Consider the following 57,671-nt stretch of genomic DNA (forward strand, 5'->3'; position numbering starts at 1 on the left):
ATAAAGCCTGACACGCTCTATGTATATGAGCCCAACTTTTGAGTGGGCAGGGAGAAGGTGCCCGAAGGGGCGGATGAGGGGTTCCCCGCCATCGGCGCCGGCCCAGTTGCAGCATCGCAGACCCCTCACCCGGCGCTCCGGAGGGGCGGCGAGGTGAGGCACGGTGCCTGTGGAGAGCACGGACGCCTCCACAGCGTCCCCTCGCCCCTCCGGGGAGAGGGCCAGGGTGAGGGGGCTGCTTTGCCCCCGTTTTCGCGATTGCCTGCTCACGTATAGCGTATGCGCGGGTCCAGCCACGCCAGCAGCAGGTCCGACAGCAGCGTGCCGATCACCGTCAGCGCGCTCAGCATCATGATGAAGCTGCCGGCCAGGTACATGTCCTGGCTGATCAGCGCCTGCAGCAGCAGCGGGCCGGTCATCGGCAGGTTGAGCACCACGGCGGTGATCGTTGCGCCCGAGACCAGCGTCGGCAGCACCCAGCCGACGGTCGAGATGAACGGGTTGAGGGCGATCCGCACCGGATACTTCATGAGGAGCTTGCGCTCCGAGAGCCCATAGGCCCGCGCCGTCGTCACGTAGGGCTTGCCGAGCTCGTCGAGGAGGTTGGCGCGCAGGATGCGGATCAGCGCCGCCGTGCCGCTGGTGCCGAGCACGATCGTCGGGATGATGAGGTGCTGGGCGAGGTCGACGAACTTGCCCCAGCTCCAGGGCGCATTCTCGTATTCGGGCGAGAACAGCCCGCCGATGCCGGTGTTGAAGTACTTGAACGAGATGTACATCAAGACCAGCGCGAAGAGGAAATTGGGGATGGCGAGGCCCAGGACGCCGATGAAGGTGGCGATGTAGTCGCCCACGGTGTTCTTGCGCACGGCCGTGTAGATGCCGATGGGCAGTGAGATCGCCCAGATGAAGAGCAGGGTGATGAGGGCGAGCAGGAACGTCAGGCCCAGCCGGTTCCACAGAAGGTCCGCCACCGGCCGGCGCCATTCGAGCGAAAAGCCGAAATCGCCCGCGAAGATGATGTTGGAGATCCACTTCCAATACTGGACATAGACGGGATCGTCGAGCCCGTAGCGGGCCCGCAGCGCCGCCATCGCCTCCGGCTCCACCGTCACGCCCTGCAGGTTGAGCTGGGCGACCATGGCGGTGACGAAGTCGCCCGGCGGCAGCTGAATGATGACGAAGGTCATCACCGAGATCGCCACGAGCGTGACAAGCATGTAGAGAAAGCGGCGGGCGATGAAGGCGGCCATTTGACGAGCTCCTGGAGTGATGCCTCCCCCGGCTTCAGACCGGGAGAGGCAGGCGCGTCGGGAGGGAGTTATTCGGAAGCGTAGTAGAACTGCTCGGGATTGGCGGAGCCCGGATGCGTGTACTGGGTGCTCGCGAGCAGCACCGGCGGCACGTTGCGCATCAGCTTGTTGATGATGCCGTAGTCCGTCGTCGGCTGCATGACGCCGATCGTATAGAGCTGCTCCTTGGCCACCCGCATGATCTCGCGCATGATCTCGAGACGGCGCGCCACGTCGACGGTCTCGAAGATCTCGTCGTAGAGCGCCAGCTGGTCCTTGACGAACTGCGGCGGTTCCTCCGGATTGGGCTGGCCGGCGTACCATTGGCCCCAGGTGGTGGCGTAGAACGCATCCTGGCTCGAGGGGACGTAGTACTTGGGATCGAAGATCGTGTCGGCGCCGCCCGAGGCCGACCAGACGGCGGCGTCGTGGTCGTTGGCCCGCACGCGCTGGTTGAGCGCCGTCGTATCCGACGTGTTGATCAGCAGGTCGATGCCGATCTCGCGCCAATAGCCCTTGATCAGTTCGGCGCTGTCGATCCAGGGCTGGCGGAGCACCGAAATGTCGATGGTGAACTGGATCGGATTGCCGTCCGGCCCGAGGCGGATGCCGTTGCCGTCGCGCTCGGCAAAGCCCGCTTCATCGAGCATCTGGTTGGCCAGTTCCGGATCGTACTGCGTAAACTGGGTCGCCATCTCCTCGTCGAACAGCGGCGATTCCGGGCGTTCCACCGTCTGGTAGGGCAGGCCCTGGCCGAGCCAGACGAGCTCCACAACCTCTTCGCGGTTGATGGCGGTCGACAGCGCCTGGCGGAAGGCGAGGTTGTTGAAGATCTCACGCTTGGCCGGATCCTTGTGGGTCAGGTTGAGCGAGATGATCATCAGGTTGGCGCGGTTGGGCAGCACCTCGTAGAACTCGTATCCGCCGCGTTCCTGGTTGTCGAAGAAGGTGCCGCGGTTCTCGGGCGTGGTGACGAACCCGATATAGCTGTCCACCATGTCGAAATCGCCGTTGGCCGCCTTCAGCAGCGTCACCTGGTTGTCCGAGATGATGTCGACGGTCACCGTGTCCATGTAGGGCAGCTGGTTACCTTCCGTGTCGACCTTGAAGTAGTAGGGGTTGCGCTGGGCGATGACCTGGGTGCCCGCGCCCTGGCCGATGCCGACCTCGACGATCCATGGGTTGAGGCGCGGCACGTCCGGGTTGCGCCAGGCGTCGGCCATGCTGTGGAAGTGCGTGACCCAGTTCTGCGAGCCGGCCGCCTGGGCGTCGGCCTCGGCGTTCTCGTTGTATTTGGGGTGGAACTGCTCGAGGTAATGGCGCGGATAGGCCGTCGGCACGTTGGGCTCGGCGGCGAGCGCCGGGGTCGCGAACTGCTGGAGCAGCATGCCGTTGGGCTCGGGGAAGCTGAACCGCACCGTCAGGTCGTCGATCTTCTCGACCGTCAGGCCGCCGGCGCGCGTCGACCAGCGCGGCTGGGCGGGGAAGAGCTCGGTGTTGCTGAACACGTCCTCGTACCAGAAGACGATGTCGTCGGCGGTGAACGGGGCGCCGTCGGACCACTTCATGCCTTCGCGCAGCTTGAAGACGTAGGCGCGGCCCTCGTCCTCGACCTCGATGCTCTCGGCCACGTTCGGCTTGACGTCCGGCACGACGTCCTGCTGCTCCTGGCCGGGCAGCCAGGTGTCCCAGCGGGTCAGGTTCTCGTAGCCGATGGTGCGCACCAGCGTCGAGATATCGCTGGCCGAGGCCATGGTCAGCCGCCAGGTGCCGCCATACTGGCCGACGCTTTCGAAGGGCGTGACGACCATGGGGCTGGCCGGCAGGCGCTCCTCGACCGCCGGCAGGTCGCCGGCGCCGACCCGCTCGGCCAGCACCGGGGCTTCGTTATAGTCCTGCGCGGCGGCGAAGCCGGCGGAAAGCGCGAGAGCGGCCAGTCCGACGCCGGCTCTCCCTAAGGCATGAAGCAGTCTCATTGGTCTCCTCCAATCATGGGCATGCGGTTGATGGGGCGGAGTTGCTCTCCGCTCGTCTCGGGGAGCGGCGCTAGCCGTTCCCCTGGAACGCGATGGCCTCGAACGCCTCGAGCGGGGGCAGCGCGTACCAGAGGTAGCCGTCCGCGTCGGGCTCGGTGGTTTCGGGCGAAATCTCATGGCCGGCGACCAGCGCCGTACCGTTGCCGGCAACGCCCTTGACGCCGAGCTTGAGGCCATGCACGGCCGGCGCGTCCTCGTAGAGGTTGTTGCGCTGCCCGCCATAGTTGACGACGTGCACCAGCACTTTGCCGGTCGCCTCCTGGCGCTGCACCGTCAGCTCCAGCGACCCCTTGCCCTCGATTTTCACCGGAGCGGCGGGGATGTGGCGGGTGACGAGGTCGGTGAGGAAGGTGCGCGTATGGGGCAGGCTGTCGCGATGGTAGAGCGCGTCGGCATGCCAGGGCACGTAGACGGCCTTGCCCTTGCCGTGGCCGCCGATGATGGCGCCCGGCATCTCGCTCTCGAAATCGGGGAAACACAGTTCGGGCGGTCCGAACCGCTGCGGGGGCAGGAGCTTCAAGAGCTTCTGCGCTCCCTCCTTCACCTGCGCTACATAATAGGTGTGGTCGAGCATCAGGAGCCTGACGTCATCGCCGATGGGCAGTTCCCCCGGCCGCACGCGGAAATAGGCGCCCTTCATGTGCCGGCGGGCCATCGGCTTGCCCGCGATTGGCAGGCTCTCGAGCGCCGGCTTGTCGCGCGGCACGCCCTTCTCGTCATAGAGCCCGGTCTCGCCGGTCGCGAGCAGCACGCCGCCGGCCTCGACCCATGCGTCGATCGCTCGGGCCTCGGCATCGGAAAGGCAGGTGACGTTGGGCATCACCAGCGCGTCGTATTGGCCGAGGATTTCGGCGCCGTCCTTGCCGGCGACCACCTCGTCGACGACGAGGTCGAACGGCAGCCGCGCCTCGGCGAGCGCGCGGTAGGCGCCGCGATAGGCGGCCTGCGCATGCTGGCCGCTCGCGGCGCGCTTGGAGTAGCCGCCGGCCCCGTGCCCCGGCACCACCGCGTGCGAGTGGTAGAGCGCGATCTTCGAGGCAGGCTTCAAGCCGGTGTAGTGCCGCTCGTTGGCCTTGTGCCAGTGGAAGAGTTTCGACGTATCGGCGAAGGCGGACTTGTCATCCTGGTCCATGACGCCCAAGAGATAGAAGTCGAGCGTTGCCCCGCTCGCCAGCTGCTGGGCGGCGCGCACCAGCTGGTAGGCGCCGGTTTCCGAGACGAACCGCCAGGCGTAGTCGATGAAGTTGGCCGAGGTCGAGGAGACCGTCTTGCCGCGCCCGTAGGCCTGGCCCCAGCGGGCCTGCTCGCCGGCCTGGTAGGGCCATTCGGGCTGCGGCCGGTCGACGGCGCGCTGCGTCTCCATGCGGATCAGGTCGCTCTCGCCGCGGTGCCCGGTCATGGCGACCCTGGGGTTCACCTGCTTGATGTGCCGGTAGACCTTGGCGCGCAGCTCCAGCGACGTGCGGTCCTTGAACTCCAGGTAATCGGCATAGGCGGGGTCGGAGAAATCCTCCTTTTGCGGCAAGGCCTTGCCGAACATGTCGCGGAACCGCCGCTGGCAGTTCTCGCACACGCATATGCCGAAATAGTCGCCCGAATAGGTGAAGTTGGTGTAGCCGAACATGTTGAAGAACACGCCGTCCACGTCGTAGCGCCCGAGCGATTCCGAGATGATGTCGAGCGCATAGTCCTGGTACCAGCCGCCGTTGACGCAGGCCTGGTAGGTGCCGTTGTATTCGAGCGCGTCGCCCCTGGCGTTGTGGACGAACCAGTCCGGCTGCGCCTCGTAGGCGATGCGAGTGGCCTTCGACATATCGTAGCGCCCGACCAGCGCCAGCCCTTCGGCATGCGCGGCCTCCACCGCATCGCCGAGCGCATCGCCCTTCATCATCGGGTTGACCGCCTGCAGCGGCAGCTTGGTCGGATAGAAGGCAAAAATGCCCCCGATATTGTAGAGCAGCACGTCGGCGCCGAAGTCCTTGACCTCTTTGGCGAGCTTCCTCTGGTCGTAGAGCGCGTCGGGCTGGCGCAGGTTCGTCTGCACCATGCGGTAGGGGCGCTGCCACCAGGCGGGCGCGGCCTCTGTTTGCGGTATGGCGCTGGCGTCTTCATGCAGCATCGGCGTTCACTCCCTTGAGGTCGAGGCTTTCGGCGTAGTGGCAGGCGACCGTGCGCCCATCGACGGCACGCAGTTGCGGGTCCTCGGCGCGGCAGCGGTCGGTGGCGAAGGGGCAGCGCGGATGGAAGGCGCAGCCGGTCGGGCGGTTGGCGGGGTCGGCGACTTCGCCGGTCAAGCGCAGGCGCCGGCGTTCGCGCGCGCCGCGCGGATCGGGCCGCGGTACGGCGGCCAAGAGCGCAGCCGTATAGGGGTGGCGCGGTCGGGCGAACAGCTCTTCGCTCTCGCTCAACTCCACGATCCGTCCGGCATACATCACCGCTACCCGGTCCGAGATGTATTCGACGACGGAAAGGTCATGCGAGATGAAGACATAGGTGAGGTCGAACTCCTCCTGCAGGTCCTGCATGAGGTTGAGGGTCTGGGCCTGGATGGAGACGTCAAGCGCCGACACGCACTCGTCGGCGACGACAAGCCGGGGATGGACGGCCAGCGCGCGGGCGATGCCGATGCGCTGCCGCTCGCCGCCCGAGAAGGCGTAGGGGTAGCGCGCCATGTATTCGGGGCGCAGGCCCACCTTGCGCAGGATCTCGCCGACCCGGGTTTCCACCTCGCGCTCGTCGGTGACGCCGAAGTTGCGCAGAGACTCCCCGACAATGTCGATCACCCGCCGGCGCGGGTTGAGCGAGGCGAACGGGTCCTGGAAGATCATGCGGATGTCGGAGCGATAGGGCCGCAGCTCCGTTTCGGTGAGGTGCGCGATGTCTGCCGGCGCCTTGCCCTTGCCGGCATAGAGGATACTGCCTTGCGTCGGCTCCAATACCCGCACCAATGCCTGGCCGAGCGTGGTCTTGCCGCAGCCGCTTTCCCCGACGACGGAGAGCGTCTCGCCGGCCCGGATGTCGAGGCTGATGCCGTCGACGGCGCGCACATGGCCGACGGTGCGTTTCAGCACGCCCCGCTTGATGGGAAAGTGCACCTTGAGGTCGCGCGCCTGCATCAGCGGCGTTTCAACGGGCATGGTCATACCGTCGCCTCCTCGCGCCTGGTGACGATGGCGGGATCGCGCATGTGGCAGGAAACGAAGTGGCCGGTCTCGAACTCGAGCGTCCGCGGGTCGGTCGCGTCGCAGAGCCCCGGCCGCGCCTCGGGACAGCGTGTGTTGAACGGGCAGCCCTTGGGGCGGTTGAGGGGGTGGGGCACCATGCCCTTGATCGAGTGCAGGCGTTGGCCGCGCTCGCGCCGCGCCCCGAGCTTGGGGATCGAGGCGAGGAGGGCGAGGGTATAAGGGTGCTGCGGGTTGTAGAACACCGCGTCGGCGCTGCCGCGCTCGACCACGCGGCCGAGATAGACGACGGCTACCTCGTGGGCGATCTCGGCGACGACCCCGAGGTCATGGGTGATGAAGATCATGCCCATGCGGGTCTCGGCCTGGAGCTCGGCCATCAGGTCGAGGATGTTGGCCTGGGTGGTCACGTCGAGCGCGGTCGTCGGCTCGTCGGCGATCAGCAGCGCCGGCTGGCAGGCGAGCGCCATGGCGATCATCACCCGCTGGCGCATGCCGCCCGAGAGCTCGAACGGGTAGGTCGAAAGCCGCTGGCGCGGGTTGGGGATGCCGACGCGTCCCAGTGCGTGCGCCGCGCGTTCCTCCGCCTCGTGGCGGCTCATGCGGTGGTGCAGCAGGATCTTTTCCATCAGCTGGTCGCCGACCGTGTGCACCGGCGAGAGCGAGTTCATCGGCTCCTGGAAGATCATGGCGATGTCGCGCCCGCGCACGGCGCGGATCGGCTTGCCGGCCGGGTCGAGCCCCGCGAGGTCGACGGGGTCGCGGCCATCGCGGGCAAAGATCATCTGCCCGTCGCTCACCCGGCCGGGCGGCGGCACGATCTGCAGGATCGAGCGGGCGATCATCGATTTGCCCGAGCCGCTTTCCCCGACGATGCAGAGCGTCTTGCCGGCGTGGGCGTCGAGATCGACGCCGTCGACGGCGCGGATCAGGCCCTCGCGCAGCGCGAAGTGGGTCTTGAGGCCGCGGATGGAAAGGAGCGGCTGGCTTTGAGGCTGGCTGTTGGTTTGACTATGCATGGCGCGATCAGGTGTACGGGTCGGCCGCGTCGCGCAGGCCGTCGCCGAGGAAGTTGAGGGCGAGAACGGTGATGATGACGAGGACGCCGGGCGCCAGCAGCCACGGCGCTTCGGCGAGCGAGCGGATGTTCTGGGCTTCCTGCAGCAGCACGCCCCAGCTCACCACCGGCGGGCGCAGCCCGATGCCAAGGAAGGAGAGCGAGGTCTCGGCAATGATCATGGCCGGGATCGCCAGCGTCACCGAGGCGATGATGTGGGAGACGAACCCGGGCACCAGGTGCCGGCCGATGATGGTCATCTGGCTGGTGCCGTCGAGGCGGGCGGCGATGACGAAGGGCTCGTTGCGCCACGACATAAACCGCCCGCGCACCTCGCGGGCGAGCGAGGTCCAGCCGATCAAGGATATGATCATGGTGATGATGAAATAGACCAGCACCGGCGACCAGGTGACGGGGATGGCGGCGGCCAGCCCCATCCACAGGGGGATGGTCGGCACCGACATGATGAACTCGATGACGCGCTGGATGAAGTTGTCGATCCAGCCGCCGAAATAGCCCGAGATGCCGCCGAGGATGACGCCCAGCACCAGGCTCACCGCGACCCCGACGAGCCCGATCGACGTCGAGACGCGGGTGCCGTGGACGAGGCGGCTGAGAACGTCGCGGCCCAGCCGGTCGGAGCCGAGCAGGTAGAAGGGCTGCGACGGGTCGAGCGGCCCGATGAGGTGGATGTCGGACGGGATCAGGCCCCAGAGCCGGTAGGGCGCGCCCTTGACGAAGAGGCCGACCGGCACGACGACGTTCTCGTCGAGCGTGAATACGCGCCGCAACGTGTTGGGGTCGCGCTGCGAGGAGAAGCCGTTGACGTGCATGCCGAATTCGGTGCTGCCGTCCTCGCCGGTGCGCCAGAACTTCAGCTGCTGCGGGGCGAGCATGGTGTAGCTGGAATCGTAGAAGTCGGGGCTGCGCGGAGCGACGAACTCGGCGAAGATGCCGACGAGATAGATGAGGATGATCACGACGCCGCTGGCCAGCGCCAGCGCGTGTTCGGTGAACTTGCGCCAGACGAGCTCGCGCTGGCTCGCCAGGCCCACATTGGCCAGCGACTCCTCGGGAATCGCGCTGTCGGTGGCGGTCGCGTCTGAAACCGTCATCGGGCTGGCTCCCGGGTCCATGCGGACATGGGGTCGCGCCAAGTGTGCAGTCGCACTTGCCCATCCTCCCTGCTAGCTTGTCAGCGTGTTTGTTTTGCTTGTTTAGGCTAACAAGGCACGATTTAGCCGAGGGGTCAATATGCGAAATTGCGCTTGTATGGCAGAATTGCTGACGCGCTTACTGCCTGTCGAGCGCGCATTCGCTTGATAATATTGGAAGAATTCGCCGGGCACCATGCCGGAATTGACATTTTCGTTGCCTAACAGGAATGTTGGACGGTGCTCCGGCGATTGACAACTCAATGAGTCTGCACCTAACAAGTAGACAAACAAAAGCAAACGCATTCGGGAGGAAGTGCCGGCTGGCCTGACATCATGGCGCGCGTGACCATCCAGAACATCGCTGACCGGCTCGGCATCTCGAAGTTTGCCGTCTCGCGCGCGCTGACCGGCAAGTCCGGAGTGAGCGAGGCCACGCGCCAGCTCGTCCTCGCCACCGCCACCGAGCTCGGCTACGACATGAAGCGGCGCGGGCCCGAGCCCGGCAAGGCGATCGAGGTGATCTTCAAGGATCGCACGGTGGCCAGCCGCGAGCTGTGGATCGACGTCCAGCACGGGGTCGACAGCGAGGCGGTTCGTCTCGGCTACTCCATGGCCGTGCGCTGGACGGACGATCCGGGAATCCTGCGGCGCCTCGAGGCCTCGACGGCGGGCTTCGTCTTCATCGGGCCGCAGTCCCCGGCGATGTTCGAGGCGATCAAGGCCTGTCCCGTGCCCTCGGTCGTCGTCAACCACCTCGTGCCGCCCCTGGTCAAGGTCGACCAGATCGCGGCGACCGACATCGAGGCCGGCGTCTATGTCGCCCGTTTCCTTGCCGCGCTCGGCCATCGCCGCCTCGTCTACGCCCATGGCCGGCTCGGCTATCCGGGCCGCTATGCGCGCCTCAAGGGCTTTGCCGAAGCCATCTCGGCCATCGAGGGCGTGGAGCTGCGCGAGATCGCCTTCGAGGATGACCAGGCGGCGAACGGATTCCGCGACGCGCTGATGGCCATGGTCGATAGCGGCTTCGAGCCCACCGCCTTCTTCTGCGGCAGCGATGGCGTTGCCGTCACCGTCATGTCCGAACTGATGCGCATGGGGCTGCGCGTGCCCGAAGACGTTTCCGTCGTCGGCCACGCCGACTACGGCATCGCGACGCAGATCTCGCCCCAGCTCACCACCGTCCACATGCCCCATCGGCAGATGGGCATTGCTGCGGTACGCTTGCTCCTGGCGCGCGCCGGGCTCTTCGGCTTCCTCGAAGGCCTGCCCACCCAGCGCGTCAACCTGGTGCCGCACCTCGTCGAACGGCAATCGAGCGGGCCGGCCACCAGCGAATCCTGGCGCGGACGCCTGCGCGCCCCGGCCCTGCAGAGACAGGAGTAGGAGGAGACGCATGCCCAATCATCAGCCGATCGTAGCCCTCAGCCCCGAGGTCGATCCCGCCTGGCTCGACGAATTCGGCAAGGCGGCCCCGCAGGCGCAGATCGCGCTCGCCAAGACTGCGGCTGAATTCGAGGCGCTCCTCGCCGATGCCGAGGTCGCCGCCGGTTCGGTCTCGCGCGCGGCTCTCGCCAAGGCGCAGAACCTCCTCTGGGTCCACAGTTGGGCCGCCGGTCCCGACACCCAGCTCTACGAGGAGTTCGTCGCCCATCCGGCCATGCTCACCTCCTCGGCCGGCAACGGCGCCATCCCGCTCGCCGAGCACGCGATGCTGCTGATGCTCATGCTCAACCGCAATGCGCTGCGCTGGCTCGCGGCGCAACGCGAGCGCAAGTGGGACCGCTTCACCCATGGCGAGCTCAACGGGCTGACCGTCGGCATCATCGGCGCCGGCCATTCCGGCTCCGATCTCGCCTTGAAGGCCAAGGCCTTTCACATGCGCGTCCTCGGCCTCAGGCGCAGCGACAAGCCCGCCCCCAACTTCGACCGCTTCTACTCCCGCGACGAGCTGCATACGTTCCTGGCGCAAAGCGACTTCGTCGTCGTCACCGCCCCGCTGACCCCCGAGACCGCAGGCATGCTCGACGAAGCGGCCTTGCGCGCCATGAAGCCTACCGCGCACTTCGTCTGCTTCTCGCGCGGCGGCATCGCCGACGACGAGGCGCTGCTGAAGGCTCTCCGGGAGGGCTGGATCGCCGGCGCCGGGCTCGACGCGCACGGGGTCGAGCCGCTGCCGGCCGAGAGCCCGTTCTGGGATCTGCCCAACGTCATCGTCACGCCGCACAACGGCGCGACGACGGCCAAGACCCGCGAACGCGGCTACCGGATTTTCGCCGACAATCTCGCCCGCTACGTCGCCGACGAGCCGCTCGTCAATCTCGTCGACAAGATCGCCGGTTACTGAGCGATTCGAATCAAATGTTGTAAACTTTCGGGAGGATTCTAATGCTCGGTTTCATCGGTCTTGGCGTCATGGGCCGCCCCATGGCCGGCCACCTCATCGCCGCCGGCAACACGGTGCACCTCCACCGGGTCAAGCCCGTCAGCCAGCCCCTCGTCGACCAGGGCGGCATCGCCTGCAACAGTGCCAAAGAGGTCGCCGAGAAGTCCGACATCGTCATCCTGATGCTGCCCGATACCCCCGATGTCGAGGCGGTTCTCTTCGGTGAGAACGGCGTTGCCGACGGACTTTCCACCGGCAAGCTCGTCATCGACATGAGCTCGATTTCTCCCGTCGCCACAAAGACTTATGCCGCCCGCCTCGCCGAGAAAGGCATCGGTTACCTCGACGCCCCGGTCTCGGGCGGCGAGGTCGGCGCCAAGAACGCGGCCCTCACCATCATGGTCGGCGGCAGCGAGGCCGACTTCGCCCGCGGCAAGCCGCTCTTCGAGCTCATGGGCAAGAACATCACCCATGTCGGCGCCGTCGGCGACGGGCAGACGGCAAAGGTCGCCAACCAGATCATCGTCGGCTTGACCATCGAGGCGGTCGGCGAGGCCCTGCTCTTCGCCAAGACCGCCGGCGCCGACCCCGCCAAGGTCCGCCAGGCGCTGATGGGCGGCTTTGCCTCCTCGCGCATCCTCGAGCTTCACGGGGAGCGCATGATCGAGCGCACCTTCGATCCGGGCTTCAGGATTCGCTTGCATCGCAAGGACTTGGCGCTCGCCATCGACTCCGCCAAGGCTCTCGACCTGGCGCTCCCCAACACCGCCATGACGCAGCAGCTGATGAACGCAGCGCTTGCCATCGGCCTCGCGGACAAGGATCATTCGGCCCTCATCGAAGCGCTCGAGCATCTCTCGGGCAAGAAACCGGGCTAGCGCCCTACGGCGCGGCCCCAACAAGGTGTTGAATGGGCCGCGTCACGGTTCAGTACATTGCCGACCAGCTCGGCATCTCCAAATTTGCCGTTTCCCGCGCCCTCACCGGCAGTTCCGGCGTCAGCGAAGAGACCCGTGCGGCGGTCGTCGCGGAGGCAACGCGCCTCGGCTACGTGCCGCGCACCCGGCGCAAAACCTCGGCGCGAATCGAGATCATCTACCACGATCCGGACGTCGCGCACCGCGAGCTCTGGGTCGAGGTGCAGGCCGGCGCGCAGATGGAAGGCGCCCGCCTCGGCGTCGAGACGGTCGTGCGCTGGACGGACGATGCCACCGCGCTCAGCCAATTGGCGGGGCAGGTGCATGGCTTCATCCTCATCGGCCCGCACGACGATTCGATGCTGGCGGCTATGGGTGGCTTTGGCGTCCCATGCGTGCGCATCGGCGGCGCGTTGCCGCCGCTCGAACCCATCGATCATGTCGGCGGCACGGACGAGGAAGGGGCGGTTGCCGTCGCAACGCACCTGCTTGGCCTCGGCCATCGCAAGTTCGTCTACGTGCATGGCCAGCTCGGATATCCGCGCCGCGTCAATCGGCTCGAGCATTTCCGCGAGGCGGTGCTGGCCGAAGAAGGCACGGAGCTGCGCGAGATCAGCTTTCCCGCCGATAACGCGCCGGGTGACTTCCGCGCGGCGCTCGGGCGGATGGAAGCGACGGGCTTTCGCCCCACCGCCTATTTCTGCGGCAATGACTGGGTAGCGGTGACGGTGCTGACCGAATTGCTGCGCCTGGGCGTGCGGGTGCCGGAGGATGCATCCGTTGTCGGTTTTGCCGACTACGCCATCGCCGCCCAGACCTCGCCGGCCCTTACGACCGTGCGCGTCCCCTTCCGCCAGTTCGGCATTGCCGCCATCCGCCTGCTGCTCTCGCGCCTCGGCCATTTCGGCGAGGTCAATGACCTACCACCCCAGCGGATCAGTCTCGTCGGCGACCTCATCGTGCGCCAGTCGAGCGGTCCGGCAGCGGATCCCGGTCCCGCATGAAGGCGGTGGTCGCGGTTACTCCGGCAACCGCGCCAGCACCTCCAGGAAAGCAGGCGAGCCCTGCAGCGGCTCGAACGCCCAGTGGCTTTCGAGCCAGTCGCGGCGACCGGACCAGCCGTTGCGCACCAGCGCGTGCAGATCGTCGAGGGCAGCGTTGGTCTGTCCCGCCTGGCAGAATGCCGCGGCGGCATGAAAGCGAAGCCAGTTGAAATCTGCCGCGCCATCACGGAACCGTCCGGCCAGATGCAGCAGTTCGGCTTCGTGGAGGTCTCCGGCGTTCTCGGCCGGCAAGCTCGCGCTTCGGGCCGTGTATTCGGCCACGAGATCGAAGCCGAGGCGTCGGGCCAGGGCCCGCGAGGCGCGGTTCGAGGCGTGGCAGTGCCAGCCGACGGCATACCCTGCGGCTGCTGCGAGCGAGGTCATGGTGGCCGCGGCGGCGTGCGCCAAGCCCCGGCGGCGGAAACCCGGGATGGTGCCGACGCCGATCTCCATGTACCCGGGAACGCTGCAGTCCGGCCTGCACCAGGAAACGAGCGCACCGTCGATCTCGATCTCCACGCCGTCAAGGTCGGCGGCTCTCAGCCTTGCTCCCATCGGCAGCGCCGGGGTTTGAGGCTGTGGTGCGGAAGCGTCCAGCCGATAGGCCAGGCGCGCGTGTTGCACGAAGTGGGGGTGGGGCAGCGCATCCTCACGCATGCCCGTCGCGCTCGGCTCGTAAACATATGCCCAATCCGCGATATGGCGCCGCGCGAGGCTGGGGTCGGCGTCCGGACTCAAGCCGAGATAGATGCCTTCCGGGCCGGAGAGGACCGCGACGGCGGGCTCGCTCAGGCTATCGACCAGCACCTCGCCGTCTGCCGTTCCTGCGAGCACGGCGAGGATGCTTCCATGGAAACGGCTATCCTCGAAAAGCGGCCTGGCGAGGTGAAGTCGGTCGCTGGGGAGCTGGTGCATCGGCATCCTGTCCGGGCATTGCTGGGCAAGCGGACCGGGAGCCTAGGTCCCGGTATCGGCCCGATCAATCCCGATGACGCTTTCATGATGCGGTCGTGACGGTCCGTCGCTGGTTGACACCCGAAGGGATTCCTAATCTCTAGTCGGCGTCGGAGCCTTGCTTCGCCGTGACCCGCAGTTCAACCTCATCTCCGGCTATGGCACCCATCGTAAGCGTCGAAAATGTCCGCGCCAGCTATGGGGGTACCGTGGCGCTCGACGGGGTGAGCCTCGAGATCGCCGAAGGCAGCAGCTTCGCTTTGCTCGGTCCGAACGGGGCGGGAAAGACGACCCTCGTCAATATCCTGTGCACGTTGCGCCGCCCCCAGGGGGGACGCGCGCTCGTTGCCGGGAACGACGTCGTGCGGGCCGCACGACGGGCGCGCCGCTCGATCGGCGTCGTCTTCCAGAATTCGAGCCTTGATGACCGGCTGACCGCGCGCGAGAACCTCGATTTCCATGGGCTCGTGCACGGCATGCCAGCGCGGCAGCGTCGCCTCCATATCCAGCGCGTGCTCGAGCTCGTCGCGCTTACCGATTGGGAGGACGAGATCGTCCGCACGTTCTCGGGCGGCATGCGCCGGCGCCTGGAGATCGCCCGGGCGCTCATGCACGAACCGAAGATCCTCTTCCTCGACGAGCCGACGGTCGGCCTCGATGCGCAGACGCGCCAGCAGATCTGGGAGCATCTCGACAGGTTGCGCACCGAGCGCAGGATCACGGTCCTGACCACAACCCACTATATCGAGGAAGTCGAAGGGGCCGATCTCGTCTGCATCATCGACCATGGGAAGATCATCGCCCAGGGCTCGCCCGAGGCGCTGAAAGAGGCGCATGGCCGCCGCTGGCTGCAGGCCGATGTCAGCGACACGGCGACGCGCCAGGCGATCCTCGCCCACTATCCGCACGCCCAGCCGCTCGGCCCCAGAAGCATCGTCGCACCGGTCGGCTCGCTGGAGGCGGAGCACCTCCAAAGAGGACCGTTTGCCGACAAGGTCACGGAAATCCGCTACCGCGAACCGACGCTCGAAAGCGTGTTCCTGTCGCTGACCGGCCGGGACCTGCGCGACAGGACCGACGGGGAGAAAGAAGCGCAACTGGCGGAAGGCAGACGGGGAGGCCACAGATGAGCGAAGTGCTTGCCCTGGCCAGGGGTGTCTACGGGGTATGGCTGCGCGAGATCACCCGCGCCACGCGCGACCGCGGGCAGATGATCGGCGGCGTCAGCCGGCCGCTGATCTGGCTGCTGATCCTCGGGGTCGGGCTCAACCCATACTTTCGCGGCGAGGTCTATGGGCAGGTGAACTATGTGGTGCCCTACACCTACCTGCAGTTCCTCTTTCCCGCCGTCATCGTCCTCAACATCATGTACACCTCGATCCAGTTCGCGGTGTCGATGATCTGGGACAGGGAGTTCGGGTTCCTGCGCGAGGTGCTGGTTTCGCCGATGCCGCGCCCGCTGATCCTGCTCGGCAAGGTTCTCGGAGGCGCGACGGTCGCTACCGTCCACGGATCATTGGTGCTGCTGCTGGCGCGGTTCGCCGACGTCACGCTCAGCCTCTGGCAGATGGCGACGGCGCTCGGCTTCATGTTCCTGCTCTCGTTCGGGCTGACGTCCTTCGGCATCATCCTCGCGGCGCGCGTGAAGAGCTTCGAAGGGTTCGGCGTCTTTTCCAATACGTTGATCCTGCCGCTCTATTTCGCCTCGTCCTCGATCTTTCCGCTCGATCCGTCGCTGACCCAGACCCAGGCGGCCACAAGCTATCCCGAGTGGCTGGTCTTTCTCACCCGCGCCAACCCCATCACCTATGCGGTCGATGCCCTGCGCGGCATCCTCATCGGGTTCAACCAGTTCGCTCCGATGATGGGGCCGGTCGTCGTGGGGGGCATGGCGGTCGTCTTCTTCGTCGTGGCTCTCATCGATTTCAGCCGCTCATGAGCGGCAAGGCGCGTCATCGATGGCTGCGATCGGCGGCCAATATCGCGCTGATCGGCGGGCTGCTCTTCGCGCTCAGCTTCCTGCCGCCGGACAATTCGCTCGCCGACGTGCAGCGCACGGGGGTGCTCAAGCTTTGCGTACCGGAGAGCTATCCGCCCCTCGTCGCAACGGATCCGCAGATGCCCGGCTTCGACGTGGAGCTGGCACGCATGATCGCCGAGGAGATCGGCGTCCGGCTGGCGGTCAACGTGATGTCGTCGATCGGCAGGGATTTCAATCCGCGCAACTGGCGCCTGACGCGCGGCCAGTGCAACGTCATCGCGGGAGGCGTCGCCGATACCGTCCAGACGCGCGGCTTCCTGCAGACCTTGCCGACCCTTGCCGAAACAGGATGGGTAGCGGTGTCGGCCGATGGGGCGCTGCCGGTCCGAGGGAGCGCCTGGGCCGTCTGGCCCGGCACGTCCGGCCTCGATCGTCTGGCGCTATCCGGGTGGCTGCGTGAAACCGGGGTCACGGCGCGCCTCGCACGCTCGCCTGCCGAGCTGCAGGAGCTTCTCGAAAGTGGGCAGGTTCAGGGCGCGATCATGGAGAGATTTGCCAGCACGGCAATCGACTTTGAGGATAATAGCTATCGGATTTTCTGGTTGCCGCCGGACAGATTCGCACGGTTCCGCATGGCCTTCGGGCTCTGGAAAGGCGATCAGACGCTCTACCGCGCCGTTCGTGCCGCGCTCGATAAACTTGAGCGCTCAGATGCAGTTTATTTTATCGGTTCACGCTATGGACTTGAGCAGCAGATCGGCAGTACGTCAGAGTAACGCGCGGCGATGAATCGCACCTGCGATTGGCGCACCAACCCTGGTCGTGGAGTTGATGCAGGCGCCGCGTGCGGCTGACAATCAACTGGGAGGGTCTTGTGCCTTTGAGATTGCAGAGGCTTGTTGTTGCCTCAACCCTGGGCCTTGTCGCGGGCCTGATTGCGGCGGGAAGCGCGACAGCAGCCAGCTTTACTGCCGAACAGGCTGCCGCCGGCCAAACCGCATACAACACCAACTGCGCCCGCTGCCATGGCTTCCAGCTGGAGGGTCCCGATGCCCCCGGTCTGGCGGGTTCCGACGTCATGCAGAACTGGGATACGGCCGGTGGGCTCTACGACTTCATTTCCGTAGCCATGCCGCCCGAAAATCCGGGCGGGCTCGGAGAAGAGGCTTACGTCAACATCGTCGCCTACATCATGAGCTTCAACGGCGCCCAGCCGGGTGACGAGCCGATGGTGGCGGGCGATGGTCTCTATGACATTTCGCTGGCGGCAGAGACCGCTGCCGGCGCGGCCGCGGCCGCGCCCGCCGCAGATGCTCCGGCGAGCGCCGAGGCGGCAAGTCCGTCGGTGCCGCAGGCCTTTACCTGGGGCAAGCAGCTGCCCGGTGGTCCAGCGCCGGCCACGACTGCCACGCAGCCGGCAGCGCCGGCCGTGCCACAAGCCTTTACCTGGGGCAAGCAGTTGCCGCAGGTCAATGCGCCGAGCGCGCAGTAAGAACCAGACGCCGACAAGCGCCGTTCATTTGGAGGTAATTCCGTGAAAACCTTAGTAAAATCGCTGTTGGTGGCGACTGCCGCGATCGCGGTCATTTCAGCACCTGCCCTTGCCCAGGACACGCGCGAATATTCGCCCGTCACCGACGAGATGCTCCTCGATCCGCCGGCGGAGGACTGGCTGACGTTCCGTGGCGCCTACAACAACCAGGGCTACAGCAAGCTCGACCTGATCAACAAGGATACGGTTAGCGATCTGCAGCTGGCCTGGGCCTGGCCGATGGCCGAAGCCGGCATCCAGGAAACGGCTCCCCTCATCCATGACGGGATCCTGTTCCTGCAGACCAACAACAACATCGTCGAGGCGCTCGACGCCAAGACCGGCGACCGCATCTGGACCTACCGGCACGCCCTGCCGGAACTGCCGGCGAGCTGGAGCTACCAGCTCAACCAGGCCCGCCGCCAGAAGAACTCCATCGCCCTTTACCAGGACAAGGTGGTCCTCACCACCGCCGACGCCAAGATCGTCGTCCTCAACGCCCTCGACGGCAAGGTCGTCTGGGAAAAGCAGGTTCTCGACTACAACGTGGGCTACAGCTACACGGTCGGCCCGATCGTCGTCGACAACAAGATCATCAGCGCCATCTCCGGTTGCTCGATCGCGGGCACGGCGGGCGGCTGCTATATCCTCGCGCACGACTTCGAGACGGGCGAGGAGCTTTGGCGCTTCAACACGATCGACGATCCCAACAACCCCGAGCAGCAGGCCAGCTGGGGTGAGGTCCCGCCGGAGAACCGCTGGGGCGGCACGCCCTGGACGACCGGCTCCTACGATCCGGAAACCCGCACCACTTTCTGGGGCATCGGCATGCCCGGCCCCTATTCCGAGCTCATCCGCGGCTCGGGCGACGGCTCGGTGCTCTACACCAACTCGACCCTCGCCCTCGACATCGATACCGGCGAGCTCAAGTGGTACTACCAGCACCTGCCGCGCGATAACTGGGACCTCGACAGCCCGTTCGAGCGCATCCTCGTCGACCAGGAAGTCGATGGCGAGGTCAGGAAGATGGTCGTGACCGTTCCGGGCAAGAACGGCATTGCCTTCGGTCTCGACCGCGAGACCGGCGAGTACCTCTGGCACAAGGAAACCGTCCACCAGAACGTCGTTACCGGCATCGATCCGGATGGCACCGTGCACATCAACGAGGACCTGATCTCGCAGGCCGTCGGTGAATCGCACCTGGCGTGCGCCTCCGTCTCGGGCGGCAAGCTCTGGCAGGCCGGCGCCTACAGCCCGCTGACGCAGGCTTACTATGTGCCCCTGACGGAAGCCTGCAACACGGTCGCTCCGACGCAGACCGAGTTCACCGCCGGCAACGCGGTGGGCGCTGTGCAGTTCGGTCCGCGCGTGCTGCCCGAGGGCGTCACCGACGCCGGCCTTGTCGAGGCCATCTCGGTCAGCCCCACGGCCGGCGAGACCCTTTGGGACTATCGCTCGCGTCCGGCTCCGACCAGCTCGCTGCTGGCCACCGCCGGCGGTCTCGTCATCGGTGGCGACGCCGCCCGCGACGTCAAGGCCTGGGACCAGGAGACCGGCGAGGTGCTCTGGACTCAGCGTCTCAACGCGCCGATCGGCGGGTATCCGGCTACCTACGAGCTCGATGGCGAGCAGTATCTGGTGATCCCCACCGGCTACAGCAACTCGGCCAGCTCGATCTCCTCGGCCTTCCCGGAGATCCCGCTGCCCACCGGCTCGGGCAACTCGATCTTCGTGTTCAAGCTGCCCAAATCCGAGTAATCCTCAAGAAACGAGGAAGGGGCCGCAAGGCCCCTTTCGATTTTTCAGGTAGACCGATGCGACAGTTCCTTTCCGCGTTCCTCCTCGTCATTGCCGGCATGCTGCCGGCGCAGGCGCAGACTTCGAGCATCCCTCCCGAGGAGTTCGACAGCACCAGCCGCCTTGCCGGCGACAGCATCAATGTCTGCTTCGACCGGACAAGCCTCGGGCGGACGTTCGACGAGGATGTCGCGCGCGCCATCGGCGACGCGCTGTTCCTGCGGGTTGAGGTGATCGAGGGATTCGGCGGATTTCCGCTCAACGGCGATGCGTTGCTCGACGAGGTGACGCTCGCCATGAACAACACGTGCGACGTGTTCATGGGAGTTTCGGTTTCCCCCAACTCACCGGTGTCGGACGCGTTCTCGATCACGCGGCCCTATGCCACCGTGCCGTTCGTGCTGGTCGTCGCCGACCCCGACTGGCAGAGCCTCAACGACATCCCGAAGTCGCGCAAGCTCGGCACCGCCATCGCCAGCATGGGCGAGATGGCCTACATCACCTGGGCCCAGCAGCAGCCCGAGAACCAGAGGTGGGTGCGCCTGCCTTACGCCGATTTCGATCTGATGACGACCCGCGTCCTCGACGGGTCGATCGCCGGCATGATCCTCTGGCAGCCGGCGCTCGCCCGCATCCTCGCCACCCGGCCGGATGCGCAGGCGCTGCACGTCATCGACACGGCCCCGGTGCCGCCTTCGGAAACGCGCGTCGGAGCGCTGGTTTCCTCGCGCAACAGTTTCCTGCGCAGCCAGATCGACGAGGCGATCGACGCGCTCGTCGCCGACGGAACCATCGCGGGGCTTCTCGAAAAGCACGGCTATACGGGCCGCGCGGGCGAATAGCTCCGGCAGCCTCAGGCCAGGGCGGAGAAGTAGGGCATCAGCAACCGCGCGGGGCTGCTGATCAGGCCCGCGACGATGACCGCGGCGAGGAGCCCGAGGGCCAGAGGCTCCAGGAGCGCTATCCGCTTTTCCTTGTCCGGCCGCAACGCCGTCCATATCGCGCCCGCGGCGAGGCCGGGGAGCGGGAGCAGGTTGAGCAGACACGTGCCGAGGGCGAGCTGCTGGTACTGCAGGAGGGTATAGACCACCGCGTATCCGGTCGTGCGCGGCAGCAGGGAAACGGCGAGAGAGCGCAGCGGATCGACGAGCGGAACCGTCAACGCCAGGAGAAGCAGCGCGACAATGGGCACGAGCGCGGTACCCGCCGGGCCGAAGCGGTTGGCGCTCGGGTCGAACCGCATCTGCCTGATCCAGCCCATGCCGAACACGGCGGCAACAAGCGCGCCGCCGACCGCCAGGTGCGCAAACGGGTTGAGCGTGAGTCTGCCGTCGAATTGCGGCCTGCGGTCGCCGAGGATGCGGGCGAGCAGAGCCGTCAGCAATCCGAGCAGGGCGCAAAGCACGAGCATCGCGACCAGTCTCGAAACCAGTGCGCCGACCGTCAGGTCCCTCAGAAGGCTCATTTGCGCTACCTTGTCATCGGACCGCATGGACAGTGGACGTCCCACCGGCTATCCGGGGTATCGCGGACGGCATCGGTGACGTGCGACCTATTCCTGTCATGTGCGTTTTCCTATCATGCGTCGCGTTCGCGAGCTTAAATCAGGAGCTGATGAATGAAATTTTTCTCTTTGGTCGCGGCTGTGGGCCTGGCGACGATGTGCGCGAACGTTGCGTTCGCAGCGGACCATGAGGTCCGGATGGTCAACAAGGACAGCGAAGGGCGCACCATGCAGTTCGAGCCCGCCTTCCTCAAGATCGCTCCTGGCGACACCGTGACGTTCGTCACCACCAATCCGGGGCACAATTCCGAATCCGTCGAAGGCGCCATTCCCGAGGGTGCCGAAGGCTGGAAGGGCCGGATCAACGAAGAGATCTCGGTCACCTTCGATGCCGAGGGGCTCTATGCCTACAAGTGCCTGCCGCACTTCGGCATGGGCATGGTCGGCTTGATCCAGGTCGGGGACGACACCTCCAACCTCGAGGCCGTGCAGGGTGCCCGCTATCCGGGCAAGGCGGCTGCCCGCATGGAAGAATTGCTGGGGCAAGTGACCGCTGGCGCGAACTGAGCTGGCCGCGACCTGCCATTTGACGATGTCCTTCGGGCCGCTCACGCGGTTGGCCGGCCCGAAGGATTGTGGAAATCGGAGCTGGGGTCGTTGAGCACGAGCTCGCGAATGGCCGACCAGAGGCGCGTGCGCAACTCCGTGAAGCGGGGCGTTGCGCGCACGTCGTACTGCCAGCGCGGGTGAGGCAGGCCAACCTCGATTTCCTCGATCACCCGGCCCGGACGCGGGCTCATCAGCACGATGCGATCCGAAAGCAGGATGGCCTCGTCGACGCTGTGCGTGACGAAAAGGACCGTCTGCCGGCGCTGCTCCCAGAGCTTCATCAATTCGGTCTGCATCAGCTCGCGCGTCTGCGCGTCGAGGCTGGCGAACGGCTCGTCCATCAGCAGGATTTCCGGATCCGTGGCTAAGGCGCGCGCCAGCGCCACGCGCTGCTTCATGCCGCCCGAGAGGGTGCCCGGATAAGCCTTGGCGAAGCGCGAGAGCCCGACCGTCGCCAGATAGCGCGACACGCGCTCGGCGCGCTCCGCTTTGTCCAGCCTCAGGCTCGTCAGCGCGAAGTCCACATTGGCTTCGACCGTTGCCCATGGAATGAGCCGAAACCCCTGGAAGACGAAGCCCACCTGCGGACCGGGCCGCGGCGGCGCGCCCGAGACCCGAACCTCGCCGGCATCCGCCGCGAGCAACCCGTCGACCAGCCGCAGGATCGTCGTCTTGCCGCAGCCGGAAGGACCGACGACCGAAACGAACGATCCTTCCGGCACGCGAAGGTCGAGATTGGCCAGCGCCGCGACAGGGGAGGCGTTCCCGTGGCTGCCGAACGCCTTGGAAACGCCGCGCATTTCGATCCTGGTCGAGCCCCCGGGGGCGCCGCTCCTCACGTTCATGGCGTATCGGCTGCAGGGTCGATGCCCAGTTCCTCCAGGGCTGCCTCGACAACCGTCAGGTCGGCCCATTGCGAAAGCTCCACCGCCGGAAGATCCTTGAAGTCCTCGGTCTCGTAGAGCCACTCTTGAGAGAAGGTGAGCTCGTCGGCGTTCATGCCGCCGTTGACGCTCCAGCTGCCGGCAAACGATGCGGCGATCGAATCGAGCGTTGCCGGTTCGATCGCGGGCTGGAACGGAGCGATGGCCTCGACCCACTGGGATGGATCGGCTGCGAAGTCGCGCGAGATCCGGATCAGGGCGCGGGCCACGGCCAGAACCTCGTTGCGCCGCTCGTCGAGAACCGCCTGCGGCACGATGTTGATCTTGTTCACGACGGGCGCGGCCGCGTAGTAGGCGGCCTGGTCGACGAGCACGTGCAGGCCCGTCTTGTCGGGCATCGCCTCCCAGACGCCTATGGACATCGTCGTAGCATCGACGCGCCCGGCGGCCAGTGCCTGCCCGCGAACGTCGGGCTGCCCGAGCGTGAGGAACTCGACGGCGTCGAGGTCGGTGCCGGCGGCGCGCAGCACGCTGCTCGAAAGCGAATGGTCGAGGCTGCCCGGCCGCCCGATGCCGAAGCTCGCGCCGGCGAGGTCCTCGGGGGTGGCGATGGCATCCTTGGCCGCGATGAGGAAGGGCAGGGACTTGTTGGGAGAGGTCACGGCCTTGAGGTCGGTGGTGCCCCTTGCAACGAGCTGGAGCAGGGCGTCGAGGCCGACATTGGCCATTTCACCTTCGCCGGCGCGGATGGCGGCGATGGCCGACGGCGTCTGCTGCACGCGCACGAGTTCGACATCGACGCCTTCGCGCTCGAAGTAGCCGAGCTCGACCGCCAGGTCCATGACCGAGTTCGGCACCAGCGGGGGTTCCAGATGGGTAACGATCAGCCGGAACGGCTGCGCCTCTGCCGCCGCCGTCAGGGCCACGAGCATGGCGCCCGCCGCCACGACATTACGCAATCTGGTCAAAACACGCATAGAAGTCTCTCCTGTCCCTGCCGGGACTCTTTCACAATGCTATCGCCTTAGCCGGGGCGAGAGCGGTCAATCAATGGCTTTCCAGCGGGCGAGCCGTCCTTCCACCTGGCGCAGGCATTCCGAGACGATCACCCCGATGATCGCGAGCACGATCACGATCACGAAGTACTCGGCCATCCGGAAGGTATTGCCATAAATCGCTAGCAGTCCGCCAAGCCCGCGCACCGCCGTATAGAGCTCGGCGACGATCGTATTGATGAGGCCGATGGTCGCCCCGATGCGCAACCCCGCGATGATGAAGGGAACGGAGCCGGGCAGCAGGATGCGGCGGAAAATCTGGAACTGGCTGGCGCGCACCGACCGGGCCATCTCGATCAGTTCCTGATCCACGGCCAGAACGCCCGCATAAGTGTTGACGATGATGGGCATGACGGCGCCGAGGAAGACGATGAAGATCTTGGCCTCGAAACCCAGCCCCAGGAACACGATGATCAGCGGTATGAATGCGACCCTCGGCGTCGCGGCCAGCGCGTAGACGTAGACCTCGAGCGTCTTGCCCACGGGCAGGAACATGCCCATGACGAGACCCAGGGGGACCGCGACAAGGGCGGCCAGTCCATAGCCGCCGACAAAGGTGATGAGGCTGTCGCCCAGAGCCACCGCGAGGCGCCCGTCGGCAATGAGCTGTCCGGCCGCCTGCAACGTCGCAACCGGCGTGGGTATGAGATTGGCGCCCACGTTGAGGGACACGATCCACCAGAGGCCGATCAGCGCGAAGAGGAAGAGCGTGCGGTAGATCGCGATCATGGTGTGTTTTCCGTCGAGGTCCGGGCGGATCGGGCCAGGTTCGTGTAGATCAACCCGCAAGCCCAGTCACCGATATAGCCCTTCTATGCGATTCTGCGGGATTGCGCGGACGCTCGTGCCTAGCGGCGATAGCGCACCGCATCGACGAACAGCTGGAATGCGGCGGAATGCTGCCGGCTGGGGTAGTAGAGGTGATAACCCTCGAAGGTCGGCATCCATTCCTTGAGGACCTGGACGAGTGCGCCGGATTTGAGGTGCTCCGTCGCCATTTCCTCGGGTATGCAGGCGAGGCCATGGCCCGAAAGAGCCGCGGCCAGCATCGCGGTGCTGCCGTTGAAGGCGAGCTGGCCTTCGACGCGCACGTTGAGACGCCGTCCGGCCTTCTCGAACTCCCAGGCATAGAAGCCGCCATAGGTGGCGAGCCGCAGGTTGATGCAGTTGTGCCCGGTGAGGTCGTCGGGCGTTTTCGGGCGCTTGCGCGTGGCGAAGTAGCCTGGCGCCGCGACTATGGCCATGCGCCAGTCGGGCCCGATGCGGGTCGCGATCATGTCCTTGGCGATCTGCTCGCCGAGCCGCACGCCGGCGTCGAAACCGCGCTCCACGATATCGATGAGCCCGTTCTCGACATCGACCTCCACCTTGATGTCGGGATACCGGGCGACGAACGGGTCGATCTTGGGCCAGAGGACCGTGCGCAGGGAATGTTCTCCAGCGCTGATGCGAATGTAGCCGGCCGGCCTGTCGCGGAACTCGCTGAGCGCCTCGAGCTCGGCCTCTATCTCGTCGATGCGCGGACCTATGCGGCTCATGAGCCGCAACCCGGCTTCGGTCGGCGCGACGCTGCGCGTCGTGCGTTCGAGCAGCCGCACGCCGAGGCGCTCCTCCATGGCGCGGATCTTGTGGCTCAGCGCGGACTGGGACATGCCCACCAGGGCCGCTGCACGGGTGAAGCTGAGCTCACGCGCGACCGCGAGAAAGGCCTGCAAATCCCCGGTTTCGGCCCGATATCTCATGAACGCTCCTCATAAGCCCTAGCGAATAGTAGCCGGTAGCCGCATAGTTGGTGAAGCGGTATGTTGGTCTCTTCCGAAAGCTCGACATGACTGCGTCCTCCTTGGCGAACACCATCCATCACGGCCCCTGGCTGACGGCGCTCCTCAGCCTGCTGCTGGGTTTTGCCTCGATTTCGACCGATCTCTACCTGCCGGCCCTGCCGACCATGAGCGTCGCCCTCGGCGCCGATCGAGGCACCCTCGAACTGACGGTATCGAGCTACCTCCTTGGGTTCAGCCTGGGCCAGTTGTTCTGGGGACCGGTCAGTGATCGCTACGGACGCAAGTTGCCGCTGCTCTGCGGCCTTGCCATCTTCATTGCCGGCGCGGCCGGGTGCGCTCTTTCCACCGGCGCATGGCGACTGGTCGGGTGGCGTGTCGTGCAGGCACTCGGCGCGAGCGCCGCCTTCGTCATCGGCCGCGCCATGGTGCGGGACCTGTTCGACCGCAACGATGCGGCCCGGATGCTCTCGACCCTGATGATGATCATGGGGATCGCGCCCCTGCTCGGCCCCACGATCGGAGCGCAGATACTCGCGATCTCATCCTGGCAGTACATCTCCTGGTCGCTGGTCGGCATGAGGGCGGTGACGTTCGCCGCCGTCTGTCGGCTCGCGGAGCCCCTGCCTCCGGCACGGCGCGAACATGGGGCCTTGCTCGGCAAGTTCGCCACCTATCTGGAGCATCTGCGCAATCCGGCCCTGATGCTCTATGCGGGTATCCTCGGGTTTTCAGCGGCTGGCCTCTTCGCCTATGTCGCCGGCTCAGCGTTCGTATTCATCCAGTTCTACGGCCTGTCTGCCGAGGTCTATGGCCTCGTGTTTGCGTCCAGCATCGTCGGCATTATGCTGGCCAATGCCGTCAACAGACGCCTGTTGCCGCGCTATGGCAGCGACCGCCTCATGCTGGCCGGTGCGATCTGCGGCGGCGTTGCCGCCTTCTTCGTTGCGCTCCTTGCCTGGACGGGCTGGGGCGGGATGGCGGCGTTCCTCGTCGCGCTCTGGTTCTTCGTTGCCATGGGCGGGATGATCGGCGCCAACGCCGTCGCCGGCGGCCTGACGAGCGTCGTCAAGGGAACGGGCTCCGCCTCTGCCCTGCTGGGCTGTGCTCAGTATGGCGGCGGCATGATCGGCGCCGGCCTCGTCAGTGCCCTGTCGCAGGGCACGCCAGCGCCGCTGGGTCTCGTCGTGCTCATGTCGTCCCTGGCGGCCGGCGCATGCGCCATCGCAATCGCCCGCAGGCTGCTGGCCGAAGGGGCGACGGCGCCGACCTGAAACTCGTCCGCCTGCGGCGCTTGCGACGCGGGGCTCGAGCCGGTGCGTCACTCGCCGCCTGCCACGTTCCGCTCCCAGTACCAGGCGACGTACATCGCCTTGCGGTCGTGGTTTCGATCCTTGAGAAAAGTCCGAATGGACCGGACGTCTTCTTTCTCGCAGGCCACCCAGACGAAGGCGTCCTTGTCCAGCAAGGCTATGGCCTTCTTCATCTCCTGCGCGAGCACGCCGGTGGCTCCGGGTGCATAGGACTTGCGGTGCAGCCAATGGACCTCGAGCGATCCGGCGGTCGGAAGCGGCTGCTCCTCGGCCGCGTCGAGCACCTCGATGACCGCCTTGAGGCGCGTGCCGGCCGGTACTTCCGCGGCGATGCGGGCTATGGCCGGCAGCGCGCTCTCGTCCCCGCCGAGAAAAATCGAGCGGGCCGCCGGCAGCCTGCCGCTGCCGGGGCCCAGCAGTGCCGACCGGGTTCCGGGTTCCGCATCGCGGGCGAAATCGGCGCCCGGCGTGCCGATGCCAGGTTCGGGATGCTGGAAGAAATCGATCCAGAGTTCGCCGCGCTCCACGTCGACCGCGCGAATGGTGTAGACGCGCACGAGCAACGCGTCCTCGCCCTGCGGCCAGTTGATCCGGCCATCCTCGCGATAGGCCGGCCAGACCGGCTCTCTTCCTCTCGGCGGAACGAGAAGGCGCACATGCATGTCGGCGCCGATGAACGGCGTGACGTCGGCGCAGGCGAACCTCACCCGCCGCATATGCGGGGTCACGTCCTCGGCCGATACGACCGTCACGTGATGCAGGTTCGGCAGCGGCCTCGCCATGGGGGAGTCGAACCAGTTCAGTTCCAGGCGATCGTTGCCGGCGAAATAGAAGAGGTGTTCGGCAAGGACCGTGCGGGCCATCTGAAGCGCCTCATCGGACGGTCCGACGAGGTCGAGCAGGAGTTTGCCATCGTCGGCGCGAATGCTGGCAATGCCGATTGGACTTTTGAGGAGCGCCGTGTTTCCGCTGCGCACGACTTCGGCGTGCTCCACGAAGTGTTCGCAGATCTCGTCGAGCATCGTTTCCGCATCGGCCGGTAGCGCGATGCCCGAGAGCCTGAATTCCCGATCGGCAATCATGGGCAGGTCTCCTCTACGGCGGATTTATCGACGTTCGCGTCCAGAATCCGGTGCCTGCCGAGAGGGATCATGATCGGCCGGCCCGAGGTCGGATCGGTGATGACCCGGCTCTCCACGCCGAAGACCTGCCGGATGGTGTCGCTGGTCAGCACGTCCTGAGGTCTGCCGGCGGCATGAACCCGGCCATCGGCGACGGCCACGAGATGATCGGCGTAGCGCGCCGCCAGATTGAGATCGTGCAGCACCATGACGATGGTGGTTCGGCGGGAGTGGTTGAGATCCACCAGCAGGTCGAGCACCTCGACCTGGTGGCGCACGTCGAGAAATGTGGTGGGCTCGTCGAGCAGCAGTATCCCGGTCTGCTGCGCCAGCGCCATGGCGATCCATACCCGCTGGCGCTGGCCGCCAGAAAGCTCGTCGATCGGCCGTTCGGCAAGTTCGGTGATCCGCGTGGCGGCGAGCGCGCCTTCCACGGCTTCGTCATCCTTTCGCGTCCAGCGCGAAAACAGGTTCTGGTGCGGATGCCTGCCGCGGCTTACGAGATCGGCGACGGTCATGCCTTCCGGCGCGATCGGCGACTGGGGCAGCAACCCGAGGACCTGCGCCAGTTGCCGGGGCGGCGTGCGGTGGATCGACTTGCCGTCGAGAAGCACCTGTCCGCGTTGCGGCGCCAGCAGCCTGGACATGGCCCGCAGGAGCGTCGACTTCCCGCAGGCGTTGGCGCCGACGATGACGGTGATCCTGCCGGGTGGAATGACGAGGTCGAGGTCGCGCAGCACATCGGCCTCGTCGTAGCGGGCCCACAGCTTTTCGACGGCGAGGGATCGTGCGCTCATAGCGAGCCTCCCGAGCGGTTGACGCGAACGAGGAGATAGATGAGGAAAGGCGCACCCAGTGCACCGGTCACCACGCCCACGGGATAGCGGATGGGCAGGAGGAACTGACCGACATAGTCGCCTGCCAATACGAGCAGGGCGCCGACGAGCGCCGAAGGGATGAGCAACGATCCGCGGGTGCCGGCGATCCGCGCGGCGATCGGCCCTGACAGGAATGCGACGAAGGCGATCGGTCCGGTGACCGCGGTCGCGGTGGCGATCAGGCCGACTGCCGAAACGATGATGACGAGGCGGGTCAGCGAAACGCGCACGCCGAGGGCGGCGGCCGTATCGTCTCCCAGCCGCAGCGCCATCAGGTTGCGTGCGCACCCGAGCAGCAATCCGCCGAAGACCAGCAACGCGGCCAGAAGCGGCATCGCCTGATCGAGCCGCGCGCCGTTGACGCTGCCGGTCAGCCACCGCAGCACCTCCTGGAGCGTCCATTCCGGAGCCTGGGTGAGGATGTAGGCCACGAGGCTTTCCAGCATGGCCGAAACGCCGATGCCGACGAGGATGAGCCGCGTTCCCGCGACGCCGTTGCGGAACGAGAGGCCATAGACCGACAAGGCGACCGCGAGCCCCGCGAGGACCGCGACCACGGAAACGGCGGGGCCCTTCATCGAAAGCACCACGATGGCAAAGACGGCGGCCGCGCTCGCGCCCGAGCTCACCCCGACGATATCCGGGCTGGCGAGCGGATTGCGCAGCATGGTCTGGAAGGCGACGCCCGCCATGCCGAAGCTCAGCCCCGCCAGAACCGAGAGCACCGCCCGCGGCAGGCGCAACTGACCCACGGTAAAGCCGGCTCCCTGCACCTCCTCGCCCAGAAGAACGCGGAGGACCTCGCCCGGTGGCGTATAGGATTGCCCGAGCGAGAGCGTCAGCGCGAACACGCCCGCCAGCAGCGCCGCGAGGACCGCGACGAGCGCGCCGCGCCGCAGTGTCAGGCGGCGGCGATCTTCAGCAAGGGAAAAGCGATCAAGGGGCAACGTCGTCACAGTTGGCGGATCCGTTGCTGGCGAACGATCCAGATGAAGAACGGGGCGCCGACGAACGCGGTGACGATGCCGACGTCGAGTTCTGCGGGCCGCGCGATGATGCGCCCGAGGATATCGGCGAGCAGCAGCAGGCACGCGCCACCCAGGGCCGAGATCGGCAACAGCCAGCGGTGATCGAGACCTACCAGCAGGCGGCAGAGGTGCGGCACGATCAGGCCGACGAAACCGATCGGACCACACGCCGCCGTGGCCGCGCCGCAGAGGAGTATGGTGCCGAGGGCGGCGAATGCGCGGGCGACCGGGACGCGCTCGCCGAGCCCGGCAGCCATATCGTCCCCCAGGGCCAGCGAGTTGAGCTGCCTGGCCGACAGCAGGCTGATGGCAAGACCGACCGCCATGAACGGCAGGACCGGCAGGATCCGGTCGTAGGAAGCCCCGCCGACGCCGCCGATCTGCCATGAGCGAATGCCACCGGCGATATCGTTTCGCGGCAGCACCACGGCGATGATCAGCGAGGCGAGGGCGATGGATGTCGCGGTGCCTGCGAGCGCAAGCTTGAGCGGCGTCGCCCCGTCCCGTCCCACCGAGCCCAGCGCATAGACGAGGACTGCCGAGCACCCCGCACCGGCGACGGCCGACCAGACATAGGCTTCGGTCGAAACGATATTGAACCAGGCGACGCCAACGACGACGGCCAACGCCGCGCCCGTGTTGACGCCGAGGATTCCCGGGTCGGCGAGCGGATTGCGCGTCACGCCCTGCATCACCGCTCCGGCGAGGCCCAGCGCGCTCCCTGCGATGACCGCCAGCAGCGTTCTCGGTACTCTCAGCGCTACGGCCGCCTCACCGATGGTGTCGTTATGCCCGGCAAGGCCGGCGACGATCTCACTCCAGGAGACGTCGCGGGACCCGATCGTGACCGAGAGCGCGCAGAGCCCCGCCAAGGCGGCGAGGAGCGAGAAGAGTGCCAGGCTTCTGATCGGCAGGGGAGCGCGAACGCTCATTCGGATTTCCGGGCCGCTTCGGCGAGCATGGCGGTGTACTCGTCGAGGACATAGGGGATCGCCAGCGGCGTGGGGTTGGCGGCGGTGCCGACCGGATTGCGGCCCAGAAGGACAAACGATCCGTTGGCCACCGCCGGCACCTTCGACAGGAGCACGTTGGCGAGGATCGACGTCAGCAAATGCTGGTCGCCATAGGTGACGACGATGTCCACGTCTTCGAAGACATCGACGCGCTCCGTGCTGACGGAGCCGGAGAACTTGCCGGGCTCGGTCGCCGCGACGACGCTGGCCGGGGACGCGAGGCCGAGATCCTCGAAGAACTTAACGCGGGTGTCGTTGGTGGTGTAGAAGTTGACCGTGCCCAGATCCATGGGGTTGAGGTGCGTGACGAACATGGCCGATTTGCCCTGCAACTCGGGGTATCGGGCCACCGCGCCGGCGATCTGCGCCTCGATATCGGCGATCAGCGCCTGGCCTTCGCCCGCCATGCCGAGGCCCGCACTGTTGAGCCGGATCATCTGGCGCCAGTCCGTCGACCAGGGATGGTCGGGATAGGCCACGACCGGAGCGATCTGGCTGAGCGTCTCGTATTCGGCCTGGCTGAGCCCGGAATAGGCTGCAAGGATCACGTCCGGCCGGGTTGCGGCGACCGCTTCGAAGTCGATGCCGTCGCCCTCGTCGAAGAGCGCCGGCGCGTCGGCTCCCAGCTCGGCCAGTTTCTCGACGACCCATGGGAGCAGGCCGTCCCCGTCGTCGTCGCCGAAATTGGCCCGGGCGAAGCCGACCGGCACGACGCCGAGCGCGAGCGGCACTTCATGATTGGCCCAGGCGACGGTCGCGACGCGTTCCGGTTTCTGCGCGATGACGGTGGTGCCGAAGGCGTGCTCGATGGTGAGGGGGTAGGGCGTTTCCTGCGCGCCAGCACCGTTGAACACACCAAGAAACGCGCAGGCCGCAATGAGCGCGACCGCGGAACGAGCGAACCGCAGCATGGGTCAGACCTCCTGACGACGAAAAGTCGACTCTGCGTCTCAGCTTTGTTTGTCCGCGTCAACAGCCGCAAACGCGCCCGAAGCGTCAAACCCTGAAATTTCCATGGATTCCTACAAAGCCGGTGGAATCTACAATACTGGAGTGAATGGCTCAAGTTAATGAGCCGTCAGAGGCCGGCAGGCGGTAAGGTCGTTGCCGGACCACGGATCAGTTTTGGATATGGATATGGATAGGAAGACAAACGGAAGAGGGCGCAGCCGTTCCAGGGGGATCGCAGTGCTGTTAAGCTGCACGGCCCTCGTCGGACTGACGCCGGGAATTGCGCTCGGGCAGAGCGCCGGCGATCAATTGTCGCCCACCGTCCTTCCCGAGCTCACGATCTATGGTCTCGACGACGACCTCAACACCATCGTGGTCCGCCGGACCACGGGCGGCGGCAAGATGGCGACGGATATCCTCGACACCCCCGCCTCGATTTCTGTGATCACCGCCAAGGAATTCCAGACTCGCGGCGTCCAGACCACCGAGGAAGCCCTTCAATACACTGCCGGTGTGACTACGGACTTCTACGGGTCCGACGATCGCTTCGATTTCTTCAAGATTCGCGGCCTCGATGCCCACATCTACCGGGATGGCCTGTCCGTCGGAGACCCGTTCGGCGGCATACGCGAGGAGCCTTATGCGTTCGAGCGTGTCGAGGTGCTCAAGGGCGCCAATTCCTCCGCGTTCGGGGTTTCCGATCCGGGCGGTTCGGTCAACTACGTCACCAAGACGCCGAAGAGCGAGCGGTTCGGCGAGGCCTATATCACCGGCGGGTCGTTCTATCGCGCCGAGCTCGGATTCGATTTCGGCGACAATCTCACGGTGGACGACACGCTTTCCTATCGCTTCGCCGGCAAATTCAGGAATGCCGACGGCGAGTATGACTACTCGCGCGACGATGAGCGGTTCTTCCTCGCCGGCCTCACCTGGCGGCCGACCGACGCGACCAATCTGACGGTGGTCTACGATCATCTGACCAGGGATGGCGTGCCCGGCAGCGGCGGCCATCCGGTCGGAACGGATTTCGACAGGAACCGCTTCTTCGGCGAGCCCGACTACAACTATCGCGGCGTCGATCGGGATACGCTGAGCGTAATGTTCGACCACGATTTCGGCTCGGGCCTGAGCTTTGCGTCCAACGCGCGCTACAGCAATTCCTCCAGCGACTTCGGCTATGCCTATATCGCGAGGACGCCGACCGATGGCACGACCGTGGCCGGGCGTGACTTCTTCGGCAACGAGTCAACGAACGAGAACTTCGTCATCGACGGGCGGCTGCAGTACGACGCGAGCTGGGGCGTCGTCGACAGCCGCACCCTCGTCGGGCTCGAGCACAACACGGCCCAGTCGACCAACAAGACGTTCTGGGGCCCCGCGCCTGGCATCGACTGGACGAACCCGGTCTATTCGGGCGCTCCCGCCTCCGTTCCCCTCATCGGGAGCACCGCGAGCGACAACAAGGTCAACTCGGTCTTCGTGCAGCAGGACCTGACATACGACCGGCTGACCGCCTCGGTCGGGCTGCGCAACGACTGGATGGACCTCAGCCAGACGAACAACTTTACCGGCGTGACCACCGAAGCGGATCTGAGCGAGCTCACCAGGCGCGCGTCGCTGACCTACAAGGTCACCGACCAGATCTCCACCTATGTGAGCTACGGAGAATCGGCCGTTCCGGCCTCGCTCACCGTCGAGCCCGAGCGCGGTCACCAGTGGGAGGTCGGCGTCAAATACCAGCCCGACCAGTTCCCGGGTCTCTTCAGCGCCGCCGTCTACGACCTGACTAAGAACAACATCACCCGCACCAATCCCGCTACGCTCATGCCCGAGACCATCGGGGAGGTGCGGGTGCGCGGCCTCGATCTCGAGGCCAAGATGCAGGTGCTGGAAAACGTCAACCTGACGGCCGCCTATTCCTACATGATGTCCGAGATCATGGAGAACGGCACAGCCGGCAACGTGGGCAACGAGCTCTCGTTCGTGCCCAATCACCTGGCGGCGCTCTGGGTGGATTATACCCTGCCGGGCAACGGCTTCATCGGCGACATGACCTTCGGCCTCGGCGCGCGTTACTCGGGCGCCTATTTCTTCAACGATGCCAATACACAGTCGACCGGCAGCAGCATCGTCTTCGACGCTGCGTTCAACTACGAGGTCCAGGAGAACACCACGCTCCAGCTCAACGTCAGCAACATCTTCGACGAGAAGCACGTCGCCTATGGCGGTTTCGGTGCGGATTTCTACAATCCCGGCCGTACCGTCACCGCGACCCTGCGCCATACGTGGTGAGGGGGCATGTCCCATCCGCGGTGACGCGGGTGGGACGTCATGCCCTTGGGGGCCGTTCACCGTTTATTTGAAGCGCTGGACGATCTCTAACCCTTTCTTTTGTCTCGTTTCCGAATCGGAAAAGTGGTGTCCACTTTTCCTGGAACGCCCTAGCGCGGCGATTGCGCCCGACGCCAGACCGCGGGCGTTTCCCCGACGATCTGGCGGAATGTCTTGGTCAGGTGGGCCTGATCGGTGAAGCCGAGCCTGGCGGCAACCTCCGCGATGGCGAGCTCGCCCTCGAGGAGGAGGTGCTTGGCGAGCTCGATGCGCTTCTCCAGGATCCACTGCAGCGGGGTCTTGCCAGTCGTCTGCTTGAAGACGGTGCCGAACCAGCTCTCCGAAAGCCCCACGGTCGCCGCCAGCTCCGCAACGGTGAGCCGGCTGTGGCCGCGGGCATTCACGGCCGCCGCAAGCTTGTTCATCTGCCCCTGGGTGAGCCGGGCATTGGCCCGATCGTCGGCTGGATCCGGTATGTCGAGCAGCCCGGTCACGACGCTGCCCACCAGGCTTTCGGTGTAGAGCAAATGCCTGGTCGGCTCCGTCAATTCGTCGACGAGCAGTTGAGCCAGCGTCTCGATCGCTCCCAGGTCCTGGATTTCAACGGGGCGGCGCAGGGCCGTCAGCGCAGCAGAACGCCCTATCGAGAGCGCCAGGTACCTCAGCAGCCTGTCCTTGTGCAGATGCAGGTTGAGGTGGCTGAACCGGTGCCGCGTGCCGGTATTCGTCCACAACGGGACGCCGGCGGGGATATAGACCGCCCGCGCCATGGGCCGGTAATTGCGCGCGAAGTCCCCGTCCTGATTCGAGATCGATACGCTTCCCGACACATCGTTGAAGAAGATCATGATGCGTGGGTCGTCGGCGAGGTAGTAAGCGCTGGCGCCCGGTTGGCTCTCGGCTTGCCAGAAGACGCCCATCATCCCGTCAAGCTCGCGCCACTTGACCGGCGCGGTCACCTGAATCCCTTCTGTGCGCCACGTCATGGACGGGAAGTAGCTCAAGGCGGGACCTGTCCGTATCTTCGATAGGCTTAAAAATCGGATCATAATTATCATATTTTCTCCCGCTTGCAATCTGCGGGCGGGCAGCGTCGGCCGGTCACGAACGCGCGTCCTGCGCTCCGGGCGGGCTGTATTCGTTGTCGTATATGAAGCTTTTTTGACGCTCTTTGCCGCGAAATGCTAAAAATGTTCCCTTTTTGCGGCCATTGACATCCCCAAGTTACCATACCAGTTTAGGTAAGTTACCGATGGTCCAAAGAGGGGCCATCCAAATGCAACTACCTCGCCGTTTTGCGGCGTCAGCGGGGCTCACCAATGTTAACATGTGTTAGTTCGCCCTAGGCGGCGAATAGACTTGCCTAATTTTCCGGCAGACAGCTGAGCATTTGTGCTCGGCGTGAAAATTTTTCCACTCCGGTTCGCGTCGGGGCGGTACTGGTTCTTTTGTCTTCCGAAAAAATGCAGGCGGTTTCGTAAAATGCCTATCGATCCTGCGATCGAGACGCGTCTACGCGTCGCGGTCGGGCACGACCTGCTCGGGGGTATCCCCCAGCATGTGGGGCCGAGGCTATCCACTCTCAAAGGTGGTGTCGTTCACTCCCTGCGCCCGCCGGGCACGATGACGTTCCAATCGCCGGGCGATTTCGTCGCCATCGTTCTGGCGCGGGTGCCGCGAATGGAATCGCGGCTCGGCAGCGACACGCTTCATGTCTTCGATGCGCCCGTCGGGATGCTGATCGTCAGTCCCGCCAATGTCGACAGCGCCAGCCGCTGGTTCTCGCTGCGCGAGAACCTGACGGTCGGTTATGAACCGGGGTTCCTGGCCGAGCTCGCGGCACGCGAGTTCAGCCTTCTCGACCTGCGGCTGCATCCGCTGCCCTTCGGCCATGTCGACACGCAGGCACTGCAGATCGCGCATCTATTCAAGCAGGAGCTCGCCAGCGGCGCCGCCAACGAGCTCTATATCGATTCGTTGATGACGGTCCTCGGCCTGCATGTGGTGCGCTACTATTCCAACGCTACCGAGGCGCGCGCCGGCGTCAAGGCAGGGGAGAGCGGACTTTCGCAGACCAGCGCGCGTAGGGTGCAGGATTTCCTGAAAGAGAACTTCGCGGGTAAGGTGTCGGTCGCGAGCCTTGCCGAACTCTGCGGGCTGTCGCCCGGTCATTTCATCCAGGCGTTCACCAGGTCCTTCGGCGTGCCGCCCTATCGATACCTCATCAACCTGCGCCTCGGCTATGCCGCGCAGCTGCTGTCGGAAACGCAGTTGCCGATCGCGGAAGTGGCCTATCTCAGCGGGTTTTCAAGTCAAAGCCACCTCACATCCACGATGCGGAAATATAGGAACTTCACTCCCGCGCAGATCAGGTCGGGCGGACGAGTATAAGTTTTATAGATTCGCCATTGGCAGAAATCCCAATGTGGCGATCCCGTAACACTTCCGCACTGAATTCAGATTGTATGCTGAGGATTCTGAAACGAACCATATTTCCTGAAATACGCCCCCGCAGGCTTGTGGCTTGTTCGGTTCACTGGAGCGAATCCGGTGCGGGGGCAGCTCCGTCGGGCATGTGTTTGCGGTGCGCTTGGCTTTGAGGCCGGCGCCATGCCTGGCGGCACAAAGTAATTGTGCAAAGGCGCTCCCCGTCAACGGATGGCTGACATCAGGGGGCCTATATATGCGGAAGCTACTTTCGCTGCGTGGTATTGCGCGCTGTCTTTCCGGAAATCCAGCGGAGCGTACAGGGGTCAAGCCGCGGCGTGGCGGGCAGGGCTCCTCTGCCGGAGCGGCGAGCACGCTTCACCTCAAGTGGAGCAGCCTGGCGTGCCTGGCTTTCGCAACTCTCCTCCTGATCGTAGCGGACGTCAAACCGGCTTATAGCCAGTCGAACGCCTGCAATCTGGCGGTCAACGGCTCGTTCGAGTCGCCGAACATTCAGACCGAGCCGCAGCGGCCGGGTGAGAACACGCTCGTTTCGAGCAATGGGTATGCGATCTGGCGGACGACGACATATCCCCTCGATGGCTGGCAGACCGTCAGCGGCACGGTGGACATACTCCGTCACCACAGCAATGCCAGCAACGGGATGCAGAGCATCGACCTGTGGGGTACGGCCCCGGCAACGCTCCGGCAAACCTTCACCGGTTTGGTTCCCGGTCGGCAATATACTTTTTCGATCGACTATGCCGGCCAGTCGGCCACGCAATCGATCGCCCGCGTTCAACTGGGAAATGGAAACGGAGTAGCGCCCGTTACCGTCGCGACACTTCAGCCGGTCGCCAATTCCGTGGCTAACGGCGGCGGCAATCTTCCTGATACACCGATGTATACCCAAACCTGGGCCACCTATCAGAATACGTTCACGGCGGCTGGTACGGAAGCAACGATCCAGTTCGTCAACAACACTGCCCCCGGTCCCGCGAACACGGGCCTTTTCATAGACAATTTCACCTTCGCGAGCACCCAGCCCTGCACCGACCTTTCCATTACCAAGACCGACGGCGCGACGACGTTCACGCGTGGCTCGAACGTCACCTACACCATCGTCGTGCGCAATGACGGCACGGTGAACGCGCCCGGCGCTACGGTCAGCGATCCGCTACCGACTGGCATCACCGCGGCCAACTGGACCTGCGGCAGCGCCACGGGTGGAGCCACTTGCGGCGCGGCGAGCGGCACGGGCGCGATCAATACGACGGCCAACCTGCCGGCGGGCTCTTCGCTCACCTATTCCCTCACGCTGACGGTTCCGGCGGGATATTCCGGTGTCAACCTGACCAACACCGCGACGGTAGCGGTGCCGGCCGGGTTCATCGATCCGAACACGAGCAACAACACGGCCAGCGATACCAATACGGTGTCGCCGCCGCAGCCTTCGTTCGGCGCCTGTACCTCGACGATCTATCTCGGCGTCGACACGCCCACACAGCTCGTGCGCGCCGATACGAGCACCAATCCGTTCACCTTCCCCCCGATCGGCGCACCGGATTCCCCCGGCTACAATGCCATGGGCTACGATCTGGCCAGCAACTATATCTATGCAACGCGTTGGGATGCGACGACGAGCAGATACCGCCTGCTGCGGATCGGCGGCGACGGCTCGGTGCGGGACCTGGGGGGCATCACGGGCGGCGGCATCAATTCCAGCCCGGGCATCGCCTCGGGCGTGATCGGCGCGGACGGCTTCTACTATCTCAAGGACAACGGCGCTTCCAACGTGATGTGGCGCGTCGATCTGACGACCCTCACGGCGAGCAGCATTCCGCTCAACAGCACGATCGCCAACGCGGACCTCGCCTGGCACAACGGGCTCATCTACACGCATGACCATACCTCGGGGGTTTTTTATTCGATCAACCCGAGCAGCGGCGTCATCACGCCGATCGGTCAATCGGGGATCACTCCCGACGCCTTCGGGTCGCTGATCAGCGCCAGCAACGGTGTTTTCGGCCGCCTCAACAGCGGAGGGTTCTACCGGTTCGATATCGCGACTGGCGTGGCAACGCTGATCTCGGACGCGCCGGCAGGCGCTGGCGACGGCGCCAAGTGCCCGACGACCGCGCTCGAGCTGCCGGTGGACCTCCGGATCACCAAGAGCGATGGCGTCACCGTCTACACTCCTGGCACCGACGTCACCTACACGATCATGGTCTCCAACAACGGGCCATTCGGCGTCCAGAACGCGCTCGTCAACGATGCGCTTCCGGCCGGCATCACCGGTGCGACATGGACCTGCGGCACCTCGACGGGCGGGGGCGTCTGCGTCGTCCCGAGCGGCACCGGCGCCATCACCAACGCGCCGGTCAACCTGCCGGCCGGGGCGTCGGTTACCTTCCAATTGACAATGAGCGTGCCGACGAACTTTGCCGGCGACCTCGTCAACACGGCGACTGTCGCGAGCCCTTCAGGATCGCCCGACACCAACCTCGCCAACAATACCGCCACCGACACCAACGTGCCTGCCGCCCCCGCGCTCACCGTCGACAAGACCGGCACGCTCAACGACCTCGATGGCGACGGGCTGATCGATCCGGGCGAGACCGTCAGCTACTCGTTCCTCGTCCGCAACAGCGGCAACGTGACGATGACCGGGGTCACCGTCAACGACCCCCTCCTGGCCAATGCCGGCATCTCGGTAACGCCGGGCCCGCAGACCTTGTCGCCGGGCGGCACGGCGACCTTCACCGCCACTTATACGCCGACGCAGGCCCAGATCGATGCCGGCCAGGTGTCGAACACCGCGACCGGCACCGGCACTCCGCCCGCCGGCCCGCCGATCGAGAGCCCGCCGGACACGGTGGTCGTGCCGCCGGACCAAGCGCCGGGCCTCGCGATCGACAAGACCGGCACGCTCAACGACCTCGACGGCGACGGGCTGATCGATCTTGGCGAGACCATCACCTACACGTTCCTGGCGCGCAACACCGGCTCGGTGACGCTGACCAACGTCACGGTGAACGATCCGCTCCTGGCCAATGCCGGCATCTCGGTAACGCCGGGCCCGCAGACCCTCGGCCCCGGCGGCACGGCCACGTTCACGGCCACCTATACGCCGACTCAAACCGATATCGACACCGGTGAGGTCTCGAACACGGCGACCGGCACCGGCACGCCGCCCTCGGGCCCGCCGATCGAGAGCCCGCCCGATACGGTGGTGGTGCCGCCTGAGCAGACGCCAGGCCTCGTCATCGACAAGACCGGCACGCTCAATGACGGCGACGGCGACGGGCTGATCGATCTGGGCGAAACCATCAGCTACGCGTTCCTGGTCACCAATACCGGGACCGTCACCCTGACGAATGTGACGGTGAATGATCCGCTGGTCGCTGTCGACCAGGGTCCGCAAACGCTGGCGCCGGGTGCGAGCTTCACCTTCACGGCGACCTATACGCCCACGCAAGCCGAGATCGATGCGGGGCAGGTCTCGAACACCGCGACCGGCTCAGGCACCGATCCCGACGGCAACACCACCCTGAGCCCGCCGGACACTGTTGTTGTGCCGCCCGACCAGACGCCGGGCCTCACCATCGACAAGACCGGCACGCTCAACGACCTCGACGGCGACGGGCTGATCGATCTTGGCGAAACCATCACCTACAGCTTCCTGGCCCGCAACACCGGCACGGTGACGCTGACCGGGGTGACGATCAACGACCCCCTCCTGGACAATGCCGGCATTGCGGTAACGCCGGGCCCGCAGACCTTGGCGCCGGGCGGGAGCGTGACCTTCACGGCGACCTATACGCCCACCCAAGCCGAGATCGACGCCGGGCAGGTGGAAAATACCGCGACCGGTTCGGGCACCGATCCCGACGGCAACACCACCCAGAGCCCGCCGGACACGGTTGTTGTGCCGCCCGACCAGACGCCGGGTCTCACCATCGACAAGACCGGCACGCTCAACGACCTCGATGGCGACGGGCTCATCGATCTTGGTGAGACCATCACCTACAGCTTCCTGGCGCGCAACACCGGCACGGTGACGCTGACCAATGTCACGGTGAACGATCCCCTCCTGGCCAATGCCGGCATCGCGATGACGCCGGGCCCGCAGACGCTGGCGCCGAGGGGCACGGCGACGTTCACGGCGACCTATACGCCCACCCAAGCCGAGATCGATGCCGGGCAGGTGGAAAATACCGCGACCGGCACCGGCACGCCGCCCTCGGGTCCGCCGATCGAGAGCCCGCCGGATACGGTTGTTGTGCCGCCGGATCAGACGATGGGGCTGACGATCGACAAGACCGGCACGCTCAACGATTTCGACGGCGATGGCCTCATCGATCTTGGCGAAACCATCACCTACACGTTCCTGGCGAGCAACACCGGCGCGGTGACGCTGACCAATGTCACGGTGAACGACCCCCTCCTGGCCAATGCCGGCATCGCGGTGACGCCAGGCCCGCAGACCTTGGCGCCGGGCGGGAGCGCCACCTTCACGGCGACCTATACGCCGACGCAGGCCGACATCGATGCCGGCCGGGTCGAGAACACGGCGACCGGCACCGGTACGCCGCCGTCCGGCCCGCCGATCACCAGCCCGCCCGATACCGTTGTGGTGCCGCCTGATCAGGCTTCGGGATTGACCATCGTCAAGACCGGCACGCTCAACGACCTCGACGGCGACGGCTTCATCGATCTGGGCGAAACCATCGGCTACTCGTTCCTGGTCACCAATACCGGCGCGGTGACGCTGACCAACGTCACGGTCAACGACCCGCTGCTGTCCAACGCCGGGATCTCGGTGACGCCAGGCCCGCAGACGCTGGCGCCGGGCGCCAATGTCACCTTCACGGCGATCTATACCCCGACGCAGGCCGACATCGATGCCGGCCAGGTCGAAAACACGGCGACCGGCACCGGCACGCCGCCCTCGGGTCCGCCGATCACCAGCCCGCCGGATACGGTCGTGGTGCCGCCCGACCAGACGGCGGGTCTCTCCATCGAGAAGACCGGCACGCTCAACGACCTCGATGGCGACGGGCTGCTCGATCCGGGCGAGACGATCAGCTATTCGTTCCTTGCCATCAACACCGGCGCGGTGACGCTGACCGATGTCACCATAGACGATCCGCTGCTGGTAGCAGCCGGCGTCTCGGTGACGCCGGGTCCTCAGACGCTGGCGCCGGGCGCCAACGTCACCTTCACCGCGGTCTATGCGCCGACCCAGGCCCAGATCGATGCCGGCGTGGTCGAGAATATTGCGACCGGCACCGGCACACCCCCCTCGGGTCCGCCAATCGAGAGTCCGCCCGACAGCGTGACCGTGCCGCCGCAGCCCGCGAGCCTCAACCTGGTGAAGACCGGCAGCTTCGACGACGTCGATGGCAATGGCGCCGCCAGCGTGGGCGATACGCTGACCTATACCTTCACCGTCACCAACGATGGCGGCCAGACCGCCGCCGATGTGTGGCCGAAAGACCCCGGTCCGACCTTCGGCGGTCAGCCGGCAACGGGGACGCTCTCGACATTCACACCGGGTCCCGTGACCCTCAGTGCCGGGCAGCAGGCGGTGTTCACTGCGACCTATACGCTGACCGAGGCTGATGTCGCCAACGCCGCCGGTGCGCCGGACAGCGTTGCCAACACCGCCAGAGCTGTCGGCTTTGTGAACGGCAATGTGATCACCGGCACGCCGGTGGAATCCGAGGAAAGCCGGTCGCTCGTCACGCTTCCGGTTGCGGTGAGCGACATCTCGGTCTCCAAGGTGGCGTTGCTGCGTCATATACGGCGCGGTGAAGAGGCCCCCTTCGCCATCACCGTCACCAACAATTCGGCGAGTGCGGCGCAAGGCCTGACGGTCGTCGATACGCTGCCGTCCGGGTTCCGGTACGTCGACGGTTCGGCCAGCGTCAACGGGGTCGCGGCGACGCCCGTCGTCGAAGGGCGCCAGGTGATCTTCTCGAACGTCGCGGTTCCCGCCAACAGCGCGGTCGAGATCCGATTGCGCATGCTGGCCCTGAGCTCGGCGGGACCGGGCGAACACGTCAATCGGGCGAGCGTCACCGATGCCTCGGGCAATCCGCTGGCGCCGGACGCGACGGCCTCGGTCGATATCCTGGCCGAACCGGTGTTCGACTGCGGCGACGTCATCGGCAAGGTGTTCGATGACCGCAACCGCAACAGCTACCAGGACGAGGGCGAGCCGGGCCTGCCGGGCGTGCGCATCGCCACCGTCGACGGTTGGCTGATCACCACCGACGCCCACGGCCGCTTCCATGTGCCCTGCGCCATGCTGCCGGACCAGCGGATCGGCTCGAACTTCATCATGAAGCTCGACACCCGCACCCTGCCGACGGGTTATCGCGTCACGACCGAGAACCCGCGCGTGGTGCGCCTGACCGCCGGCAAGATGACGGAGCTCAACTTCGGCGCCTCCATCGGCCGCGTGGTCCGTCTCGACCTGCAGGACGCCGCGTTCTTGCCCGGCGAACTGGAGCTGCGGCCCGAGTGGGTGCTCGGGCTCGACCAGCTGATGGCGGTTCTTGCCCAGGAGCAGTCGGTGCTTCGCCTCACCTACATCGAAGCCGGCGCCGATCCGGAGTTTGCCGAGGAGCGCCTCAAGCACTTGCGCGATCTCATCGGCGAGCGCTGGCGGCAGACGTCCGGACAGTACCGGCTGGAAGTCGAGATGCGTGTGGAGACGGGGCAATGACCACGAGGCAGTCCATGATCCTCAACGGGTTTGCACAGATGTTCACTCTCCACCGCCTCTCGCTCCTCACCGGCAGCGCCCTGACTACCGGCCTGCTGCTGGCGGGACCGGGCTTTGCGCAGACCAATCCCTGCCCGACGGGCGATTGCCCGCCACAGGTCATCGGCACGGCGCACTACGGGAGCGGCACCGGAGGGCTTGCCATCGGCGAGAACACCGAGAGCGAAACGCTGGCCGACACCGGGGACATCCCCTTCATGATCAGCGTCGACGGCGAGACCGTCGACGGCAGCACCCCGGACCGACCGGTCGATGAACAGCGGCGCACGGACCTCGGGCTCAGCGCCGTCGATATCCAGGTTAAGTATGACGGGCTCGACGCCGAGCCCTCGCTCAGCGTCATCGCGGCTCCCCGCCGGGGTGGCTATGCTCCGGGCGATGCGGTCGAATTCCTGACCAGCGCCAACTATCCGGGCTTTATCGATCGGGCGGAAATCCGCATCCATGACATGGCAGCGCGCCCCGGCGCCGATCCGGTCGCGGTGCTTTCGGTTGCGATCAACGGCGGCGCCGGCTGGATGCTGCCGGCTGCCGAAGGCACCGAGTTCGCCTATGTGCTGCGCGTCTACGATGCGACCGGCCGCTTCGACGAGACGCGTCCCGCGCCGATCGCGGCGCGCAGTGCGAGCATCGATGCCGCCGGCCGGGCGCAGGCTCCCAAGCTCGACGAGGACCGCACCGCCATTCGCAATATTCCCGTCCACGGCGGCGCGGTGACCATCTATGGACGCAGCGTGCCGGCCGGATATGCCGTGGAGGCGCTCGGCGAGACCATTCCCGTCGATCCCGATCGGGCCTTCGTCGTGCAGCGCATCCTGCCGCCCGGCGATCACGAGGTGGACGTCGCGCTCGTCGGCGAGGCCGGCAACAGCGGCCTGCAGTTCGCCCGGCAGATCAACATCCCGGACAACGACTGGTTCTACGTGGCGCTCGCCGATGTCACGGTCGGCATGCGCACCGGCGACAGCATGATCGAGACTGTGCGGCCCGGCGAATACGACGAGGTCTACTCCAAGGGCCGGCTTGCCTTCTATCTCAAGGGCAAGATCCGCGGCGAATACCTGCTGACTGCGGCGGCCGATACGGGCGAGGAGGGGTTGAAAAGCCTCTTTTCCAATCTCGGTGAGCGCAATCCGCGCGAGCTGCTGCGCCATCTCGATCCCGATGACTACTATCCTGTCTATGGCGACGACTCGACCATGGTCGAGGACGCGCCCACGAGCGGCAAGTTCTATGTGCGTCTCGAGCGCGGCGACAGTCACGTGATGTGGGGCAACTACAAGACCAACATCACCGGCACCGAGTTCCTGCGCTCCGACCGCGCGCTCTACGGCGCCAATGCGGTCTACCGGTCGGAGGAGACGACGACGTTCGGCGAGCGGCGCACGGAAGTCACCGCCTACGCGGCGCTTCCCGATACGCTGCCGCAGCGCGAGGAATTCCTCGGTACCGCCGGTTCGGCCTATTTCCTGCGCCGGCAGGACATCACCATTGGCTCGGAGACCATCACGGTCGAGGTGCGCGATTCGGTGACGGGCCGCGTCATCCAGCGGCGGGTCCTGCGGCACGGCGTCGACTACAACATCGACTACCTGCAGGGCATCGTGATCCTCAAGCAGCCGATCGCCTGGCTGACCGGCACCGACGGGCCGGTGCGCGACGGCGCCGTCGGCGGCAACAAGATCTACCTCGTTGCTCAATACGAGTTCGTGCCGGCGACCGAGGACCTGGATGGATACATCTATGGCGGGCGCGTCCAGCACTGGTTCGGAGACCACGTGCGGATCGGCGCGACCGGCATGAACGAGACGACAGGACCCGCTGACCAGACCGGCATCGGCGCCGATATCGAGCTACGCTATTCGCAGGGAACGTTCCTGCGGGCGGAAGTCGCCCGCTCCGAAGGTCCCGGCTTCGGCCTCTCCCGCTCCGCCGACGGAGGGCTCACCTGGGGACAGGAAGGCACCGCGGGTGTTGCCAGCAAGTCGGCCATCGCCTGGCGCCTCGAAGGGCAGGTGGACCTGGGCGACCTCAACACTGCCGGGCTCGACGGTACGGTCGACGCCTACTACGAGGACAAGGAAGCGGGCTTCTCGACTATCAGCCAGCAGGTCCATACCGACCAGTGGCTCTGGGGAATCGGCGCCGAGGTTGCGCTCACCGACACGGTCGACATCGTGCTCGGCTACGACGACTACAAGGACGGCGGCGGGCAGATCCGCCGCGAGGGCGACGCTGCGCTCGCCTGGCAGCTCGACGACTACTGGAACGTGTCGGCCGGCCTCAGCTACAGCGAGTTGATGTCGCCCAAGGCTATCTCGTCGGGCAAGTCCGGCTATGACGGTTCGCGCATCGATGCGGGCGTGCGCATCGCGTACGACTGGAACGAGGACACCACCCTCTACGCCTTCGGCCAGGCGACGCTGGGCATGAAGGGCGACATCAGCCGCAACGACCGGGTCGGCGTGGGCGCCGAGTTCCGCCTGACGCAGACCGTGGCCATCGCCGGCGAAATCTCTTACGGCACCCATGGGATAGGCGCCCTGATCGGTCTTACGTTCGATCCCAATGCCGACGACCACTATTACGTCGGCTACCGGCTCGATCCCGCCCGTTCCTTCGATATCGACAAGACCTTCGATCTCATCGGCAACGACGGCGGCACGATCGTCGTCGGCCTCAAGCGCCGGCTCGACGAATATGCCTCGGCCTATGCCGAGAACAGCTACGACATGTACGGCGGCAAGCGCTCGTTGACGCACACCTATGGCGTGCTCTTCACTCCCGACACGCTCTGGACGGTCGATGTGGGACTCGTTGCCGGTCATGTGCGCGATGACACCCTCGACCCCGCGGGCTTCCAGCGGTCCGACTTCGACCGCTACGCTCCCTCGCTCGCCGTCGGCTACGTCGATGAGAAAGCAGGGCTTTCGGGGCACCTGCGCGGGGAACTGCGTCTTGAGGACTCCTCGGACGACACGCGCGATCAGACCACCTACCTTGTTTCTGGACAGCTCAACTGGAAGACCCACGAGGACTGGCGGTTCCTGGCCAACATGGACCTGGTGCTCTCGGACGCCTCCTCGTCGCAAACCATTTTCACCGACACCGACTACGTCGAGGCATCCATCGGCTACGCCTATCGCCCGGTTGCGCACGATCGGTTGAACGCGCTCTTCCGCTACACGTACCTCTATGACATGCCGGGCAACAACCAGCTCGTCAGCGGCGCGACGGGCGACCTCTACGCTCCCGCCCAGCGCAGCCACATCCTGTCGCTCGACGTCAACTACGATCTTTTCCCGTGGCTGACCGTCGGCGGCAAATACGGCCTGCGCTACGGCGAGGTACGGCATCGCACCGGCGATGGCTCGGGCACCGGTTTCGAGGAGGAGTGGCAGCGCTCGACGGCGCACCTCGGCATCCTCCGGTCCGACATCCACGTGGTCAAGAACTGGGACATCCTGCTCGAAGGGCGCGTGCTGCACATGCCTGAAGCCGGCACCACCGACTACGGCACGCTCGCCGCCGTCTATCACCACCTCGGCGACAACTTCAAAGTCGGCGCGGGATACAATTTCGGCCAGTTCTCCGACGACCTGCGCGACCTCACCCTCAATGACCAGGGTGCCTTCATCAACGTGATCGCCAAGTTCTGAAATGCTGGTGGAAATCGGGCACGCAGTTCCCCTCGAGCCGGGCATGGCCTAAACACGTTCGGCTACTCTTCAGACGGAAGACCTGTTCGTGACGAGACCACAGTCCCTGCGGCCGGACCTGATCGCCGCCGCGCTTTCGGCCGCTCGAAGCGTCGGTACGCCGTTTTGGCTCTACGAGGCCGAACCGATCCGCCAGCGGGTCGGGCAATTGTCTGCGTTCGACTGCATCCGCTACGCTCAGAAGGCCAACAGCAATACGCACATCCTGCGTTTGCTCCGTGCCATGGGTGTCGCGGTCGACGCGGTCTCCCTCGGCGAGATCGAACGCGCGCTGCGAGCGGGTTACGCGCCGGGCACGGACGCGCATGAGATCGTGTTCACGGCCGACATCATCGACGAGGCGACGCTGGCTCGCGTCCTTGAACTCGGGATTCCCGTCAATTGCGGATCGCCCGACATGCTGAGGCAACTGGGCCGCGCCGGACGCGGCCACCCGGTGTGGTTGAGGATCAATCCGGGTTTCGGACACGGCCACAACCGCAAGACCAATACGGGCGGACCTTCGAGTAAGCACGGCATCTGGCATGAGGAGCTCGAGGAGAGCCTGCACCTCGTCGACGAATACGGACTGTCGCTGATCGGGTTGCACATGCATATCGGCTCCGGCGTCGACTATGCGCACCTGCATCGTGTCTGCGACAGCATGCTGGATGCCGTGCGGCGCGTCGGTCGGCCGCTCCAGGCGATCTCTGCGGGTGGGGGACTTTCGGTACCCTACCGTCCGGGAGAACCCGAGATCGACATTGCAGAATACTATGCGGCATGGAACGAGACGAGGCTCGAAGCCGAGCGGATCACCGGTAGCCGGCTACGGCTCGAGCTGGAGCCGGGCCGATATCTCGTCGGCAACGCCGGGCTGCTCGTTGCCGAGATTCGTGCGGTCAAGAAAGTGGCTGACAACCACTTCGTGCTCCTCGATGCCGGCTTCAGCGATCTCGCCCGCCCCATCATATATGGCAGCCACCACGAAATCTGCTTTGTAACGCAGGTCGGCCAGCCGGTTGCCGGTCCGATCCTGCCGATCGCCGTAGCCGGGCCGCTCTGCGAAGCGGGTGATGTTTTCACCCAGCACGACGGCGGCTTCGTCGAGTTCCGCGACCTGCCGCTGCCGGAGATTGGCGACATCGCGGTCCTACGTGATGCGGGGGCCTATGGCGCGACCATGTCTTCAAACTACAACACGCGGCCGCTCGCGCCCGAGGTCCTGCTCGACGGGGGCGCGCTCTCGGTCATCCGCAAGCGTCAATCGATCGAACAACTGCTCGATCTCGAGGCCGACGGCGGACCGCTCTGACGGTTGCGCGATGCCGTCATCGGACGGACGTGGCGGAGTTGCGGAGAGCGACCGTCAGCCGGCGCCCGCCCATTCGAGTTCGGCGACCGCGTCGGCGGTGACCGCCGCGAAACTGCGCTGCATGAGGTTCTGCGTCTCCGTCCCCGCCAGGACCTCGGGGAACGACAGATAGAACTTGGTTCTGGCATCTATTCCGATGACCGGCCGCCACACGAGACCCTGCGTCTTCTGGCAGACGATCGAGGCCATCAGGGCATTGTTGAACGACAAGGCGTTGAGCATTTCCGTCATGCGGATGGAAAAGCTGGCGAACGGCGATTGCAGGGCGTTGCGGCAGTTGAGCCGGTTGCGGCTGAAAAGGTCGCGGTAGTACTGGAAATAGGGATCCCGGCGCGACGGCCAGATGACGTCGTGGCCGTTGATCTGGCTGAGCTCGATGCGCTCGAACTGGGCGAGCGGATGGTCGACATGCATGACGCACACCTGCGGCACCTCGCACTGCAGCAGGTTGACGATGTTGGCATGCTCGAGCGGACGGGTGTGGAAGGCGAAATCGACCTGCCCCTCGGCCACCGCGTTGGTCATCTCGTCGACCGGATGGGAAACGACCGAGTAGTTGCCCTTGGGGTGATGCCGGTGCACCTCGGCCAGCAGCAGCGGCAGGATCTCGTTCATGAACGAGACCGTGGCCGAGATGCGGATGTGGGATAGAAGCTTGTCCGTGCGGGGCTTTAAATGCATCTCGATGCGGTCGATGAGCGCCAGCAGGTCGCGGGCGTCGTCGTGCAGGGCCTCGGCGCGATGCGTCGGGAAGATCGCGCCGTTGCGGCGCACGAACAGCGACACGCCGACCGATTTTTCGAGATTGCTGATCAGCTGGCTGACCGCCGGCTGCGACATGTTGAGCTGGCGGGCGGCGGCCGAGATCGAGCCGGTGAGGATAACCGCCGAGAAGGCCTCGATATATTTCAGCCGCCTGATGTTGCGCGGCGGAGTCTGGCTCATCGTCTTTCCATTGAAGTCGGGGTTCCGTGCCGTGGGGCCACCCTATCCACCACGGTTGGCAACTCAAGGGAAACGATCATGCGTCCTCGAATGCGATGCGCGGCATCGCAGCCAGCAGGTCGCGCGTATAGGTCTCGCGCGGTGCGGTGAGCACCTCGTCGGCGTTGCCCTCTTCAACCATACGGCCGGCGCGCATGACGATGACGCGGTCGCACATCTGGCGGACGACCGCCAGGTCATGGCTGACGAAGACGAGCGTCAGGCCCAGGGTCTCCTGCAGCTCCTTCATCAGGTTGAGGATTTCGGCCTGCACGGTCACGTCGAGCGCCGAGGTCGGCTCGTCGCAAAAGATCAGTTCGGGCCTGAAGGCCAGGGCCCGGGCGATGCCGATGCGCTGGCGCTCCCCGCCGGAAAACGCATGCGGCATCTTGCCGGCGGCGGCGCGTGGGAGCCCGACGACCTCCAGCAGATCCTGTGCCAGGACCTTGGCCTCCGCGCGGCTGACCAGTCCCTGGGCGACGATGCCGTAGGTGATGTTGGTCCCCGCGTTCATCCGCGGATTGAGCGAGGAATACGGGTCCTGGAAAATGCACTGGAGCGAACGCGAGAGGGCGACCCGGTCGCGCCGGCCGCGCATCTCGGCGATCGGTCGACCCTGGAACGCAATGCTCGCCCCCGCGTCCGGCTCGACGAGCCCGAGGATCGCGCGACCGATGGTCGACTTGCCCGACCCGGACTCTCCGACGATGCCGAGGGTTTCGCCGGCAAAGACCTCGAATGCGACACCGTCGAGAGCACGGAAGCCCCCGGACGTCCCGCGCCCTCCCTGGGCATCGAAGGTCTTGGAGAGATTGCGGATGGAAAGGAGCGACTGACCATCGCGTCCGGCCGCGATGCCGGATTTGAGGAAGGCGATACCGCGGCGCCGGCCGGGCGTATCCTCGAAGGAATCAAGGACATCGAACCGAGCCCGCTTATGGTCGACGGTTGGTATGGCCGCCATCAGATCCCGGGTGTAGCGCTCGCGCGGTGCGCCGATGACCTGGGCGGTCGGCCCATGCTCGACGAGCCGACCGCGCCAGAGGACGCTGACCCCGTCGCACATCTGCGCCACCACGCCCATGTCGTGGGTGATGAGCACGATCGAGATCTGCTTCTCGCGCGCAAGCTTCTTGAGCGTTGCGAGCACCGCCTTCTGCACGGTCACGTCGAGGGCCGTGGTCGGTTCGTCGGCGATGATGAGGTCCGGCTGCGCGGCAATGGCGATGGCGAAGACGATGCGCTGACAGAGGCCGCCCGAGAGCTGGTGCGGATACTTGGCAAGGCGCTCCTCGGCGTGGGTGACCTCGGCGCTTTTCAGCAGTTCGACGGCATAAGCGCGCGCATCGCCGCCCCGCCGGGTCGTGTTGGCCTCGATGGCTTCGATCAGCTGCTCGCCGATCGAGAGCACCGGGTTCAGCGCGGTCATCGGGTTCTGGTAGATATAGCCGATGCGCTTGCCCCGGATGGCGGCGAACCGGGCTTCGGAGAAACGCGTGATGTCGGTTCCGTCGAGGGCGATGGTGCCGCCCGTGATCCGGGCGTTGTCGCCCATCAGCCCGAGGATGGCCTTGCCGATCGTCGATTTGCCGGCGCCGCTCTGCCCGACGATACCGACGATCCGGCCGCGTTCGAGGTGGAGGGAGAAGCCCGAGATGGCTTCCGCGTCTCTCCCGTCGCCCAACTGGTAGGCGATGCTGAGGTCTTCGATCGCGAGGAGCGGCGCCATCATGTCCTGGCCTGCAGGTAGGGGTTGGCATGGTCCCGCAGACGGTCGGCGACCACGTTGATCGAGAGCACCATCATGACGAGGACGAGGCCGGGGGCGACACTGATCCACCAGCGGCCCGAGAGCAGGTAGTCGTTGCCGTTGGAGATGAGGAGGCCAAGCGACGGCTCCGTGATCGGCACGCCGACGCCGAGGAACGAGAGGGTCGCCTCGGCCACGATCGCGCCGGAGATCGCCATCGGCACGATGACGAGGACCGGCGAGATCGCGTTGGGCAGGAGGAAATGGAACATGATACGCAGCTGGCCGATGCCGGCAAGGCGGGCGGCGGCGATGTAGTCCTTCTTCATTTCCGACAAGCCCACGGCGCGCACCAATCGGGCGTTCTGCGCCCAGATGCCGATGGCGAGCGCCAGGATCACCTTGTCGGCCCCCGAGCCGAAGACCACCAGCAACAGCAGGGCGAGGAGCACGCCCGGAAAGCTGAGGGTCAGGTCGGCGGTGCGCATGATCACCGCATCGATCCAGCCGCCACGCATGACGGCGACGAGGCCAAGGACGACGCCCACCGCGACGCCTGCGCCGACGGACACCAGCGCAACGAAGAGCGAGGTGCGCATGCCGTACATCACCGCCGAGAGGATATCGCGGCCGACCGCATCGGTGCCGAGCACGCTGAGGGTGCCGTCCATGAGCGTCGACATCGGCGGCAGCAGGCCGTCCATGATGTCGAGCCGGCTTTGGTCGAACGGGTCCTGGGGCGCGAGCACCGGCGCAAAGAGGGCGATGAGGCTGAAGAGCACGATGCCGATGAGCCCGGCGACGGCCGCCGGATAGCCGGCGAAGACGGCCCGGAACCTGTCGAACCTGCCCGCCGATGACTCGAAAGTGGTCTCACTCATGAGTAGCGGATCCTCGGGTCGAGGATGGCGTAGATGATGTCGGCGACGAGGTTGATGAGGACGAACATCAGGGTGGCGAGGATCATGTAGGCGACGACCACAGGCCGGTCGGAGCGATAGATGGAATCGAGCAGCAGCTTGCCGATCCCCGGCCAGGAGAAGACGGTCTCGGTGACCGTCGAGAACGCGATCAGCGTGCCGAGCTCGAGGCCGGTGATGGTCACGATCGGAATGAGGATGTTGCGCAGCAGGTGCCTGCCGATGAGCCGCGAGCGGGCGATGCCCTTGGCGCGCGCGAACATCATGTAGTCCTGGTACATGACTTCCTGCGTGCCCGAACGGGCGAGCCGCGTCTGCATGCAGATCAGCGCGACCGCGAGATTGGCTGCCGGCAGGATGACGTAGCGCAAGCCTTCCGCATTGAAGACCGACCAGCCGACCCCGAAGATCTCCGTCGTCGGCCCGCGGCCGGAGGCCGGCAGCACGCGCAGCCACACCGCAAAGACCAGGATGAACAGCAGCGCCTGCCAGAAATTGGGAATCGAGTATCCGACAGTCGTGCCGAAGCTGATGACCTTGGTCGGTGCCTTCTTGCGGTTGAGCCCCGAATAGATGCCGAGCGGGATGCCGACGGCAAGGCCGACGAGGATAGCGAGAAAGACCACCTCGAGCGTTGCCGGCAGGCGCTCGAAGATGAGGGCGAGCACCGGGCGGCCATAGACGAACGATGTGCCGAAATCGCCCTGCACGATCTTGCCGAGGAAGGTCAGATACTGGATGGGCAGCGGCTGATCGAGCCCGAAGGACCGGGCGAGCGCCTGCCGGTCGGCCTCGGTCGCGTCCTCGCCGGCCATCACCGCGACGGGATCGCTGATGACGTACATGCCGGCAAAGACGAGCACCGACATGATGAGCAAGAGGATGATGCTCTGACCGAGGCGCCGCAGGATAAAGTTCGTCATCGTTTCATCAGTACGCCCGCATCGGTGCCCATGGTCGGCTTCGGCCATGGGCACCTGGTGATCATCTCTTACTTGGAGCTCACCATCATTGCCATGGTGCGGCCTTCGGCTCCGCCGACAAGCTCGAGGTCGGTGCGGTGCGCCCAGAGCTCGTGGTTATAGAAGAGCGGAATGCCGGGAAGGTCGGCAACCGCCTGCTTCATGGCCTGCGCCAAATACTCGTCAGAGCGCGCCGGATCGACCTCCACGGCCCAGGCCTGGATGGCTTCCTCGAACGCGGGGCTGTTGTAGTTCGAGAAATTGGCCGATCCCAGACCCAGATCGTCGTCCCGCTGGGCGAACGCGCCCGAGATCAGCTGCGCGGCGCCCTGCGGGTGCCCCCAGCCATACATGAAGACCCCCAGCTCTCCCTCGGTCCGCCGGGTCTGGAACACCGACCACGGCTCGGTGCGCAGCGTCACGTCGAGGCCGAGACGCGTCCAGTATTGGGTGATCGCCTGCCCGACCAGCTGGCCGTTGGTGTAGCGGTCCGCCGGCACATTGAATTCGAGCGCGAAGCCATCCGGATAGCCGGCCTCGGCCAGCAGGGCGCGAGCGGCTTCGGCATCGGTTTCGAGTTCGGGCATTTCGGGAGCGCCGGCCATGTAGCGGGGAGCGAACTGGTTGGCGGCGGTCGCGTTGCCGCTGAAGAGCCTGTCGGTGATCGCCTGCCGGTCGATGGCCATCGAGAGCGCCTGGCGCACCTTGACGTCGGCCAGCGGGTTCGACCCGTCTGCCGCAGTGACGCCCCCGGCGCCGTCCTCGCTGGTGTCGAGGACGATGAAGATCGTCTGCAGCCCAGGCACGGCGCTGTAGGTGAAATTCTCGTCCCGGTCGATCACCTGCAGGTCCTCGGCGCTCGGCTGCTCGACGATGTCGTAGTCGCCGGCGAGAAGGCCCGCGATACGCGCACCGTTGTTGGGAACCGAGCGGATTTCGACCCGGCCCCATTCGGGCGATTCGCCCCAGTAGTTCTCGTTGCGCACGAGATCGGCGTCCCCGGTCGCCTGGAAGCTTTCGTAGACATAGGGGCCGGTGCCGATCGCGGCATCGCCGTTGTCGAAATCGGCCTGCGCTGGGTAGGAGTCTGCGATCCCACAATCGCCCTCGCGGTCATAGGCGATGTCCCCCTCGATCCCGGCCGCGTCGGCCGAGAGGATCTTCAGGAACTTGAGCTTCTGCGTGATGATCGGATAAGGCGCCGTGGTCTCGAAACGGACCGTATGATCGTCCACCGCGACGACATCGGTCACCGGCCCCAGGGCCGAGGTGACGACATTGGCGCGGCCGTCGACCCGGTACATCATGCGGCACATGCTGTAGACGACGTCGCGGGCCGTGAACGGCGCGCCGTTGGAGAACGTCACGCCCTCGCGCAGGTCGAAGACGATCGAGGTCGGGCCCTCCCAGCGCCACTCGGTGGCGAGCAGCGGAGAATCGTCGAGGCCGACGAGCATCTCGAAGACATGCTCGGCCAGCGCACCCGTATGGGTGTCGCTATAGGGATAAGGATCGGCGCTGACGGGCGCCGTCGAATAGGCCATTCGCAGCGTTTCGGCCGCAGCGCCGCTGGCGATCAGCGGGCTGCAGGACAACAGCAGTGCGGCGAGAAGTGATTTAGGCATCGGCGTTCCCCATTTCTTTTTGATGTTCCCCCTCGCTGGCGGGCATCTGGCCGGCCATGCGATCTGATATGAACTGCTTGAATTCGGCGAGCACGTCCGAGCAGTCCCGCCGGACCGCGTCGAACCGATCGGTCTTGAGGCGCGTCTCCTCGTCCATGTAGAGGTCGCGCCGCAGCTCGATCTGGACCAGGTGCTGCTCGATTTCCGGCCAGCCATAGCGCAGCGTGATCTCGCCGCCGGCAAAGCGCCGGTTGAGCCCGACCTCGTAGCCGCGCCGCTCGAAAGCCTCGACCAGCTTTTCGGCGACTTCAGGGGCGCAGGATTCCCCGTATCGCGTGCCGATATCGATCTGCGGCCGCGCGCGCCTGCCCTGGGCCGTGGTATCGAACTGCATCATCGAATGGCAGTCAATGACGTAGGCGCTGCCGAACTTGCGGCGCGTCGTCTCGATCATGGTCGTCAGCGCCTGGTGGTAGATGACGTAGCGGGTCGCGAGTCGACGTTTGGCTTCCGAACGGCCGAGCTTGCGGTCGTAGATGTCCACTTCCTTGGCCTTCGACCAGAAGAGCGTCGTGCCGTCGGTCAGGGCCGTTGGCTGCAGGCGCCCGTACCAGAGCTCGGGATCTTCCAGCATGGTCTCGTCGATGTCGTGCTGGTGCCGATTGACGTCGATATAGGCTCTCGGAAAATTGGCCTTGATGGAGCTGAGCTTCAGATCGTCGGCGTAAGAGAAGAGCTCATCGACATATTTGTCGGACGGATAGTCGATGACGTTGAAGGGCAGGGAGCGCGCGTAGCCGAAATCGGGAGGATACCGGTCGCCGCTGTGCGGGAACGACAGCAGCAGCGGAACCGCGGCATCGGAAACCCACTTTACCGTCACCGGCGCATCTGCGGGGGTTTCGTCAAACACGGCGGCGTCCAAACTCACTTCCGGCTCCTTGTCGTCGCGCCCTCCTCGGGCATTTCGAGCCAAGCTAGTCGGTCAGCGGGCCGCCAAAAACGTTATTGAATGGATCATCGACTCCATAAGGCTAGCTTATGGCGCGGCACGTATGCTCAACTCGGAGCTGGAAATTCCGGGATTGGGGACGGAGACGGGGTCGGCTTGCCGCTCCATTGCCTAGACCAATGGGTACTTCAGATCGCTCAATACCATGGACCAGTTGACCCGCGCGTCCTAAACAGGACCGGAATTCCCGAGAACTTCGCACCAGACGCTTGATGACGCACCGCCCCCTGATCGCCGTTTCCGTCGGTTCGGCAACGGACCCGCTTCCCTATACTCGCGCCATCGAGCGGGCGGGAGCCGAGGCCCAGGTCTTCGTTCCCGGCCCCGGGCGTTCGGTGCTCGCGCACGATATCAGGGGCGTAGTCTTTTGCGGCGGCGCCGCGGTGCACCCCTCCCGCTTCGGTCAGGACCTCGATCCGAACATCAGGAAAGCGGTCGACGAACCGCGCGACGAGATGGAGTGGGACCTGCTGGATCAAGCCCTCGCGCGGGAGCTGCCCGTTCTCGGCATCTGCCGGGGTTTCCAGATGATCAACGTCTATTTCGGCGGAACGCTGAGCCAGAACCTCGCCGCCGGCTCCTGGAAGGACGATCACCGCCCCGACGTGCCCCGCGATGCCGTCGCCCATACGGTCCGCGCACGCGGCGGCGAGCTGCAGGATGTTTTCGGGCGCGGGCCGTTCGAGGTGAACAGCATCCATCGCCAAGGCATAAAGGTACTCGGCGAGGGACTTGAGGCGACGGTCTTTACCGAAGACGGTCTCATCGAAGGATATGAGAGCGGGACGAGGCGTATCCTGGCGGTCCAGTGGCACCCTGAGGAACTCGTCGACCATCCTGCCCAGCGCCGCTTGTTCGAAACGCTGGTATCGCGTGCCGGACTTGGCAGCCAGGTGGCGTTGAATCGGTGACTGGCCGAGGCGGCAAATCGCTTCCTATAGAGCCCAGGCATGCGCCCGACGGATGATCCTCAGCCAGTCTCGGGCGGCAAGGAACGCGTTCCGTCGTTGGCGAGGGGTGGACTTCTGGTCCATCGCCGCCAACAAGTGGACATTGAGGGCGCCGGCCAAGGCATTGGAGGCACCGGCGACCCAATAGGCGCTGCGCAACGGATCAGAGATACGCCGGTCCAATCCCAGCCCGGTCAAATATTCCTTGAACAGGAGATCATGCCTCTGCAGGGCATTCGGTTCGAAAAACCGTAGCGATTGGAGCATCGAGCTCACATCCTCCAGAGGCGAGCCCAGGCGGGCGCGTCCCCAATCGATCAGCACGGGCAGGCGATCGGTGCCCTTTCTGACCATGGCGTTTCCGGGATGCACATCTCCGTGGATGGGACGCTGATCGAGCGGAGCTTCCCGCAAGAGGGCATTCCGCAGCCTGGGAAGGTTGAGGACTACTTTGTCGAGCACGCGGCGGTGACGCGCGAGCGGCGCAAGCTCCGGGTCGTGCCGGCAGCATTCGAGCCGGAGGCGCGTTTCGGCTGCACTGGTCGCCAAAGCGTCTTCATAATCCCAGTCCGTCAGCGACAACGCGCTTTGCGCGGTGTGGACATGGAACCGGCCCAGCCGACGCAACAGGGTCGTCGTGAGGTCCAGGTGCCGCCACGGCCAGGCCATGGCGCGATCGATGGCTTCCATCACCAGGAACGATCCGCCCGGCGAATGCTCGACATACAGCAGCCGCGGCGCGAGGACGCCGGCATGCTTTGTCACCAGATCACGGTAGACGGCGACTTCGCGCTCGGCGCGTCCGTGCAGGTGTTTGATGACAAAGCTGACGGTCCGCGGCCTGTCGCGCCGGTCGGAGTAGCGGGCGGTCACGTGCATGACTTCGGCGGCTTCGCTGCCATTGGAAAAGCGGCGCTGGCTGAACCGCGCTTGGGCTGCGGCGGGACCGACGAGGTTGAAGAGGGCATTGCGGGCGGCGGTATGGATCGGGCTGGTCGACATCATGAAACCATGATGGGGACATGCTCGGGCCCGCTCAACCCTGCTCCCGAATTCGGGATCTTGCCGCTTTGCTACAGTCGGCGCGTGGTCAGCGGGGCGCAGCTCTCTCGGACCTCGCCATCACCCCAGCGACGACGCACTGCTGCGCGGGCGCGGCGCTATCGTGTTCCGCCAGAATCGCCGTGCTTGTGTTGAACCTAGCTGAGGCGCCGCAGTTAGTAGAGTGAGCCCCTTCTTCGGCTGCTCCCCAAACACGAGGTGTCCAATGCCCGGCTTCGTGATCAACCCGCCGGTATTCTTCGGCTCCGTCGTGATAATCGGTGTCTTCGTGGGAATCGGCGTTCTTTTCCCCGAACAAGCCGAGTCGATCTTCGG

The 57,671-nt window shown here is 65.6% G+C and carries 44 protein-coding genes (1 of these 44 running past the window's edge); 19 read left to right on the forward strand and 25 right to left on the reverse strand.

What is annotated here, in order from left to right; translation table 11 throughout:
- Nucleotides 1–266 precede the first annotated feature (266 nt).
- From VE25_RS06105 to VE25_RS06130, 6 genes are all read right to left on the reverse strand, one after another.
- Nucleotides 267–1,253 (reverse strand): ABC transporter permease, encoded by a 987-nt coding sequence (locus tag VE25_RS06105; RefSeq protein ID WP_046107717.1) that lies wholly within the window; start codon nt 1,251–1,253, stop codon nt 267–269.
- A 68-nt stretch (nt 1,254–1,321) separates the two neighbouring features.
- Nucleotides 1,322–3,268: an ABC transporter substrate-binding protein gene (locus VE25_RS06110; protein WP_046107718.1), complete on the reverse strand. Its 1,947-nt coding sequence runs from the start codon at nt 3,266–3,268 to the stop codon at nt 1,322–1,324.
- Between the two features lie 70 nt (nt 3,269–3,338).
- Nucleotides 3,339–5,447: an alpha-amylase family protein gene (locus VE25_RS06115; RefSeq protein ID WP_046107719.1), complete on the reverse strand. Its 2,109-nt coding sequence runs from the start codon at nt 5,445–5,447 to the stop codon at nt 3,339–3,341.
- Nucleotides 5,437–6,471: an ABC transporter ATP-binding protein gene (locus VE25_RS06120; protein WP_046107720.1), complete on the reverse strand. Its 1,035-nt coding sequence runs from the start codon at nt 6,469–6,471 to the stop codon at nt 5,437–5,439. The genes VE25_RS06115 and VE25_RS06120 overlap by 11 nt, the downstream gene beginning before the upstream one ends.
- Entirely contained in the window at nt 6,468–7,529 is a 1,062-nt protein-coding gene (locus VE25_RS06125) for an ABC transporter ATP-binding protein (protein ID WP_046107721.1), read from the reverse strand. The genes VE25_RS06120 and VE25_RS06125 overlap by 4 nt, the downstream gene beginning before the upstream one ends.
- Before the next feature lie 7 nt (nt 7,530–7,536).
- The gene (locus tag VE25_RS06130; protein WP_083988757.1) at nt 7,537–8,682 is read right to left on the reverse strand and encodes an ABC transporter permease; all 1,146 of its coding nucleotides are present in this window, start codon (nt 8,680–8,682) and stop codon (nt 7,537–7,539) included.
- A 375-nt stretch (nt 8,683–9,057) separates the two neighbouring features.
- On the opposite strand from VE25_RS06130, the gene VE25_RS06135 reads away from it, so the two are divergent.
- From VE25_RS06135 to VE25_RS06150, 4 genes are read left to right on the forward strand one after another with little or no spacing between them, the layout of a single operon-like run.
- On the forward strand, nt 9,058–10,107 hold the full coding sequence (locus VE25_RS06135; RefSeq protein WP_046107723.1) for a LacI family DNA-binding transcriptional regulator: 1,050 nt from the start codon (nt 9,058–9,060) through the stop codon (nt 10,105–10,107).
- Between the two features lie 10 nt (nt 10,108–10,117).
- Entirely contained in the window at nt 10,118–11,068 is a 951-nt protein-coding gene (locus VE25_RS06140) for a D-2-hydroxyacid dehydrogenase (protein ID WP_052731762.1), read from the forward strand.
- Between the two features lie 41 nt (nt 11,069–11,109).
- Nucleotides 11,110–11,985 (forward strand): 2-hydroxy-3-oxopropionate reductase, encoded by an 876-nt coding sequence (locus VE25_RS06145; protein ID WP_046107724.1) that lies wholly within the window; start codon nt 11,110–11,112, stop codon nt 11,983–11,985.
- Between the two features lie 32 nt (nt 11,986–12,017).
- Nucleotides 12,018–13,028 carry a LacI family DNA-binding transcriptional regulator gene (locus VE25_RS06150; protein WP_046107725.1) on the forward strand — a complete coding sequence of 337 codons (1,011 nt, stop codon included), beginning with the start codon at nt 12,018–12,020 and terminating at the stop codon, nt 13,026–13,028.
- A 15-nt stretch (nt 13,029–13,043) separates the two neighbouring features.
- Here VE25_RS06150 and VE25_RS06155 read toward each other — a convergent pair whose 3' ends face one another.
- Entirely contained in the window at nt 13,044–13,982 is a 939-nt protein-coding gene (locus VE25_RS06155) for a GNAT family N-acetyltransferase (protein WP_046107726.1), read from the reverse strand.
- Nucleotides 13,983–14,179: 197 nt separating this feature from the next.
- Here VE25_RS06155 and VE25_RS06160 point away from each other — a divergent pair, with 197 nt between their 5' ends.
- From VE25_RS06160 to VE25_RS06185, 6 genes are all read left to right on the forward strand, one after another.
- Nucleotides 14,180–15,151: an ABC transporter ATP-binding protein gene (locus tag VE25_RS06160; RefSeq protein WP_046107727.1), complete on the forward strand. Its 972-nt coding sequence runs from the start codon at nt 14,180–14,182 to the stop codon at nt 15,149–15,151.
- On the forward strand, nt 15,148–15,960 hold the full coding sequence (locus VE25_RS06165; protein ID WP_046107728.1) for an ABC transporter permease: 813 nt from the start codon (nt 15,148–15,150) through the stop codon (nt 15,958–15,960). The genes VE25_RS06160 and VE25_RS06165 overlap by 4 nt, the downstream gene beginning before the upstream one ends.
- The gene (locus tag VE25_RS06170; RefSeq protein ID WP_046107729.1) at nt 15,957–16,778 is read left to right on the forward strand and encodes a substrate-binding periplasmic protein; all 822 of its coding nucleotides are present in this window, start codon (nt 15,957–15,959) and stop codon (nt 16,776–16,778) included. The genes VE25_RS06165 and VE25_RS06170 overlap by 4 nt, the downstream gene beginning before the upstream one ends.
- A 68-nt stretch (nt 16,779–16,846) precedes the next feature.
- Complete coding sequence (locus VE25_RS06175) at nt 16,847–17,494, forward strand: c-type cytochrome (protein ID WP_083988759.1); 648 nt, start codon at nt 16,847–16,849, stop codon at nt 17,492–17,494.
- Between the two features lie 42 nt (nt 17,495–17,536).
- Nucleotides 17,537–19,291 carry a pyrroloquinoline quinone-dependent dehydrogenase gene (locus VE25_RS06180; RefSeq protein ID WP_046107731.1) on the forward strand — a complete coding sequence of 585 codons (1,755 nt, stop codon included), beginning with the start codon at nt 17,537–17,539 and terminating at the stop codon, nt 19,289–19,291.
- 56 nt (nt 19,292–19,347) lie between these two features.
- Complete coding sequence (locus VE25_RS06185; RefSeq protein ID WP_046107732.1) at nt 19,348–20,172, forward strand: substrate-binding periplasmic protein; 825 nt, start codon at nt 19,348–19,350, stop codon at nt 20,170–20,172.
- 11 nt (nt 20,173–20,183) lie between these two features.
- Here the strand turns inward: VE25_RS06185 and VE25_RS21720 are convergent, their stop codons facing one another.
- Nucleotides 20,184–20,795: a hypothetical protein gene (locus VE25_RS21720; protein ID WP_152664524.1), complete on the reverse strand. Its 612-nt coding sequence runs from the start codon at nt 20,793–20,795 to the stop codon at nt 20,184–20,186.
- A 153-nt stretch (nt 20,796–20,948) separates the two neighbouring features.
- Here VE25_RS21720 and VE25_RS06195 point away from each other — a divergent pair, with 153 nt between their 5' ends.
- Nucleotides 20,949–21,401: a pseudoazurin gene (locus VE25_RS06195; RefSeq protein ID WP_046107733.1), complete on the forward strand. Its 453-nt coding sequence runs from the start codon at nt 20,949–20,951 to the stop codon at nt 21,399–21,401.
- Between the two features lie 41 nt (nt 21,402–21,442).
- On the opposite strand, the gene VE25_RS06200 is transcribed toward VE25_RS06195, so the two are convergent.
- The 4 genes from VE25_RS06200 to VE25_RS06215 all read right to left on the reverse strand — a co-directional run bounded on the left by VE25_RS06200 (nt 21,443) and on the right by VE25_RS06215 (nt 25,124).
- Nucleotides 21,443–22,288: an ABC transporter ATP-binding protein gene (locus tag VE25_RS06200; RefSeq protein WP_244466873.1), complete on the reverse strand. Its 846-nt coding sequence runs from the start codon at nt 22,286–22,288 to the stop codon at nt 21,443–21,445.
- Nucleotides 22,285–23,304, reverse strand: a complete 1,020-nt coding sequence (locus VE25_RS06205; RefSeq protein ID WP_152664525.1) for an ABC transporter substrate-binding protein — start codon at nt 23,302–23,304, stop codon at nt 22,285–22,287. The genes VE25_RS06200 and VE25_RS06205 overlap by 4 nt, the downstream gene beginning before the upstream one ends.
- Nucleotides 23,305–23,370: 66 nt before the next feature.
- Complete coding sequence (locus VE25_RS06210; protein ID WP_046107735.1) at nt 23,371–24,111, reverse strand: ABC transporter permease; 741 nt, start codon at nt 24,109–24,111, stop codon at nt 23,371–23,373.
- A gap of 119 nt (nt 24,112–24,230) precedes the next feature.
- Nucleotides 24,231–25,124: a LysR family transcriptional regulator gene (locus tag VE25_RS06215; RefSeq protein WP_046107736.1), complete on the reverse strand. Its 894-nt coding sequence runs from the start codon at nt 25,122–25,124 to the stop codon at nt 24,231–24,233.
- An 86-nt stretch (nt 25,125–25,210) separates the two neighbouring features.
- Between VE25_RS06215 and VE25_RS06220 the strand changes: the two genes are divergently transcribed.
- Entirely contained in the window at nt 25,211–26,437 is a 1,227-nt protein-coding gene (locus VE25_RS06220) for a multidrug effflux MFS transporter (protein WP_046107737.1), read from the forward strand.
- A gap of 47 nt (nt 26,438–26,484) precedes the next feature.
- On the opposite strand, the gene VE25_RS06225 is transcribed toward VE25_RS06220, so the two are convergent.
- From VE25_RS06225 to VE25_RS06245, 5 genes are read right to left on the reverse strand one after another with little or no spacing between them, the layout of a single operon-like run.
- The gene (locus VE25_RS06225; RefSeq protein WP_046107738.1) at nt 26,485–27,558 is read right to left on the reverse strand and encodes a DUF2218 domain-containing protein; all 1,074 of its coding nucleotides are present in this window, start codon (nt 27,556–27,558) and stop codon (nt 26,485–26,487) included.
- Nucleotides 27,555–28,394 carry an ABC transporter ATP-binding protein gene (locus tag VE25_RS06230; RefSeq protein ID WP_046107739.1) on the reverse strand — a complete coding sequence of 280 codons (840 nt, stop codon included), beginning with the start codon at nt 28,392–28,394 and terminating at the stop codon, nt 27,555–27,557. The genes VE25_RS06225 and VE25_RS06230 overlap by 4 nt, the downstream gene beginning before the upstream one ends.
- Entirely contained in the window at nt 28,391–29,431 is a 1,041-nt protein-coding gene (locus VE25_RS06235) for a FecCD family ABC transporter permease (RefSeq protein WP_152664526.1), read from the reverse strand. The genes VE25_RS06230 and VE25_RS06235 overlap by 4 nt, the downstream gene beginning before the upstream one ends.
- Nucleotides 29,428–30,435: a FecCD family ABC transporter permease gene (locus VE25_RS22660; protein WP_046107740.1), complete on the reverse strand. Its 1,008-nt coding sequence runs from the start codon at nt 30,433–30,435 to the stop codon at nt 29,428–29,430. The genes VE25_RS06235 and VE25_RS22660 overlap by 4 nt, the downstream gene beginning before the upstream one ends.
- Nucleotides 30,432–31,427, reverse strand: a complete 996-nt coding sequence (locus tag VE25_RS06245; RefSeq protein WP_083988761.1) for an iron-siderophore ABC transporter substrate-binding protein — start codon at nt 31,425–31,427, stop codon at nt 30,432–30,434. The genes VE25_RS22660 and VE25_RS06245 overlap by 4 nt, the downstream gene beginning before the upstream one ends.
- Before the next feature lie 226 nt (nt 31,428–31,653).
- Here VE25_RS06245 and VE25_RS06250 point away from each other — a divergent pair, with 226 nt between their 5' ends.
- Nucleotides 31,654–33,759 (forward strand): TonB-dependent siderophore receptor, encoded by a 2,106-nt coding sequence (locus VE25_RS06250; RefSeq protein WP_046107855.1) that lies wholly within the window; start codon nt 31,654–31,656, stop codon nt 33,757–33,759.
- A gap of 149 nt (nt 33,760–33,908) precedes the next feature.
- Here VE25_RS06250 and VE25_RS06255 read toward each other — a convergent pair whose 3' ends face one another.
- Nucleotides 33,909–34,847 (reverse strand): helix-turn-helix domain-containing protein, encoded by a 939-nt coding sequence (locus tag VE25_RS06255; RefSeq protein WP_439328897.1) that lies wholly within the window; start codon nt 34,845–34,847, stop codon nt 33,909–33,911.
- Between the two features lie 433 nt (nt 34,848–35,280).
- Between VE25_RS06255 and VE25_RS06260 the strand changes: the two genes are divergently transcribed.
- The 4 genes from VE25_RS06260 to lysA all read left to right on the forward strand — a co-directional run bounded on the left by VE25_RS06260 (nt 35,281) and on the right by lysA (nt 48,031).
- Nucleotides 35,281–36,189, forward strand: coding sequence for a helix-turn-helix transcriptional regulator (locus VE25_RS06260; protein WP_160299953.1), 909 nt, complete (start codon nt 35,281–35,283; stop codon nt 36,187–36,189).
- Between the two features lie 292 nt (nt 36,190–36,481).
- A complete protein-coding gene (locus tag VE25_RS06265) occupies nt 36,482–42,958 on the forward strand; it encodes a CLIPPER-2 domain-containing protein (RefSeq protein WP_083988762.1) in 6,477 nt (2,158 codons plus the stop codon).
- Nucleotides 42,955–46,677, forward strand: a complete 3,723-nt coding sequence (locus VE25_RS06270) for a hypothetical protein (RefSeq protein WP_052731764.1) — start codon at nt 42,955–42,957, stop codon at nt 46,675–46,677. Before VE25_RS06265 ends, VE25_RS06270 begins: the two co-directional genes overlap by 4 nt.
- Before the next feature lie 88 nt (nt 46,678–46,765).
- Nucleotides 46,766–48,031, forward strand: a complete 1,266-nt coding sequence (lysA, locus tag VE25_RS06275; RefSeq protein ID WP_052731765.1) for a diaminopimelate decarboxylase — start codon at nt 46,766–46,768, stop codon at nt 48,029–48,031.
- A 54-nt stretch (nt 48,032–48,085) separates the two neighbouring features.
- Here lysA and VE25_RS06280 read toward each other — a convergent pair whose 3' ends face one another.
- The 6 genes from VE25_RS06280 to VE25_RS06305 all read right to left on the reverse strand — a co-directional run bounded on the left by VE25_RS06280 (nt 48,086) and on the right by VE25_RS06305 (nt 55,263).
- The gene (locus VE25_RS06280; protein WP_046107743.1) at nt 48,086–49,036 is read right to left on the reverse strand and encodes a LysR family transcriptional regulator; all 951 of its coding nucleotides are present in this window, start codon (nt 49,034–49,036) and stop codon (nt 48,086–48,088) included.
- 76 nt (nt 49,037–49,112) lie between these two features.
- Nucleotides 49,113–50,807 (reverse strand): dipeptide ABC transporter ATP-binding protein, encoded by a 1,695-nt coding sequence (locus VE25_RS06285; protein WP_052731766.1) that lies wholly within the window; start codon nt 50,805–50,807, stop codon nt 49,113–49,115.
- Complete coding sequence (locus VE25_RS06290) at nt 50,804–51,706, reverse strand: ABC transporter permease (RefSeq protein WP_046107745.1); 903 nt, start codon at nt 51,704–51,706, stop codon at nt 50,804–50,806. The genes VE25_RS06285 and VE25_RS06290 overlap by 4 nt, the downstream gene beginning before the upstream one ends.
- Complete coding sequence (locus VE25_RS06295) at nt 51,703–52,668, reverse strand: ABC transporter permease (RefSeq protein ID WP_046107746.1); 966 nt, start codon at nt 52,666–52,668, stop codon at nt 51,703–51,705. The genes VE25_RS06290 and VE25_RS06295 overlap by 4 nt, the downstream gene beginning before the upstream one ends.
- Nucleotides 52,669–52,736: 68 nt before the next feature.
- Nucleotides 52,737–54,332, reverse strand: a complete 1,596-nt coding sequence (locus VE25_RS06300; protein ID WP_160299954.1) for an ABC transporter substrate-binding protein — start codon at nt 54,330–54,332, stop codon at nt 52,737–52,739.
- Nucleotides 54,325–55,263, reverse strand: a complete 939-nt coding sequence (locus tag VE25_RS06305; RefSeq protein ID WP_160299955.1) for an N-formylglutamate amidohydrolase — start codon at nt 55,261–55,263, stop codon at nt 54,325–54,327. The genes VE25_RS06300 and VE25_RS06305 overlap by 8 nt, the downstream gene beginning before the upstream one ends.
- A gap of 293 nt (nt 55,264–55,556) precedes the next feature.
- On the opposite strand from VE25_RS06305, the gene VE25_RS06310 reads away from it, so the two are divergent.
- A complete protein-coding gene (locus VE25_RS06310; RefSeq protein WP_052731769.1) occupies nt 55,557–56,255 on the forward strand; it encodes a gamma-glutamyl-gamma-aminobutyrate hydrolase family protein in 699 nt (232 codons plus the stop codon).
- Between the two features lie 24 nt (nt 56,256–56,279).
- Here VE25_RS06310 and VE25_RS06315 read toward each other — a convergent pair whose 3' ends face one another.
- Nucleotides 56,280–57,299, reverse strand: a complete 1,020-nt coding sequence (locus tag VE25_RS06315; RefSeq protein WP_052731770.1) for a phosphotransferase family protein — start codon at nt 57,297–57,299, stop codon at nt 56,280–56,282.
- A 262-nt stretch (nt 57,300–57,561) separates the two neighbouring features.
- Here VE25_RS06315 and VE25_RS06320 point away from each other — a divergent pair, with 262 nt between their 5' ends.
- A protein-coding gene (locus tag VE25_RS06320; RefSeq protein ID WP_046107747.1) for a BCCT family transporter crosses the window boundary here: on the forward strand, nt 57,562–57,671 show its 5' end (the start). Its footprint extends 1,894 nt past the window's final position; only the first 110 of its 2,004 coding nucleotides appear in the window; the start codon lies at nt 57,562–57,564; its stop codon lies beyond the right edge, outside the window.

The sequence above is a fragment of the Devosia geojensis genome (assembly GCF_000969415.1).
Taxonomy (GTDB): domain Bacteria; phylum Pseudomonadota; class Alphaproteobacteria; order Rhizobiales; family Devosiaceae; genus Devosia; species Devosia geojensis.

Bases quoted from the DNA above. Each gene is read 5' to 3' on its own strand.
- VE25_RS06105 (WP_046107717.1), bottom strand. From the start codon at position 1,253: ATGGCCGCCTTCATCGCCCGCCGCTTTCTCTACATGCTTGTCACGCTC.
- VE25_RS06110 (WP_046107718.1), bottom strand. From the start codon at position 3,268: ATGAGACTGCTTCATGCCTTAGGGAGAGCCGGCGTCGGACTGGCCGCT.
- VE25_RS06115 (WP_046107719.1), bottom strand. From the start codon at position 5,447: ATGCTGCATGAAGACGCCAGCGCCATACCGCAAACAGAGGCCGCGCCC.
- VE25_RS06120 (WP_046107720.1), bottom strand. From the start codon at position 6,471: ATGACCATGCCCGTTGAAACGCCGCTGATGCAGGCGCGCGACCTCAAG.
- VE25_RS06125 (WP_046107721.1), bottom strand. From the start codon at position 7,529: ATGCATAGTCAAACCAACAGCCAGCCTCAAAGCCAGCCGCTCCTTTCC.
- VE25_RS06130 (WP_083988757.1), bottom strand. From the start codon at position 8,682: ATGACGGTTTCAGACGCGACCGCCACCGACAGCGCGATTCCCGAGGAG.
- VE25_RS06135 (WP_046107723.1), top strand. From the start codon at position 9,058: ATGGCGCGCGTGACCATCCAGAACATCGCTGACCGGCTCGGCATCTCG.
- VE25_RS06140 (WP_052731762.1), top strand. From the start codon at position 10,118: ATGCCCAATCATCAGCCGATCGTAGCCCTCAGCCCCGAGGTCGATCCC.
- VE25_RS06145 (WP_046107724.1), top strand. From the start codon at position 11,110: ATGCTCGGTTTCATCGGTCTTGGCGTCATGGGCCGCCCCATGGCCGGC.
- VE25_RS06150 (WP_046107725.1), top strand. From the start codon at position 12,018: ATGGGCCGCGTCACGGTTCAGTACATTGCCGACCAGCTCGGCATCTCC.
- VE25_RS06155 (WP_046107726.1), bottom strand. From the start codon at position 13,982: ATGCACCAGCTCCCCAGCGACCGACTTCACCTCGCCAGGCCGCTTTTC.
- VE25_RS06160 (WP_046107727.1), top strand. From the start codon at position 14,180: ATGGCACCCATCGTAAGCGTCGAAAATGTCCGCGCCAGCTATGGGGGT.
- VE25_RS06165 (WP_046107728.1), top strand. From the start codon at position 15,148: ATGAGCGAAGTGCTTGCCCTGGCCAGGGGTGTCTACGGGGTATGGCTG.
- VE25_RS06170 (WP_046107729.1), top strand. From the start codon at position 15,957: ATGAGCGGCAAGGCGCGTCATCGATGGCTGCGATCGGCGGCCAATATC.
- VE25_RS06185 (WP_046107732.1), top strand. From the start codon at position 19,348: ATGCGACAGTTCCTTTCCGCGTTCCTCCTCGTCATTGCCGGCATGCTG.
- VE25_RS21720 (WP_152664524.1), bottom strand. From the start codon at position 20,795: ATGAGCCTTCTGAGGGACCTGACGGTCGGCGCACTGGTTTCGAGACTG.
- VE25_RS06195 (WP_046107733.1), top strand. From the start codon at position 20,949: ATGAAATTTTTCTCTTTGGTCGCGGCTGTGGGCCTGGCGACGATGTGC.
- VE25_RS06200 (WP_244466873.1), bottom strand. From the start codon at position 22,288: ATGAACGTGAGGAGCGGCGCCCCCGGGGGCTCGACCAGGATCGAAATG.
- VE25_RS06205 (WP_152664525.1), bottom strand. From the start codon at position 23,304: ATGCGTGTTTTGACCAGATTGCGTAATGTCGTGGCGGCGGGCGCCATG.
- VE25_RS06210 (WP_046107735.1), bottom strand. From the start codon at position 24,111: ATGATCGCGATCTACCGCACGCTCTTCCTCTTCGCGCTGATCGGCCTC.
- VE25_RS06215 (WP_046107736.1), bottom strand. From the start codon at position 25,124: ATGAGATATCGGGCCGAAACCGGGGATTTGCAGGCCTTTCTCGCGGTC.
- VE25_RS06220 (WP_046107737.1), top strand. From the start codon at position 25,211: ATGACTGCGTCCTCCTTGGCGAACACCATCCATCACGGCCCCTGGCTG.
- VE25_RS06225 (WP_046107738.1), bottom strand. From the start codon at position 27,558: ATGATTGCCGATCGGGAATTCAGGCTCTCGGGCATCGCGCTACCGGCC.
- VE25_RS06230 (WP_046107739.1), bottom strand. From the start codon at position 28,394: ATGAGCGCACGATCCCTCGCCGTCGAAAAGCTGTGGGCCCGCTACGAC.
- VE25_RS22660 (WP_046107740.1), bottom strand. From the start codon at position 30,435: ATGAGCGTTCGCGCTCCCCTGCCGATCAGAAGCCTGGCACTCTTCTCG.
- VE25_RS06245 (WP_083988761.1), bottom strand. From the start codon at position 31,427: ATGCTGCGGTTCGCTCGTTCCGCGGTCGCGCTCATTGCGGCCTGCGCG.
- VE25_RS06250 (WP_046107855.1), top strand. From the start codon at position 31,654: ATGGATAGGAAGACAAACGGAAGAGGGCGCAGCCGTTCCAGGGGGATC.
- VE25_RS06255 (WP_439328897.1), bottom strand. From the start codon at position 34,847: ATGATCCGATTTTTAAGCCTATCGAAGATACGGACAGGTCCCGCCTTG.
- VE25_RS06260 (WP_160299953.1), top strand. From the start codon at position 35,281: ATGCCTATCGATCCTGCGATCGAGACGCGTCTACGCGTCGCGGTCGGG.
- VE25_RS06265 (WP_083988762.1), top strand. From the start codon at position 36,482: ATGCGGAAGCTACTTTCGCTGCGTGGTATTGCGCGCTGTCTTTCCGGA.
- VE25_RS06270 (WP_052731764.1), top strand. From the start codon at position 42,955: ATGACCACGAGGCAGTCCATGATCCTCAACGGGTTTGCACAGATGTTC.
- VE25_RS06280 (WP_046107743.1), bottom strand. From the start codon at position 49,036: ATGAGCCAGACTCCGCCGCGCAACATCAGGCGGCTGAAATATATCGAG.
- VE25_RS06285 (WP_052731766.1), bottom strand. From the start codon at position 50,807: ATGATGGCGCCGCTCCTCGCGATCGAAGACCTCAGCATCGCCTACCAG.
- VE25_RS06290 (WP_046107745.1), bottom strand. From the start codon at position 51,706: ATGAGTGAGACCACTTTCGAGTCATCGGCGGGCAGGTTCGACAGGTTC.
- VE25_RS06295 (WP_046107746.1), bottom strand. From the start codon at position 52,668: ATGACGAACTTTATCCTGCGGCGCCTCGGTCAGAGCATCATCCTCTTG.
- VE25_RS06300 (WP_160299954.1), bottom strand. From the start codon at position 54,332: ATGCCTAAATCACTTCTCGCCGCACTGCTGTTGTCCTGCAGCCCGCTG.
- VE25_RS06310 (WP_052731769.1), top strand. From the start codon at position 55,557: ATGACGCACCGCCCCCTGATCGCCGTTTCCGTCGGTTCGGCAACGGAC.
- VE25_RS06315 (WP_052731770.1), bottom strand. From the start codon at position 57,299: ATGATGTCGACCAGCCCGATCCATACCGCCGCCCGCAATGCCCTCTTC.